General features: G+C 60.8%; 55 protein-coding genes and 1 pseudogene (1 of these 56 running past the window's edge). 17 read left to right on the top strand and 39 right to left on the bottom strand.

Features of this window, described 5'->3' with window-relative positions; genetic code table 11:
- The 11 genes from AC3WQN_RS20985 to AC3WQN_RS20935 all read right to left on the bottom strand — a co-directional run.
- Window positions 1-594 carry the 5' portion of an amino acid ABC transporter ATP-binding protein gene (locus tag AC3WQN_RS20985; protein ID WP_103400860.1) on the bottom strand. Its footprint begins 129 nt before the window's first position, so the window shows 594 of its 723 coding nt (coding positions 1-594); its start codon is at window positions 592-594; its stop codon lies off the left edge, out of view.
- Entirely contained in the window at window positions 587-1,237 is a 651-nt protein-coding gene (locus tag AC3WQN_RS20980) for an amino acid ABC transporter permease (protein ID WP_095077300.1), read from the bottom strand. The genes AC3WQN_RS20985 and AC3WQN_RS20980 overlap by 8 nt, the downstream gene beginning before the upstream one ends.
- Window positions 1,238-1,247: 10 nt before the next feature.
- Entirely contained in the window at window positions 1,248-1,913 is a 666-nt protein-coding gene (locus AC3WQN_RS20975; protein ID WP_095146411.1) for an amino acid ABC transporter permease, read from the bottom strand.
- Window positions 1,906-3,684, bottom strand: a complete 1,779-nt coding sequence (gene lhpI / locus AC3WQN_RS20970) for a cis-3-hydroxy-L-proline dehydratase (RefSeq protein ID WP_492589315.1) — start codon at window positions 3,682-3,684, stop codon at window positions 1,906-1,908. The genes AC3WQN_RS20975 and lhpI overlap by 8 nt, the downstream gene beginning before the upstream one ends.
- Window positions 3,685-3,694: 10 nt before the next feature.
- Window positions 3,695-4,513 carry an ABC transporter substrate-binding protein gene (locus tag AC3WQN_RS20965; RefSeq protein ID WP_095077297.1) on the bottom strand — a complete coding sequence of 273 codons (819 nt, stop codon included), beginning with the start codon at window positions 4,511-4,513 and terminating at the stop codon, window positions 3,695-3,697.
- Between the two features lie 255 nt (window positions 4,514-4,768).
- On the bottom strand, window positions 4,769-5,518 hold the full coding sequence (locus AC3WQN_RS20960; RefSeq protein ID WP_103400862.1) for an AraC family transcriptional regulator: 750 nt from the start codon (window positions 5,516-5,518) through the stop codon (window positions 4,769-4,771).
- Window positions 5,519-5,590: 72 nt separating this feature from the next.
- A complete protein-coding gene (locus tag AC3WQN_RS20955) occupies window positions 5,591-6,847 on the bottom strand; it encodes an NAD(P)/FAD-dependent oxidoreductase (protein ID WP_103400863.1) in 1,257 nt (418 codons plus the stop codon).
- Window positions 6,844-7,080 carry a (2Fe-2S)-binding protein gene (locus AC3WQN_RS20950; RefSeq protein ID WP_095077294.1) on the bottom strand — a complete coding sequence of 79 codons (237 nt, stop codon included), beginning with the start codon at window positions 7,078-7,080 and terminating at the stop codon, window positions 6,844-6,846. The genes AC3WQN_RS20955 and AC3WQN_RS20950 overlap by 4 nt, the downstream gene beginning before the upstream one ends.
- Entirely contained in the window at window positions 7,073-8,188 is a 1,116-nt protein-coding gene (locus AC3WQN_RS20945; RefSeq protein WP_103400864.1) for an NAD(P)/FAD-dependent oxidoreductase, read from the bottom strand. Before AC3WQN_RS20945 ends, AC3WQN_RS20950 begins: the two co-directional genes overlap by 8 nt.
- Complete coding sequence (locus AC3WQN_RS20940; protein ID WP_103400865.1) at window positions 8,185-9,117, bottom strand: 4-hydroxyproline epimerase; 933 nt, start codon at window positions 9,115-9,117, stop codon at window positions 8,185-8,187. Before AC3WQN_RS20940 ends, AC3WQN_RS20945 begins: the two co-directional genes overlap by 4 nt.
- A gap of 114 nt (window positions 9,118-9,231) precedes the next feature.
- Window positions 9,232-9,903, bottom strand: a complete 672-nt coding sequence (locus AC3WQN_RS20935) for a GntR family transcriptional regulator (protein WP_103400866.1) — start codon at window positions 9,901-9,903, stop codon at window positions 9,232-9,234.
- A 185-nt stretch (window positions 9,904-10,088) separates the two neighbouring features.
- On the opposite strand from AC3WQN_RS20935, the gene AC3WQN_RS20930 reads away from it, so the two are divergent.
- From AC3WQN_RS20930 to AC3WQN_RS20920, 3 genes are all read left to right on the top strand, one after another.
- Entirely contained in the window at window positions 10,089-10,478 is a 390-nt protein-coding gene (locus AC3WQN_RS20930) for a c-type cytochrome (RefSeq protein ID WP_103400867.1), read from the top strand.
- 169 nt (window positions 10,479-10,647) lie between these two features.
- Window positions 10,648-12,060 (top strand): PAAR domain-containing protein, encoded by a 1,413-nt coding sequence (locus AC3WQN_RS20925; RefSeq protein ID WP_103400868.1) that lies wholly within the window; start codon window positions 10,648-10,650, stop codon window positions 12,058-12,060.
- Window positions 12,057-12,452, top strand: a complete 396-nt coding sequence (locus AC3WQN_RS20920; protein ID WP_103400869.1) for a hypothetical protein — start codon at window positions 12,057-12,059, stop codon at window positions 12,450-12,452. The genes AC3WQN_RS20925 and AC3WQN_RS20920 overlap by 4 nt, the downstream gene beginning before the upstream one ends.
- A gap of 342 nt (window positions 12,453-12,794) precedes the next feature.
- Here AC3WQN_RS20920 and AC3WQN_RS20915 read toward each other — a convergent pair whose 3' ends face one another.
- The 3 genes from AC3WQN_RS20915 to AC3WQN_RS20905 form a co-directional block, all read right to left on the bottom strand.
- Window positions 12,795-13,226 carry a hypothetical protein gene (locus AC3WQN_RS20915; RefSeq protein WP_103400870.1) on the bottom strand — a complete coding sequence of 144 codons (432 nt, stop codon included), beginning with the start codon at window positions 13,224-13,226 and terminating at the stop codon, window positions 12,795-12,797.
- A gap of 104 nt (window positions 13,227-13,330) precedes the next feature.
- A complete protein-coding gene (locus tag AC3WQN_RS20910) occupies window positions 13,331-13,705 on the bottom strand; it encodes a GFA family protein (protein ID WP_103400871.1) in 375 nt (124 codons plus the stop codon).
- Between the two features lie 91 nt (window positions 13,706-13,796).
- Window positions 13,797-14,681 (bottom strand): ChaN family lipoprotein, encoded by an 885-nt coding sequence (locus tag AC3WQN_RS20905; protein ID WP_103400872.1) that lies wholly within the window; start codon window positions 14,679-14,681, stop codon window positions 13,797-13,799.
- Between the two features lie 222 nt (window positions 14,682-14,903).
- Here AC3WQN_RS20905 and AC3WQN_RS20900 point away from each other — a divergent pair, with 222 nt between their 5' ends.
- Complete coding sequence (locus tag AC3WQN_RS20900) at window positions 14,904-15,575, top strand: DUF2268 domain-containing putative Zn-dependent protease (RefSeq protein WP_103400873.1); 672 nt, start codon at window positions 14,904-14,906, stop codon at window positions 15,573-15,575.
- Between the two features lie 37 nt (window positions 15,576-15,612).
- Here the strand turns inward: AC3WQN_RS20900 and AC3WQN_RS20895 are convergent, their stop codons facing one another.
- Window positions 15,613-16,332 (bottom strand): SDR family oxidoreductase, encoded by a 720-nt coding sequence (locus AC3WQN_RS20895; protein WP_103400874.1) that lies wholly within the window; start codon window positions 16,330-16,332, stop codon window positions 15,613-15,615.
- Between the two features lie 355 nt (window positions 16,333-16,687).
- Here AC3WQN_RS20895 and AC3WQN_RS20890 point away from each other — a divergent pair, with 355 nt between their 5' ends.
- Complete coding sequence (locus AC3WQN_RS20890) at window positions 16,688-17,788, top strand: polyamine ABC transporter substrate-binding protein (protein ID WP_103400875.1); 1,101 nt, start codon at window positions 16,688-16,690, stop codon at window positions 17,786-17,788.
- Between the two features lie 70 nt (window positions 17,789-17,858).
- Here AC3WQN_RS20890 and AC3WQN_RS20885 read toward each other — a convergent pair whose 3' ends face one another.
- The 4 genes from AC3WQN_RS20885 to AC3WQN_RS20870 form a co-directional block, all read right to left on the bottom strand.
- Entirely contained in the window at window positions 17,859-18,326 is a 468-nt protein-coding gene (locus AC3WQN_RS20885) for a GNAT family N-acetyltransferase (protein ID WP_103400876.1), read from the bottom strand.
- 252 nt (window positions 18,327-18,578) lie between these two features.
- Entirely contained in the window at window positions 18,579-20,072 is a 1,494-nt protein-coding gene (locus AC3WQN_RS20880; protein WP_103400877.1) for a DUF1254 domain-containing protein, read from the bottom strand.
- A gap of 22 nt (window positions 20,073-20,094) precedes the next feature.
- Entirely contained in the window at window positions 20,095-21,558 is a 1,464-nt protein-coding gene (locus AC3WQN_RS20875; protein ID WP_103400878.1) for a DUF1254 domain-containing protein, read from the bottom strand.
- Between the two features lie 215 nt (window positions 21,559-21,773).
- On the bottom strand, window positions 21,774-22,661 hold the full coding sequence (locus tag AC3WQN_RS20870; protein WP_103400879.1) for a LysR family transcriptional regulator: 888 nt from the start codon (window positions 22,659-22,661) through the stop codon (window positions 21,774-21,776).
- A 125-nt stretch (window positions 22,662-22,786) separates the two neighbouring features.
- On the opposite strand from AC3WQN_RS20870, the gene AC3WQN_RS20865 reads away from it, so the two are divergent.
- Together AC3WQN_RS20865 and AC3WQN_RS20860 are read left to right on the top strand one after the other, a co-directional pair.
- Window positions 22,787-23,164 carry a YybH family protein gene (locus AC3WQN_RS20865; protein WP_103400880.1) on the top strand — a complete coding sequence of 126 codons (378 nt, stop codon included), beginning with the start codon at window positions 22,787-22,789 and terminating at the stop codon, window positions 23,162-23,164.
- Window positions 23,165-23,174: 10 nt separating this feature from the next.
- Window positions 23,175-24,161: a zinc-binding dehydrogenase gene (locus AC3WQN_RS20860; protein WP_103400881.1), complete on the top strand. Its 987-nt coding sequence runs from the start codon at window positions 23,175-23,177 to the stop codon at window positions 24,159-24,161.
- Between the two features lie 133 nt (window positions 24,162-24,294).
- On the opposite strand, the gene AC3WQN_RS20855 is transcribed toward AC3WQN_RS20860, so the two are convergent.
- The 5 genes from AC3WQN_RS20855 to AC3WQN_RS20835 form a co-directional block, all read right to left on the bottom strand.
- The gene (locus tag AC3WQN_RS20855) at window positions 24,295-25,857 is read right to left on the bottom strand and encodes an amino acid permease (RefSeq protein WP_103400882.1); all 1,563 of its coding nucleotides are present in this window, start codon (window positions 25,855-25,857) and stop codon (window positions 24,295-24,297) included.
- A gap of 153 nt (window positions 25,858-26,010) precedes the next feature.
- Complete coding sequence (locus AC3WQN_RS20850; protein ID WP_103400883.1) at window positions 26,011-27,171, bottom strand: iron-containing alcohol dehydrogenase; 1,161 nt, start codon at window positions 27,169-27,171, stop codon at window positions 26,011-26,013.
- A gap of 3 nt (window positions 27,172-27,174) precedes the next feature.
- Window positions 27,175-28,566 carry an aldehyde dehydrogenase family protein gene (locus AC3WQN_RS20845; protein WP_103400884.1) on the bottom strand — a complete coding sequence of 464 codons (1,392 nt, stop codon included), beginning with the start codon at window positions 28,564-28,566 and terminating at the stop codon, window positions 27,175-27,177.
- 7 nt (window positions 28,567-28,573) lie between these two features.
- On the bottom strand, window positions 28,574-29,947 hold the full coding sequence (locus tag AC3WQN_RS20840) for a glutamine synthetase family protein (protein WP_103400885.1): 1,374 nt from the start codon (window positions 29,945-29,947) through the stop codon (window positions 28,574-28,576).
- A 149-nt stretch (window positions 29,948-30,096) separates the two neighbouring features.
- Window positions 30,097-30,582, bottom strand: coding sequence for an adenosine-specific kinase (locus AC3WQN_RS20835; RefSeq protein ID WP_103400886.1), 486 nt, complete (start codon window positions 30,580-30,582; stop codon window positions 30,097-30,099).
- 295 nt (window positions 30,583-30,877) lie between these two features.
- Between AC3WQN_RS20835 and AC3WQN_RS20830 the strand changes: the two genes are divergently transcribed.
- Window positions 30,878-31,417 carry a hypothetical protein gene (locus AC3WQN_RS20830; RefSeq protein WP_103400887.1) on the top strand — a complete coding sequence of 180 codons (540 nt, stop codon included), beginning with the start codon at window positions 30,878-30,880 and terminating at the stop codon, window positions 31,415-31,417.
- Window positions 31,418-31,477: 60 nt separating this feature from the next.
- Here AC3WQN_RS20830 and AC3WQN_RS20825 read toward each other — a convergent pair whose 3' ends face one another.
- Window positions 31,478-31,957, bottom strand: coding sequence for a DUF2059 domain-containing protein (locus AC3WQN_RS20825; protein WP_103400888.1), 480 nt, complete (start codon window positions 31,955-31,957; stop codon window positions 31,478-31,480).
- A gap of 162 nt (window positions 31,958-32,119) precedes the next feature.
- A complete protein-coding gene (locus AC3WQN_RS20820) occupies window positions 32,120-32,782 on the bottom strand; it encodes a glutathione S-transferase family protein (protein ID WP_103400889.1) in 663 nt (220 codons plus the stop codon).
- 249 nt (window positions 32,783-33,031) lie between these two features.
- On the opposite strand from AC3WQN_RS20820, the gene AC3WQN_RS20815 reads away from it, so the two are divergent.
- The 4 genes from AC3WQN_RS20815 (at window position 33,032) to AC3WQN_RS20800 (ending at window position 35,560) form a co-directional block, all read left to right on the top strand.
- The gene (locus AC3WQN_RS20815; protein WP_103400890.1) at window positions 33,032-33,841 is read left to right on the top strand and encodes an alpha/beta fold hydrolase; all 810 of its coding nucleotides are present in this window, start codon (window positions 33,032-33,034) and stop codon (window positions 33,839-33,841) included.
- Window positions 33,842-34,327: 486 nt separating this feature from the next.
- A complete protein-coding gene (locus AC3WQN_RS20810) occupies window positions 34,328-34,591 on the top strand; it encodes a hypothetical protein (RefSeq protein WP_103400908.1) in 264 nt (87 codons plus the stop codon).
- A 54-nt stretch (window positions 34,592-34,645) separates the two neighbouring features.
- Complete coding sequence (locus AC3WQN_RS20805) at window positions 34,646-35,038, top strand: GFA family protein (protein ID WP_103400891.1); 393 nt, start codon at window positions 34,646-34,648, stop codon at window positions 35,036-35,038.
- Window positions 35,039-35,110: 72 nt separating this feature from the next.
- Complete coding sequence (locus tag AC3WQN_RS20800; protein WP_371918517.1) at window positions 35,111-35,560, top strand: GNAT family N-acetyltransferase; 450 nt, start codon at window positions 35,111-35,113, stop codon at window positions 35,558-35,560.
- Window positions 35,561-35,684: 124 nt separating this feature from the next.
- Here the strand turns inward: AC3WQN_RS20800 and AC3WQN_RS20795 are convergent, their stop codons facing one another.
- Entirely contained in the window at window positions 35,685-35,975 is a 291-nt protein-coding gene (locus tag AC3WQN_RS20795) for a hypothetical protein (protein ID WP_103400893.1), read from the bottom strand.
- Window positions 35,976-36,164: 189 nt separating this feature from the next.
- Complete coding sequence (locus AC3WQN_RS20790; RefSeq protein ID WP_256587311.1) at window positions 36,165-36,836, bottom strand: eCIS core domain-containing protein; 672 nt, start codon at window positions 36,834-36,836, stop codon at window positions 36,165-36,167.
- 285 nt (window positions 36,837-37,121) lie between these two features.
- Between AC3WQN_RS20790 and AC3WQN_RS20785 the strand changes: the two genes are divergently transcribed.
- Window positions 37,122-37,886 (top strand): tetratricopeptide repeat protein, encoded by a 765-nt coding sequence (locus AC3WQN_RS20785; protein ID WP_103400910.1) that lies wholly within the window; start codon window positions 37,122-37,124, stop codon window positions 37,884-37,886.
- A gap of 182 nt (window positions 37,887-38,068) precedes the next feature.
- Here the strand turns inward: AC3WQN_RS20785 and AC3WQN_RS20780 are convergent.
- The 11 genes and pseudogenes from AC3WQN_RS20780 to AC3WQN_RS20730 all read right to left on the bottom strand — a co-directional run.
- Window positions 38,069-38,179, bottom strand: a pseudogene (locus tag AC3WQN_RS20780) (diaminopimelate epimerase); the annotation flags it as partial.
- 31 nt (window positions 38,180-38,210) lie between these two features.
- The gene (locus tag AC3WQN_RS20775) at window positions 38,211-39,935 is read right to left on the bottom strand and encodes a phospholipase D-like domain-containing protein (protein ID WP_103400894.1); all 1,725 of its coding nucleotides are present in this window, start codon (window positions 39,933-39,935) and stop codon (window positions 38,211-38,213) included.
- A gap of 104 nt (window positions 39,936-40,039) precedes the next feature.
- Complete coding sequence (gene ispG / locus AC3WQN_RS20770; RefSeq protein WP_103400895.1) at window positions 40,040-41,344, bottom strand: flavodoxin-dependent (E)-4-hydroxy-3-methylbut-2-enyl-diphosphate synthase; 1,305 nt, start codon at window positions 41,342-41,344, stop codon at window positions 40,040-40,042.
- 25 nt (window positions 41,345-41,369) lie between these two features.
- Window positions 41,370-42,299 carry a 4-hydroxy-3-methylbut-2-enyl diphosphate reductase gene (ispH, locus tag AC3WQN_RS20765; RefSeq protein ID WP_103400896.1) on the bottom strand — a complete coding sequence of 310 codons (930 nt, stop codon included), beginning with the start codon at window positions 42,297-42,299 and terminating at the stop codon, window positions 41,370-41,372.
- Between the two features lie 100 nt (window positions 42,300-42,399).
- Window positions 42,400-43,521 carry a terpene synthase family protein gene (locus AC3WQN_RS20760; RefSeq protein ID WP_103400897.1) on the bottom strand — a complete coding sequence of 374 codons (1,122 nt, stop codon included), beginning with the start codon at window positions 43,519-43,521 and terminating at the stop codon, window positions 42,400-42,402.
- Window positions 43,518-44,555: a Rieske 2Fe-2S domain-containing protein gene (locus tag AC3WQN_RS20755; protein WP_103400898.1), complete on the bottom strand. Its 1,038-nt coding sequence runs from the start codon at window positions 44,553-44,555 to the stop codon at window positions 43,518-43,520. Before AC3WQN_RS20755 ends, AC3WQN_RS20760 begins: the two co-directional genes overlap by 4 nt.
- Window positions 44,556-44,566: 11 nt before the next feature.
- Window positions 44,567-45,520 (bottom strand): SAM-dependent methyltransferase, encoded by a 954-nt coding sequence (locus AC3WQN_RS20750; RefSeq protein ID WP_103400899.1) that lies wholly within the window; start codon window positions 45,518-45,520, stop codon window positions 44,567-44,569.
- Window positions 45,521-45,545: 25 nt separating this feature from the next.
- Window positions 45,546-47,471 carry a 1-deoxy-D-xylulose-5-phosphate synthase gene (gene dxs, locus AC3WQN_RS20745; protein ID WP_103400900.1) on the bottom strand — a complete coding sequence of 642 codons (1,926 nt, stop codon included), beginning with the start codon at window positions 47,469-47,471 and terminating at the stop codon, window positions 45,546-45,548.
- A 42-nt stretch (window positions 47,472-47,513) separates the two neighbouring features.
- Window positions 47,514-48,458 (bottom strand): polyprenyl synthetase family protein, encoded by a 945-nt coding sequence (locus AC3WQN_RS20740; protein ID WP_256587312.1) that lies wholly within the window; start codon window positions 48,456-48,458, stop codon window positions 47,514-47,516.
- Window positions 48,459-48,497: 39 nt separating this feature from the next.
- The gene (idi, locus tag AC3WQN_RS20735; protein ID WP_103400901.1) at window positions 48,498-49,043 is read right to left on the bottom strand and encodes an isopentenyl-diphosphate Delta-isomerase; all 546 of its coding nucleotides are present in this window, start codon (window positions 49,041-49,043) and stop codon (window positions 48,498-48,500) included.
- Window positions 49,044-49,677: 634 nt separating this feature from the next.
- Window positions 49,678-50,550: a LysR substrate-binding domain-containing protein gene (locus AC3WQN_RS20730; protein WP_103400902.1), complete on the bottom strand. Its 873-nt coding sequence runs from the start codon at window positions 50,548-50,550 to the stop codon at window positions 49,678-49,680.
- A 147-nt stretch (window positions 50,551-50,697) separates the two neighbouring features.
- On the opposite strand from AC3WQN_RS20730, the gene AC3WQN_RS20725 reads away from it, so the two are divergent.
- The 4 genes from AC3WQN_RS20725 (at window position 50,698) to AC3WQN_RS20710 (ending at window position 54,966) form a co-directional block, all read left to right on the top strand.
- Entirely contained in the window at window positions 50,698-51,750 is a 1,053-nt protein-coding gene (locus tag AC3WQN_RS20725; RefSeq protein WP_103400903.1) for an agmatine deiminase family protein, read from the top strand.
- 4 nt (window positions 51,751-51,754) lie between these two features.
- Window positions 51,755-52,663, top strand: coding sequence for an N-carbamoylputrescine amidase (gene aguB, locus AC3WQN_RS20720; RefSeq protein WP_103400904.1), 909 nt, complete (start codon window positions 51,755-51,757; stop codon window positions 52,661-52,663).
- A 1-nt stretch (window position 52,664) separates the two neighbouring features.
- Window positions 52,665-53,768 (top strand): extracellular solute-binding protein, encoded by a 1,104-nt coding sequence (locus AC3WQN_RS20715; RefSeq protein ID WP_103400905.1) that lies wholly within the window; start codon window positions 52,665-52,667, stop codon window positions 53,766-53,768.
- Between the two features lie 73 nt (window positions 53,769-53,841).
- Complete coding sequence (locus AC3WQN_RS20710; protein WP_103400906.1) at window positions 53,842-54,966, top strand: agmatine deiminase family protein; 1,125 nt, start codon at window positions 53,842-53,844, stop codon at window positions 54,964-54,966.
- Window positions 54,967-55,277: the final 311 nt, after the last annotated feature.

Raw genomic sequence — 55,277 nt, 5'->3', positions numbered from 1 at the left:
GAAACGGATTTCATGGGTCACCAGGACCATGGTCATGCCGTCTTCGGCGAGCATGCGCATGGTGTCCAGCACTTCGCCCACCAGCTGTGGGTCGAGGGCCGAGGTGGCCTCGTCGAACAGCATGTAGTCCGGCGACATGGCCAGGGCGCGGGCAATTGCCATGCGCTGTTGTTGACCACCGGAGAGCTTGCCGGGGAAGGTCTTGAGCTTGTCGCCCAGGCCCACGTGGGTCAGCTGCCGGACCGCCAGTTCCTCGGCCTCGGCCTTGCTTTTGCCGAGCACCTTGCGTGGCGCCAGCATCACGTTTTCCAGCACCGTGAGGTGGGGAAAGGCGTTCCATTGCTGGAACACGATGCCGATCTTCTGCCGCAGGCGGTTGAGGTCGGTGGCGCTGTGGTGGACCTCGACGCCGTCGACGCGGATGTTGCCTTTCTGGATCGGCTCCAGGCCGTTGATGCACATCAGCAGCGTGGATTTTCCGGAGCCGGAGCCGCCGATGATCGACACCACCTCGCCCTTGTTCACCGTCAGGCTGACACCCTTGACCACTGCCAGGTCGCCGAAGGATTTGTGTACGTTGTCGATCTCAATCATTTTCTTGCCACCTTCTTTCCAGACGGGCGCCCAGGCGAGCGACCACCAGGCTCATGACGTAGTAGATGAGGCCCGCGATGCACAGCACCAGCAGGGGTTCCTGGATGCGGGTCACGATGGTTTGCGAGGCGCGCAGCAGTTCGACGATGCCGATCCACATCACCAGCGCGGTGTCTTTCATCACACTGAGTACCAGGTTCAGCCAGCCGGGGAAGGCCACGCGGGTGGCCATCGGCAGGACGATCCAGCGCAGGTCCTGCAGGTAGCTGAGCCCCAGCGAGCGACTGGCCCGGCGCAGGGTGAACGGCACCGAGAGCACGCCGCTGCGCACGATTTCGGTGAAGTACGCGGCGGCGTAGACCCCCAGCACAATGCAGCCAACGCTGAAGGCACTGATGTCCAGGCCGACGATGCTCTTGAGCGAGTTGAACAGCACGAACTGGATCAGCAGCGGCACGCTGCGAAACACGTCCAGCACCCAGGCCAGTGGCAGGCTGGCCCGTGGCAACAGGGCGCGCAGCAGACCGAATAGCAGCCCGGCGAAGGAGCCGAGGATGATCGACCAGAACGTCAGTTGTAGCGTGACCCAGGCACCCTCGAGGAGGAACAGCAGGTCATTCATGGAAAAGCCGGTGTTCGACATGTTCACCTCCTCAGTAACGGAACAGCCGCCAGGACATCAGCCGGGCTACCGCGACGATCGCCTTGGCAATCAGGTAATACAGCACCGCTGCAATGGCGAAGTACTCGAAGGTGCGGAACGTCTTGACGTTGTAGTCCTGGGTCACCCCGGTCAGGTCGTTGTTCAGCCCGACGATTACCCCCAGCGAGGTCATGAGCACCGCCCAGACCATCTGATTGGTCAACGGGTAGAACACGATCCGCAGCAACTGCGGGACGATGATCATGCGGTAGGCCTGGAAGGCACTCATGCCCAGCGAGCGTGCCGCCCGCACCTGGGTATCGGGCACCGCCTTGAGACCTCCGCGAAAGTTCTCCGCCAGGTAACCGGCATTGTTGAAGGTGATCCCGGCCAGCAGGGCCAGCCACGAACTGACATGCAGGCCCAGGGAACCCAGGCCGAAATACAGGACGTAGATCTGGAACAGCGACGGGGTGTTGCGGGCGATCGATACCCAGCCGTTGCCGATGCCACGCAGCAGCGGGTTTTTGGTTTCTCGCATCACGGTCAGGGCCAGGGCGATCAGCACGCCGAAGATCATCGACAGCGCCGCGGTCTCGAAGGTGACCAGCGCACCGGCGAGCATGTCCGGCAGGGCACGCAGCGCAGAGCGCCATTGGAAGGTGTAATCAAACATGCGCGGGGCTCTCAAGGTGGGTGGCAGGTTGCAGCCAGGCCGGCAGGCGCCCGCTGGCGGTAGCGCTGCAGGCAGCGTCGACACATTCGGTGAGGCTGGCGAAGTGCACCTTGCGCCCCACCAGGCCCGGTGCGTAATGGGCGTACTTGCCCGAGTTGGTCATCAAGGTGGTGGCGGCCGGCGGGATCACCGGCTCGCCGAGCATGCACCAGCAGGTGTCGGTGACCAGGGTCGCGCCAAAGGCCTCGATCACCGCGATGTGCCCGGCCGCACGCGCCTGCTCCAGCACCGCACGGCCGCAGGTGATGGCGAGCACCACCTGCGGGTGCTTGCGCCGACCGCGACACAGCCGCGCCAGCCGGGCAAATTCGCTGAGGGAGAAATGCGGATTGCCCAGCGACACCACATCCACCCGGCTGTCGCGGGCGCTGTTGAGCTCGCGCCAGCTGACCAGCAGGTCCTCCAGGCGGATGCGCTGCAGTGGTAGGACGGCCTGCGGGTCCAGCACCTGCGCCGGGTCCATGGCTTCCGGGGTGACCCCGGCGATGTGGAACAAGGGCGCGGCGGAGGTGGTGGCGAAGGCCGCGCCGAAGGCTTTCAGGTCGTCCAGGTCGGGCGTGCGTTGTTCCAGCCCGAGCACCAGGGGAATGCGGCTCCCTGCCAACCCGCCGATGTGGTAACCCAGCAGCGGGTAGAAGGCATCGTCCAATTCCCCCAGGTCGGGCAGTTCGACGCGCAGCGCCGCTTTGCGCTGCGCGTCCAGGTGGCAGCCAATCAGCGGCGCGCGACCGGTCAGGGCGATGCAGATGTCCAGGTAGTCCGGGTATTTCAGGGTGCGGGCGCCGAGCACGCTGTTGGCGTAGACCACGGCGTTGGACTCGGCCCAGACGATCTGTTCGCCGGCCTTCGGTGCGCTGTCGAGCAGGTAGGGGGCGCACGTGAAACTCAACTGCGCGCCCATTGCCATGTACGCGTCGCCCAAGGCACTGGCCGGTTCCCCAAGGGTCGGGTCGATGCCCAGTTCGCGCCAGCGGCGCTGGTCGACGGAGATCGAGTTGAGGGTGGTCGGCACCCGGACGTTTGCTCCCCATTGCACCAGTTGTTCGGCAAAACGCAGGCTCGCCGGCCCGGTATAGATGCAGCCATCGATGTGGGCCTGGGTGACATCCACCAGGCCGTGGGCACCTTGCAGTTCGGCCATGCGCAAGACGATCTGCATGGCCACCTGGGCGGCCTTGCCCAGCTGGCCGTCGAGCAGCGCCCGATCGAGCTCGCTGAGTTCGATCGACGGTGCGCCCGCTGCACTCGGCAACGGGCTGGCGGGTGCCTGCCAGGTATCAGTTGGTGGTTGTTGGAACAGACTCAGGGCGCCGTCCTCGACCCGGGCGAAGGCCTTGCCGCGCAAGGCGGCGAAGGCCTCCCGGCCGATGCACAGCACCGGCAGGGAACGCTCGAAAATGACCTGGGCCACCAGCACGCCCAGGGTCAGGATTTCATCCGCTTCGGCCAGCACCAGGGCTGCAGGTGCATGACCGTTGCTGATCAACTCCATCAACACACTGCTGCCGGTACAGGAGCCACGGCCACTGGGAATGGCCAGCACCCGGCCGGCCAGGTGTTCACCGCTGAGGGGGTGGTGGCGGTCGATGACTTCCCCGCTGAACGGGTCGACCCCACCCCAGAAGCTCAAGCCGACGTCGGCGAACAACAGGGCGCCCTGTGCGGCGCCCGCGACCAGGCTGCGCCCGGTCAGAGCGGTTGGCCCAGGCATACCGGACATCTCAGTAGTAGACCTGTGGCACGGTCAGGTTGGTGGGCGGGATCTCGGTGCCGACCCATTTGACGAACAACTCGTTGTAACGACCGGTGCGCACCTGCTGGTTGACGAACAGGTTGAGGTAGTTGAGCAGGCCATACTCGTTGCGCTTGGCGCCCAGGGACACGTAGTCGATCACGTAGGGGGCGTTGCCGGCGACTTTCAGGTTCTTGTATTTGCCCGACTTGAGGGTGGCGGCGGCCACGGTGTTGGTCACCACGGTGGCGTCGATATGGCCTTGGGCGACCGCCAGCAAGGTGTCGTTCTGCGACTGATAGGCGCGGAAGGTGCCGGTGCCCCAGTTCTTCACGTCTTTTTCCAGGGCGATGGCCTCATAGGTGCCGCTGGTGTTGCCCACGGGTTTGCCCTTGAGGTCGGCGAAGCCGTTGATGCCGGTGTTGTCGCGGGTCAGCACCACCATCTGGAAGGCGAAGTAGGGCACGGTCAGGCCGACGGTCTTGGCCCGTTCGAGGGTGTCGGAGGTGGAGGCGACGATCACGTCGGCGCGCCCGGAGACCAGTGCCGGGATACGGTCGGGGAAGGGTGTTTCCACCACTTCGGCATCCACGCCGAGGATCTTCGCCAGGTCGTGGCAGTAGTCCACGTCGAATCCGGCCGGGTTGTTGCCGGCATCGCGAAAACCCATGGGCGGGAAGTCCAGGGTCACGGCGCAGCGCAGCTTGCCGGAACCGATGATGTCGTCGAGCTTGTCGGCCTGGGCGGTGGCGATGAAGGAGGTACTGAGCACAGCGCTGAGGGCTACGGCAAATGCTGGGTTTTTCATAGAGGCCTCGTGGTGGGTGAAGTGCGGTCAGGTATCGTATTGGGGATTTCGTATACGATATTAACAATAGCAATCACTGTGCCTGTTTCCAGGCCAAAGCACGAATAAATTCTCAGGCCTTGAACTAGAGGCTTTGCAGCGGCGCAGTCGCCGGCAGGGTGACACCGGGCGCGTCGGACGCCCGGTGGTGGGTGTTACATATGGGAGCAGTGGCCGCGCGCGCGCCCCTTTAGGGAACACCGGCGGGGCCCAGGCTCAGCGCCGGTTGTCGCGGTACTGGCTGGGCGAGAGGCTGGTCAAGGCGCGGAACTGTCGGCTGAAGGCGCTGTGGTCGGTGTAACCGCAGCGCAGGGCGATCTCGGTGATGGGCTGTTCGGTCTCCAGTAACAGCCGCGAGGCTTCCTCCAGGCGGGCCTTGTGAATCATCTGCCGTGGGGTGAGCTGGAACACCCGTTTGCAGTGACGCTCCAGTTGCGCCACGGAGAAACCGGCGATGGCCGTCAGCTCGGCCAAGCTGATAGGCCGGGCGAAGTGGCGACGGATATGGGCGTCCACCGCCGCCAGTTTCTGGAACGCCGGGTGGCTGGATTGCGGCAACTGCAAGTCGCGGGAGATGCCGGCCAGGCCGACGATATGACCGTGCTGGTCGCGCAGGGCGAGCTTGTGGGTCAGGCACCAGATGGGCTGGTTGCCGTAGTAGAGATGGAGTTCAAGCTGGTCGGCCAATTCGCGACCGCTGGCCAGCACCCGCCGATCCTGTTCGGTGTACAGCGGGCCGAAGCGTTCGGGGAAGACCTGGTCGGCGGTCAGCCCGAGCAGGTCGGCACTGTGCTTGAAGCCGCAACGCCGGGCCAGGGTCTGGTTGACGAAGGCATAGCGGGCCTCGCGGTCCTTGATGAAAAACACCACGTCCGCCAGGGTGTCGAGCAAGGGTGCGATGGGGGCTAGGCTGTCGAGCAAGGTCGGCAGGTCGCAGGGCTTGAAGGCGTTGAGTGAGGGGTACATGGCGCCGAGGGTCTGGTGGGGACCCCCGGGATCATAGAGGCTCGGCCGCGTGGCCGGAAGCCCCGGTGGGATTCAGGCCGGCGGGGTGTCGTCCAGGCACAGCAAGGTCTCGATCCGTGCCGGGCTGAACGGTGGGCGTGGTGTCGAAGGTTGCCAGCCGAACAGGTGCTGCACGGCAGCGCCGCATACCCGGCCCTGACAGGCGCCCATGCCGCAGCGACTGGCCAGCTTGGCCTCGCGCCAGTCGGTGTGGCCGGCCAGTGCGCAGTAGGGCACGTCTTCGCAGCGGCAGACCAGGGTGTCGGGAGTGGCCAGGGACTTGAGTGGCGCTCCGAGGGTAAACGCCCGGTTCAGGACTTGGGCGAAGCCCTGCCAACGCGCCCGGCGCGGCCACAGGTGCCGGGCCGCTTCCCTGTCCCCGACGGCGGCGTGGCCGGCAATCGCGCCTTCCACCAACGCCAGTTCGCTGCCGCCGAAACCGGTGCATTCGCCCGCCGCGTAGTGATCGGCACGGCTGCTGGCCTGCCAGGCATCCACCGCCAGGGCTTGCCCTTCGACGGCGTACCCCAGGGCTTGGCCCAATTGGGTGTTGGGGATCAAGCCGAAGCCACAGGCCAGGCGATCACAGGCCAGCTCGACGATTTTTCCGTGTTGTTGCAGGCGCACGCCTTCCAGCCGTTCAGTGCCGAGGGCAGCCAATACATGGGTGCTGCTGCGGTAGTGACGGTCGAACAGGGTGAACGACTGCATCAGCTTGTTGGGCCAGCGTGGCAGGTGCGCGGCGAAGCCGGCGACGGCGGCCAGGGGGGCTTGCTCGGCGATGCGCAGTACCTGGGCGCCGTTGTGTCGGGCGGTGGCGGCGCTGGCCAGCAGCAACGGCCCGCTGCCGGCGATCACCAGGCGTTCACCCTGCACCGGTAGGCCGCCCTTGATCAGCGCCTGCAGGCCACCGGCCCCGGTCACCCCCGGCAAGGTCCAGCCGGGGAAGGGCAGGAGCAGTTCGCGGGCACCGGTACACAGGATCAGTTTGTCGTAGCCGATCAGCCAGCCGCGCTCATCGTCTTCCACCAGCAGTTGTTTCGGGCCGGCGCAGGCGATCACCCGGGTAGCGGGGTGACGGCGGATGTTGCTGCAGGCCTCCAGGCGCTCGCGCAGGCGCCGGGCCGGGTTCGGCAGGCTGGCTTGGGGGCCGTCGCGCCAGATCTGTCCACCCGGCAGCGGGTTGTCGTCGAGCAGGACGATGCGTGCGCCACTGGGGGCGGCGGCGAGGGCGGCGGCCATGCCGGCGGGGCCGGCACCGATGATCAGCAGGTCGGCGTAGTCGCTCATGGTCGTGTCTCCACCTGCATGCCATCACGGCATTGAGTCTGGCAGGCCAGGCGCCGCCGGCCGTCAATGGTCACCCGGCATTCCTGGCAGATGCCCATGCCGCACAGCGGTGCGCGGCGCTGGCCACTGACCGAGGTGCGACTGCAACCGTCGCCCCCCAGGGCCAGCGCGGCGGCCACACTGGTGCCTTCGGCCACGCGCAGGGCGCGACCGTCCAGGATCAAGTCAGGCATACACGGCCTCCCCGAGGAAACGTTGTGGCAGATAAGGTTGCGCGGCCAGTGGCGAGGGCTCGTCGAACAACTGCGCCAGCAACAGGTCCGCGGTGCCGGGGGCGGTGGTCACCCCCAGGCCCTCGTGACCGACCGCCAGCCACAGGCCCTGGCGTTGTGGGTGCTGGCCCACCAGCGGCAGGCCGTCGGGGCTGGCGGCACGAAAGCCGGTCCAGGCACGGATGCCGTTGAGTTGGGCCAGCCCTGGCATGTATTCGGTAGCGCGCTTGAGCATCTTCGCTAGCATCCAGCCCTCGACCTGGGGGTCGGTGGTGCCGAACTGGCGCGAGGCACCGATGAACAACTGGCCGGTCGGCCGCGGTTGGATGTTGCAGGCCGTCGACGGGCCGCTGGCGGTGTGGGCGCTGGTGACGTAACCGAGTTCCACCAGCGTGTGGGTGACGGTGCCGGGGTAGCGGTCGGTGATCAGCAGGTGGCCTTTCTTCGGTTCGATCGGCAACTCCGGGCACAGCTCGCTGGCCTGGATACCGTTGGCCAGTACCACCGCCTCGGCACTCAGCCAGTGGCCGTCGTCCAGGCGCACGCGGTTGCCCTCGACTTCGCAGACCCGCGCCCGGCGTTGGCGGATGTTCGCGTGGTCGAGCATCCAGCGAGCGGTGGCCGGGGCATAGAGAATGCCGTCGTCATGGATCAGCAGGCCGCCCTCCAGGCCTGCGCGCAGTTCTGGTTCGCGCTGGCGCAGGGCGCTGGCACCGAGCAACTCGCACGCCACGCCCTGGGCCTGCAGGTTCAGGTATTTGCTCTGGGCCACGGCCATTTCTTCGGCATTGGCCGCCAGCCACAGGGTGCCATTGCTGCGGTAGGCGCAGCCTTCGGGCAAGGACAGCGCGTGTTCGCGCCAGCGTTGCAGGGAATACTGACTCAGGGCCAGTTCGGCCGGGTTATCGTCGAGCACCAGCAAGTGCCCCATGCCGGCCGCCGTGGCGCCGGGCAAACCGGCGTCGAGCACCAGTACACGCAAGCCGCGAAGGGCCAGGGCCTGGGCACAGGCGGCGCCGATGATGCCGGCGCCGATCACGATCACATCGGCCACCTGGCCCTGGCTCATGGGCGAATGCCCCAGGCGAACGGGTCGTCCTGCTCGATGATCAGGCTGGCTTCGGCGCTGATGAACGCGCGACCGCGAATGGTCGGCACAATGCGCTCGCCCTGCCGTTCGTAAGAGCCTTCGAACTCGCTGCCGATCACACTGGCCTGGCGCCAGATCTGCCCCGGCTGCAACTTGTCGTCGGCGGCCAGGCACGCCAGTTTGGCGCTGGTGCCGGTGCCGCAGGGTGAGCGGTCGTAGGCTTTGCCGGGGCAGAGTACGAAGTTGCGGCTGTCGGCTTGCTCGTCATCGGCGAACAGTTCGACATGATCGATCAGGCCGCCGTCTTCGCCACGAATGCCCTGGACTTCCAGTGCCTGCTGCACGGCGAAGGTGTAGGCGGTCAGTGCGTCCAGGTTGTCGCCGGCCACCCGCAGGCCATGCTCAGCCATCAGGAAAAACCAGTTTCCGCCCCAGGCGATGTCGCCAACCACCCGGCCGATTCCCGGGACGTCCAGGGCCAGGGACTTGCGGTAACGGTAGGCCGGTACGTTGCGCACGCTCACCGAATGGTCGTCGTGCAGGGTCGCCTGCACGGTGCCCACCGGGGTCTCGATGCTGTGCACACCGGGGCCGATCCTGCCCAGGTGTGCCAGCGAGGCCACCAGGCCAATGGTGCCGTGGCCGCACATTCCCAGGTAGCCGGTGTTGTTGAAGAAAATCACCCCGGCACAGGCGCTCGGGTCCACAGGCTCGCACAGCAGTGCGCCCACCAGTACGTCGCTGCCCCGTGGTTCCAGCACGCAGGCGGCGCGCCATTGATCGTGGTGCTCGGCCAGTCGCTGGCGACGTTCGGCCATGCTGCCGCTGCCCAGGTCAGGGAAACCGGCGGTCACCAGGCGGGTGGGTTCGCCGCCGGTGTGGGAGTCGATCACGGTGATGCGTTTCATGGGTGGGCCACGTCCGTTCAGATGAGTGAACGAAAGAGTGGCCTCTCCAGGGGGGTGTCGGCTTGATGGATTTATCCGGTGCCGATGACGAAATCAGCACAGTGGCCTGGCGGCTCAGTGGCTGTGGGGCAGGTGCTCGAACAGGGTCTTGCAGACCCCGGCAATGTGCTCGTCCAGCAGTTTCACCGCCAGGTCGACGTCACCGGCACGGCAGGCCGCGAGGATTTCCCGGTGCTCGTGATCGGCCCGCTCCTTGCCGGCCGAGAGGCTCATCTGCATGCGCAGGTAGCGCTCCAGTTTGTCATTGACCGAACGAATCAGGCTGACCAGGAACGGACGCTGTGCCGGCTCATACAGGCAGGAGTGCAGTTCCCAGTTGAGTTCGGCCCAGCGGCCGACGTCGTCCTCGCCAATGAATTCCTGGCAGATGCGCTCCGCGCGGTCGAAGGTGTCCTGCGTCATGTTGGGGATGGCCAGGCGCAGCACCTTGTCTTCCAGCAACATGCGCACTTCGAACATCTGCGCCAGTTCCGCGTCGGAAATCCGCGTGACCATCGCCCCGCGATTGCGCTGGAACATCACCAGGCCTTCAGCCTCCAGACGCTTGAGGGCCTCGCGCACCGGGATCTTGCTGACGTTGAACTGCCGGGCAATGTCGTCTTGACGAATCGGCTCGTCCTCGGCGAAGTGCCCGGCGACGATGGCGTCACGCAGGTGGCGGGTGATGATTTCCGACGTCGAAGGCGTGTTGCCGAGGTCGGGAGCGTTGAGTCTGGGTAGGTTCACGGTGGTGGTCGTTTGGAGTGAGATAGCGATAGGGTATACGAAATTCTTTCGTTGGGCTTCCCGGGACCGTGGCAACCTTGGGGGGCGCATCACCTTTATGACGGCGCTGGCTGCGGTGCACAGGCCGGTCATGCTCCAATAGCGCCCCGCATTGGCGGTCAGCCACCCCCGACTGGAAACCGAGCATGAAGAACACCGCAGCATTGACCTTCGCCTGGATACTCATGGCCGGACTGGCCAGCCCGGCCACCGCAGGGGCGGGGGATGCCCAGGCCGGCGAAAAACTGTTCAAGCGCATCTGCGGCGGTTGCCATCAGGTCGGGGAATCGGCACGGGCCGGATTCGGTCCGCCACTCAACGCCATTTTTGGCCGCCAGGCGGGCAGCGCCGCCGGCTACCAGTACTCCGATGCGATGAAATCCGCCGACATCGTCTGGACCCGCGACACCCTGACCGCCTACCTCGAAGACCCCAAGGCCGTGGTCCCCGGCACCCGCATGATCTTCTGGGGGCTCAGCGACCAGGAGAAAATCGACAATCTGCTGGCGTATTTGCAGGGCTTTCAGCCGCAGTGATGCCTGAATAGCCGGGCAGGGCGCAACCTTTTGCTCACATGTCACTGCGTTGCCAGTCCCTGCAATCAAAGAGCAAACCTACACCACTCAACGAAACGTCTGATTTATCTCCTCGTGCCTCCTCGTCTAGCGTGCTCGTCCCTACCGATCACATAAGGACGTGTCTGGCATGAGGCGCTATCACATCACCGTTGGAGCCAAAACCACGGTCAATGGCACCGTGCTCACGGGCTACGAGTACAGCACGATCAATGGCCAGGTCATGGCCCGAGAGGGCGATGAGGTTGACTGCCCGGAATGTGACAGCACCGGGGTCATCGTCTGCGACGGCCCGCACCTGGTGGACCTGCTGGATGGGCGCAACGCCGCCCTCGACGGCGACCTCTGCCGTTGCAAGTGCGACCCGCCGCCGCGGCTGATTGCCAACCAGAATCTCAGGTGTCAGTTGTTCAACGATGGCGACGTTGCACCGCGCCCCCGAGCAGCCGCTCCGGTCGCTGCCCGGCAACCGGTAGCCGAGCCGCGTCCCGCAGGTTTCGCCCCCGCACCGAGCCCTCCCACTCCAGGGTGGTTCAGTAGCGCGCAAGCCTTGGAGCCCGGCTTCTACATCGTGCCCAAGAGCACCACCCGTGAAGAGTTGGAGTCGACGTTGTTCACCCTGCGCGACCCGGCGGTGATGGGCAAGTTTCAGTTGCTCAACCCCGTTTCAGGTGTTGTCAAAGCTGGCTCGATGATCGTGCTGAGTGATCCCGGCAACCTGCAATGCCGTCGTGAAGAGGCCTTGCTCATGGAGGTGGCGGCCGGGCTGAACACGACACTCGAAGCGCTGAGCCCGGAAGAAGCGGATTTCATGGTGCATCACCGTGACGAAATCCAGACCTTTCTGGCCCTGGGGTCAACCGCTATTGGCATCGGCAAGGATATTTTCAAAAGTAACCTGGATAACGTAAGCAAGATTCTGCATGAGATCGAAGCCTTGCATCTGCGTGCGTTCCAGAGAGATGGACACCTGCGGTCGCCGACGTTTTTTGCCGAGCGTCAAAGTCTGCTTGCGCAACTCAATACCCATTTGACGACCCTGACGCGTAAAGGCATCGGTTTCCCCGATCATCCGAACTTGAAGCGCGCTCTGGGCATCTCCAGCCGCAGCCTGGTTCACCACTGGAGCAAAGCCAATGTCACAGGGCAAATACCGGGTTACGCCGCTCATATCGATAGCGCGGCCAAGGCCACTTCCATCCTCAAGCGCGGCGGATGGATTGGTCCAGTTCTTGGCGTTGGTGCCTCTGCCCTGAAGGTCCAGGGCGTGTGTACGGCGGGGAGCAGCGAGGCCTGTGAGCGGGTCAAGTTTACTGAGACGGGTAGCTTTGTCGGAGGAGGAGCAGGCGGTATGGTCGCCGGTGCACTTTTAACGGCTCCAGCCGTTACAGGGCTATGCGTTGGGCTTGGTGTCCCAACGGGAGGGACATCGTTGCTCGTATGCGGTGTTTTGGTGGTTGGGGCAGCATCTTTTGCTTCTGGTGTTGCAGGAGGGGAGTTTGGAGAAAGTATTGGTGACATTATCTATGAGCAGACTCGATGAGTACCTTCGAGCCGCGTGAGGTCTTTATCCTCTTTGGTGGCGGTGGGGTTGTCTTGGGCTTACTTACATGGATTGGGGTTGGGTTATACATGGCCAACACTCAATTGGATTTGATGTTAGGACACCTCAAGAACTGTCCTTCGGTCAACAGATTAGTTTCACTCAAACACGGTGGTCTTTGGGGCAAGTTGTTGCTGGTTGGCAGCATTTCAGGGGTTGTCACGTTTCCTGGCTTTTACTTGAAACGCGGGGAAGTCATTGACGCAGATCTGACCCAATTCCCCCTGCAACTGAAGCGAAAACTGATCCTTTTTCAGTGGGTTGGGATAGTACTTTTAAGTTCGCTATTTTTAATGTGGGGTGTTGCTAAAACTATCGGCTGGTTGCGATAGTCACCATTACATGGCTGAGTTCTGGAGTCCCTGGTGGGCGTTTGCCTTGATGCTGGGGTCATTCCTGGTCTGCCTTATAGGTCAGGCCATAACCACGAATGATCTGGTCATCCTGGTTTCTGGGTATCGGTCTTGCCTGGTTGTTTCTCAATGTCGCCCTGCTCAAACTCTCTGGAAGCTGACAGTCGCACTGGCCCTTGAGAACGTCCCGGTTACGCCGCCCATAGAGAGCAGGTCGTCAAGGCCGCCGTACCTTCAGGTCCGACGGCCACTTTGGCGTCGGCCTGGGCGGGGCTTCGTCCTGTTTGTAGCGTCGCATTGCAGTGATGTGCAAGGCCGTTATCAACCAGCCACGTGCGCCTGGATCTGCAGTTGGCCATCGATGTCCTTGACCAGTCCACTGGCTACGAACAGGGGTACGAGTCGCTTGTGCAGGTCGGGCTCGACAAATTCCTTGACGGTGTCCAGCGCCAGGTTGCCGCTGACGTCCAGCTCGACCTTGGTGTAGGACAGCCAGGCCTTTTTCAGCATCAGCAGGACATCGCTGCCTGAGGTCGAGGCAAAGCGGCGGTTGGCCGGTTGGCCGTCGAAGGTGAAGGTGTGCCGGTGCTCATAGCCCGTCTCGTCGCCTGCGCTGGCGGCACAGCGGCTGCACGTGCAGGGGCCGTTGCCGAAGGCGGTGCGCAGGTAGCTGTTGAAGTCCACCACGGGCTTGAGCGCCAGGCGCTTGTCCACTTCGAACAGGTCGCCGGTCATTTTCTCGTCACTATTCAACGTCCACTTCCTCGCAATCAAACCGTTGATCTTTTTCAGCGCGGCACAATAGCAGCCGAATGGGCTGTGCAGGATTTTTTTGCGGCCGGTTGGCTGACCGGTGCTTATTCATACCAGCAGGCTTTCTGGTCAAGGCAACTGTGTTTCTGCCGGGCAGGTGGCAGCGGCGTGTCCAGGGTGGCGATGGCGATGGAGATCCAGTCGGCATAGGGGCCTTGTGAATTGCGCCAGAACAGAGACGCGCCACAGTCGCTGCAGAATTGCCGGGTGACGCCGGGGGAGGATTCATAGGCCTTGAGGGTGGCGGCAGGGTCAATCAGCGACAGCGCCGACCGGGGTACGCTGCCGTAGGTGGCGAAGGCTGCGCCATGGGCCTTTTGGCATCGGCGGCAATGGCAGTGGGTAATGGCCTTGAGCGCGCTGGATAGCTGGTAGTGCACAGCGCCGCACAGGCAACTGCCGTGGTGAAGTTCGTCCATGGGGGTGTCCTGAATGTCGTCGCGCTACTGTAGCGTTCAGGTGCCCCCTTGGCGATTGGGGAGCGGCCGGAGCCGCTCCCGCGAGCCGGGTTTACTGACGCAGTTTCGCGCAATGGTCCTGTGCCGGTTGCGCGGCGGTGTACCACACATAATCCGCGCTTTCGGCGGTCACGGTCTTGCCGACCTCGGCCAACACCAACACCGCATTGCCTTCGCCCGCTCCCAGGTCTTTCAGGTGCAGGGGCACGCCCAGGTCCTTGCGCACATGGAAGGCCCCGGCCAACAGCAGCGCGGGTGCCGGTGCGGCCAGCAGGCGCTCGGCTATGCGTCGGTCACGTTGCTGCTGCACGGCGAGCATCGCCGGCATCTGCGCTTCGGGCAACAGGCCGCAATGGGACTCGCGAATATCGTCCAGCAAGGTGGCTTGCACCTGTGGGGCGGTGGAGGCATCGCCGGTCAGCACAGGACGCTGTTTGTAGATCTGCCTGATCTGCGCCCGGTCCAGGTTGGCCGCCAGCAGCGGGTAGGGTTGCCCCAGGGCGTAGGTCACCAGCGCGCCATACACACTCCAGTCCCAGTTGGCTCGCCAGGCCAGTGCCTGGTAAGGATCGGCCGGTGGCTGGCCGGCACGGGTCGCGGTTTGCGCGGCATCGATCCTGGCCTGCTGGTCGGGGTTGAGCATTTCCATCAGCAGGCTGCCCTGGGGGCGTTGCGCCGCCAGTTCGCGCAGCAGCCACAATTGCACGGCGTGGTGATCGGGGTTGTCGTGCTGTTCGCCGACCAGTACCCGCGGCGCGCTGGCGAGGCGTTCGACCAATTGCTGCGGGGTGAGAGTGCGGCCGGTGGCGAGTTCACGGATCATTCCCAGGTCGGCGTGGTCACGCCCTTGCGGGGCGATTGGCGCCGGAGGCGGCAGTACGTGATGGGATTGGCAGGCCGCCAACAGGCTGAACAGGCAAAGCAACAGAAGGCGCATCGGTAGTCCTTGTTAGAAAGAGAGCCCCTCGTTCCGATGAGGTGGAGGGGGGCAACCATCCTGGAGTAACAATAGAGGGTCACAATAGCGCGCCGCCAGTGGCGCAGTCCAAAACGTCTTCAGGGGCAAACAGAGCGGCTTTGGCCAGGCCGGTTGTCGATGGTTATGATGGCGCACCCGGATGAAGGACTTCATACCCGGGATGACCATCAAGAGGTGACAATGGACGCATGGACGCTGCACTGGCTGGAAGCCTCGGGGAGCCTTGGCGAGATTCGTGGTGATGTGATCGACGAATTCGACGTCGCCTACCAGGCGATTTCCCGCCTGCTGCCGCCGCCACGACTGGATGTGCTGATCCAGAGGCTGCCGGGCGAGACCATTGCTGAAATGGGCCTCGTCGGGCGAGCGTATCGCAGCAGCATGTTCTCGATGACCCTCGACCCGGACAACCCGAATTTCTCGTCCAGCCTGCGCAACGGCACCTTGCAGCGGCAGGTCATCCACGAGGTTCATCATTGCCTGCGCATGGCGGGGCCAGGCTACGGTTGGACCCTGGGCGAGGCGCTGGTCAGCGAGGGGCTGGCCGGCCAGTTTGTCAGGCAGTTGCTCGACAGCGAACCCGAGCCTTGGGAGCAGGCCCTCACCGCCGCAGAGTTGGCATGCTCACCCGTCGACCTCAGGGCACTTGAGGCGACGTACTACGACCACAACGAGTGGTTCTTTGGTACCGGGGCTCGTCCGCGCTGGCTGGGCTATACGCTCGGTTACCGGATGGTCGGGCACTGGCTGGCGGCAACGGGGGAAGTCGACGCCGCCACCTGGATCAACGTACCGGCGAAGGACATCATCGCCTCGGCGGTTGAGGCAGGCATTGTGCTGCTCGAACCCTGAGTGACGAGGGTGGGGGCGCCCACCCTCTACCCAAGCGTCAGAAGCGCTCATCCCCGATCGCGGGCAAAGTGAGTTCCTTGACGAAGCTGGCCGAAGACAGGCTCAAGGCCATGCGCACCACCTGTACAACGTCATGCACCGGGATCAGTTGGCCTTCGCCGCGCTGCTCGGCCAGCGCTCGTGGTGTGCTCAGCGCATCCTCGGTATTGAGGTAGCCGAGGTTCAGCAAGGTCACGCCCAGGCGCTGCTCCCGATAACCCTCGCGCAAGGCGTCGGCGATACCGCGCAGGGCGAACTTGGAGGCACCGAAGGCCACTTCCGGCCGTCCACTCTGCGGCAAGCCTGATGTCGATCCGGTCAGGATGATCCTTGGATTGGCGCTTTTGAGCAGTACGGGAAGCAGGCGCTTGATCAGCAGAATGGTCGAGGTGATGTTGCAGTTGACGATGGCTTGCAGTTGGTCGTCGTGATCCCCCCGGAAGTCGTAGGCCGGATCAAAGGCCTGCGCCTCCCAGATGCCCAGGTTGTAGACCAGGGTGTCCAGTCCATCCTCGATCACCGCCTGCTCGATGATCTGCGCCGCCATTGCGGGTTCGCCCAGGTTGGCCTCAATCCATCTCAGATCAACACCGGGCCTTGCCATCAGGTTTTCGGGCCGGGAGCGGGAGACGCCCAACAGCGTATCGCCTGCCTCACCCAATCCTTCGATCAGGGCCTTGCCCAAGCCTTTGCTGGCGCCTATCACCAGGGTTTTCATCGATTGTCTCCTTGACGTGCGGTTGATCCAGGGAAGCGATGCAAACAGACGATCCCGGGTGTGGCAACTAGCTAGCTGTTTCCAGATGTTTACCGGAGGTCGAGGACCTATCCGCGGCAAGGGTGGGGCGTCGAGGGGACACGTATATTGGCCATTACGATCTCTTTTTGGCCAACCGCGCACTGTGAACCGCTACGCCTGTCAGCAAGAATCAGGACCCGACCGGGGATTGAGTCGCGTGCGGCGCAACCACCACCAGGCTTCAGATCCTCCAGCCCTTGGCCTTTTCCAAGGGTCGCTGCCGTGTACAGAACATAAAAACCATCGAACTCACGCCACACTTGGGGAGCCATTCATGGACACGCTAAAACGCAGGCTGGGTGTCACGCTGTGTGGGCTGACGCTGCTGACCAGCGCAGTGCACGCCGAACAGCGCGAACTGCGGGTGTACAACTGGGCGGACTACATCCTGCCGTCCGTGCCCAAGGAATTTTCCAGGGACAGTGGGATCAAGGTCACCTGGGATACGTTCGACACCAACGAAGCCCTGGAAGCCAAGCTGTTGACCGGTAACTCGGGATACGACCTGGTGGTGCCGTCAAACCAGTTCATCGATACCCAGATCAAGGCCGGTGTGTTCCAGAAGCTGGATAAATCCAGGTTGCCCAACTGGCAGCACCTGGACCCCGAATTGCTCAAGCTGCTGGACACTAACGACCCCGGAAACCAGTACGGCGTGCCTTACATGTATGGCACCGTGCTGATCGGTTTCAATCCGGCCAAGGTCAAGGCGGCGCTGGGGGAGAATGCTCCGGTGGACAGTTGGGACCTGGTGTTCAAGCCCGAGAACATGGAGAAGCTCAAGTCCTGTGGCGTGGCGATGCTCGACTCACCCTCGGAAATCCTGCCGCTGGCCCTGCATTACCTGGGGCTTGACCCTAACAGCCAGAACCCGGATGACTACGAAAAAGCCAAGGCGCTGATGTTGAAGATTCGCCCTTACGTCACCTACTTCAACTCTGCCAAGTACATGACCGACATCGCCAATGGCGATATTTGCGTTGCCATCGGCTACTCCGGCAGTTTCTACCAGTTCGGCAATCGCGCCAAAGAGGCGGGTAACGGCGTGGTCGTCGACTGGCGCTTGCCCAAGGAAGGCGCGCCGATCTGGTTCGACACCTTTGCCATCCCCAAAAGCGCGAAGAATGTCACCGAGGCCCACGAATTCCTCAACACCCTGCTGGACCCGAAAGTCATTGCGCCCATCAGTGACTTTCTCGGTTATCCCAATCCCAACAAAGACTCGCTGGCGCTGATCAACAAAGAGATCACGGGCAACCCGGACCTGACGCCGACCCGCGAGGCCTTGAAAAAGCTCTATGTCGTGCAACCGCTGCCGCAAAAACTCGAACGGGTTCGTACCCGGGTCTGGACCAGCATCAAGTCAGACAAATAGCGCTCATGGCCAAACCGTTACGCCCGGTTGCGCGACGGTTTGGCAGTGTGTGTCCTCATCCGTGCCAAGGTTACAAAAGCCGCTTCTCCATAGGCACACACGCCAGCACCAACCCTGAGGGGGAGTGGTAAATGGCAGGCTCAACACCCACGTAGCCGCAGCGCCGGTAAAAGTGTGCAGCGTTCAACGTAGCGTCCAGATTGACCACCGCCAACCCGCAATCCCGAGCCAGGCCTTCAAGGTGGTCGAGGATTCTTTTACCGATACCCCGTTGCATAAACCCGGGGAGTACGAAGATCGCACCGACTTCGCTCTTCTCCAGATCAAGCATTCCAGTGGCCACGGGTTCACCCTGAATGCACCCGAGGTAAAAATGGTTTGCCATCAGATCGTTGTACCCATCCTTGGCTGATCCGGCGGTCCAGGCCAGCATTTGCTCCGTGGTATAGGCGCCGATGCATTGGTGCCGTATCGCCTGGGCGCGAATGTCGAACGCCGTTTGGGCGTCGCTTGGCGTTGCTCGTCTGATCTCGAACATTTCAGTCTCCGTTAGCCATAGGCGGACGGCGCACTAAAAGGCCCCGTCCATTGCTGGCGGGGCCTTGGGTTGTCACGTCAAATCCTGCGAACGCACACCCTCATGGCCCGCCGGAAGCGGTCATGGAGGAGCACATCATGTGGATGGAGCGTGTATAGGTCATGAGTCGATAGTGTTTTGCAGGGGCCTGCGTGTCAACCGCTCTGCGGTATGAGCGCCACGGATCCGCTCATACCGCAAGGCCGCATCCGGTCAAGGCCGCTGGTGCAAATCGCTCGGTTTCCACGCCTTGTCGAAGAACGCCTTGGTCGGGCCGTACAGCCGCAGAATCACGAAGAAGCCTTCGCCAGGCACGGTGCGAATCCAGTTCTTGCCGGCGCCCGGGGAGTCGGGTCCAAAGTGGACGTCGATCGAACCGTCGGCATTGACCTGCGGTTTGTCCATGGCGTTCAGCGACGGGAACGGCTGTCCATTGTCCAGGCCCGAGGCCGTGATCGAGTCGTACGCGGTGACCGACCAGAACAACGCGGCCGGGATGCCTTTAGGCAGGTTCAGCGTGTAGGCGTTGCTGCCCGAGAGGAACTGGCCCTTGGCATCGACAAAGGTCGCCGGGTATTTGGCCCCGACATTTTCCATGTTCACCGCCATGCCCGGACTCGCGGAGTAGGCATTGGTGAAGAAGCCGGTGCGTGGGTCGATGTAGTTGAAGGTGTCGGCGGTGAACGTGGCATTGCCGGGGAAAACGTTCAGCCACTTGCGGTCCGGGTACCAGGTGCCGTCGGCGACGATGGTTTGTGGGATGTAGGAAATGGCATGGCCGATTTTGCTGGCGGTTTTCGCCGCCTTGTCCAGCAGGTTGCGGGTGGCCGCGTCGGGTTTGAAGGGCTGGCCCTTGATCATCCCCAGCGCCGCCAGCATACCGCGCATTTCCATGTCTTGCGGGTCGACGTATTCATGCTCGATGAAGCGCGACAGCATGTCGAACGCACTGCCATCGGTGGGGTAGAGCATATTGGCCGGGGTCCTGGAGGCGTTGGGGAACTCCATCGCCTTGGCCGTGGCCTGTTTGCCCAATGGGTAAATACGTGTCTGCTCCATGACCTTGACCGGCGCTTCGAGCTGTTTCGGGTCCTTGAAGAAGCCGCGCCAGAACACGAACACCCCGTAGGTGCGCGAACGATAGGTCAGGTAGCCCGGCGGGACCTCGCCCTGGTAGTCCGGTGGCAACACCAGGTATTTGCCGCCCTTGCCTTTGTCCGGCCCCGGCAGGCCGACGTCGCCGCACCACTGGCGGCCATCGATCTGCCCTACAGAGCAGATCGGGCGCTGGAAGAAGTCATCGAGAATGCCCTGCAACCCCGGCGGGACTTCGATCACCATCGGCCCGTCCTGTTTCAGGTCCAGGTAGCCCATGGCGTAGATCACGTCGGAGTTCGGCGTGGTGACCCGGGTCTTGGCATTGAGCCGATCCTTCCAGATCGGCAGCACGTTGTAGCCGGCGCCGAAGATTTTCTCCGAGCCTTCTTTCATGGCGTACATGTTCAGCGCGGGCAGGGCCCAGATGTAAGACTGCACGGCGCGTTGGAACAGCAACTCATTCTTCAGTTGCGCAACGCCTTCGAGGGTGGGATAGCCCCCGGCAAATGGCAGGTCGGCCAGTTGCTCATAGTGCGACGCGGCCTGCACGCTGGCACTCAAGGAGATCCCCAGGGCCAGTGCGCCCAGGGTTTTGGTCACGGTATGCATGGTGAACTCCTGTTCACGTCAATCAGTGGGTTTTGACAACGGGCGGAGGTGTCCACTGGCCGTTGAGCGTGGCCGCCTCTGGCCAATACGCGCGGATGTACAGCGAGAAGTCAGCATCTTTGGGCGCGGGCAGCCAGTTGCTTTCCTTGTCCTTGCCTGGCGAGGTGCTTTGCACGTAGATCGTCAGCGAGCCGTCGGCGTTGGTTTTCAGGGATTTGTTCTTGGTGCCGATGGAGTAGCGGCCCAGGTCATTCGGGGCGAAGAAGTGATGTTCGTTGTACAGCGTCAGCGACCAGAAGCCCTTGACCGGCGGCAGCTTGCCCTTGGCGAAGGTCACGCTGTAGCCATGCTGGCCGTTGAGACGAACGCCGGACTGGTCGAGGTCCTGGTAGAAGTACTTGGTCTCTTTCTGCTGGTTGACGAAGATATTCGAGCGCGCCACGGCGGTGCGGCTGAAGTAGTCGGTGCCAAACGCCGCGCCGTTACTGATGGTGCTCCAGTGGTCGGGCAGTTGCAGGCCATAGTTGCGGAACTGCAGCAGCGGGTCGATGACTTCGCTGTCGGCTTTTTTCGCCTCGTCAATCATTGCCGCCCTGAGTTGCGGGTTGGCCTTCGCGATGGCGGCGAGGGTGGCCAACTGTGCGTAGCGGGCTTCTTCACCCGGCAACGGCTTGGCGTCCTTGAGCAGGGCAGGCAGTTCGTCGAAGAATTTCTCCGGCATGACCCACTTGGTCTCGGCGTCGCCCTGGGCCTGGGAAGGAAATTTTGCCAGCTGTCTCCAGTCACGCTGCTTGACCTTGCCGTCGTACCTGGACAGCGGGTACATGTCGATTCCGGACAGGGCTGGCTGCACGGCCTGGCGATCGGCGGCCGTGTCGTCCTGGAATACCCGGGGAATCACGAAGCCGGTGTTGGTGTTGGCGCGGAACACCTTGGTGATGCCGGGCGGCACAGTGCCTTTCCAGTCCGGACCGACCAACAGATAGAAGCCGGGTTGGGTGCCATACATCTTGCCCAGTTCGGCAAAGCTGTCGGAGCGCAGGTCGACCACCTGGTACACCCAGAAACGGCTACCGAAATCCGGTACCTGCAACACCACCGGCTCCAGGTCCAGGGCAATGCTGCCCGCACCGTACACCACGTCCTGGTTCGGGCAGGCCACGAGGCGCTCGGCCGGGGCGATGTAATCGCTGAGCATCGACAGCCGGTTGATCGGCGCCACGGGCACGATGCCGCCCATCAATCCGGGTTCGGGCAGGTCCTTGAACGCCTGGCGGCGGTTGAAGATATTGGCCATCGGCCAACCCCAGAAATAGGCTTCACGGGCCATCATGCGCACGTACGGTTCAGTCACCTTGGTGTCGGCGACCGGGCCGGGTGGGGCAGCTTGTGCGGCAACAACCTGAGAGGCCAGGACGCTGCTGGCGGCGAGTGTGCCGGTGAGCGCCAGGGCGAAAACAAGCGGATGGCGTGCGGGGCGATTCATCGAGTGTCCTTACATGATGTTGGCAGAGTGCAGGCGAATCCCGCACACGATAGCTCATCCCGGTGAAGGTCAAACAGGTATTGCGAGATGTAAACCATTCTGGCGGGCACACGCTGTGGTCGTGAGGCTTGCACACATCCCTGGGTGTTCACGAAGGACGGCTATCAACTCAGGGCGCTATGTTGCATCAGGTGGGAAACGCCCTGGTTCATCTTTTATCCGGCCGTGGACGACACCTCGGCGAGATACCCCATGTACCCCTGTGAGAAGTCCAGGTACGCACGCACGATGGCAGACGGGTGACGATGTGAAGGGTAGAGCAAGTTGATTTGCTGTTCCGGCAGAGGATGTTCGGGAAGCAGGGCAATCAACCGTCCTTCCCGGATGGCGCTCGCCGCCAGGAAGGGCGGCAGCTCCGTTACCACATCACCGACCAGCGCCCGGCTACGTAGGTGCACATAATCGTTGGTGGACAGCATCGCATCAGGTTCGAATGCCACGCCCCCCAGCGACCATGTCGTTTTGCTGCCCCGGCTCCAGACTGCACATGGATAACCGTGCAGTGCTTCGACGCTGCCGGGCGCGCCCATCCGCTCAATTAATGCCGGGCTGGCCACGAGGACGTGACGATAGGTCAGCATGCGGCGGGCGACCATGGTCTCGTGGGTGATCATGCCTACGCGCAGTGCCACGTCGACACCGTCTTCGATGAGGTCGATACGGCGCTCGGTGGTGTAGACGCTGACCTGGATCTGCGGATAGCGACGCTGAAACGCCGACAGTACGTCCCACCAGGGTTCGAATGACGGCGGCAATGACAGCCGCAAGCGTCCTTTCAAATGCGCCTGGTCACTGATCACGGCCTGCTGGCCTTCAATCAAGGCCTCAATGCCACGGCTGGCGTGTTCGTACAAGCGCGTCCCCGAATCAGTGAGTCTGGTGCCACGTACGGAACGTTCGAGCAGTTGCACCTTCAACTGCTGCTCAAGCTCACGAATGCGTCGGCTCAATGTCGGTAGCGGAATATTCAGGCGTTCGGCCGCAGCCGAGAGGCTACCGGTCTGCGCCACGCTGACGAACATCCGGACGGCGTTGAAGTCCATTGTATCGTTCCTCTCATTTTTGAAAGTCAGCTTATCTCCTGCGTGGATTATCTTCCAGATTCGAGTGGTGGATAGTGCCTTCACTTGCTTGAAGGCAACCGATTCAACCCACCAGGAGTCTCCCCATGACAATTGAGTCCATCCTCAAAACCTACGAAAACGCACTTAATCTCGCTGACATCGAGACCATCCTTGGCCTGTATGGCAGCGCTCCGGTGTTCATGCCACAGCACGCCCCGGCCCTGATCGGGCGCGATGCGGTGCGGGCGGGTTACGAGCAGGTCTTCAATACCCTCCAGTTCAATATCCGTTTTGACATCCACGAGATCGAAGAAGCAGGCGACTGGGCCTGGGTGCGGACCTCGTCTTCGGGTCGCACCCGTCTCCTGGCTGCCGATGTCGAAGTGACCGAAGGCAACAATGAACTGTTCGTGCTCCGACGCGAGCACACCGGGTGGAAGATCCATCGTTACTTGTTCGCCACCAACCAGCCACGTACCTGAGGAAACGACCATGAAAGCCTATGTGATTGAACAACCGGGTGGCCCGCAAGTCCTGCAGATGCGAGATATCCCCACACCCGAGCCAACGGCGGACGAAGTGCAAATCCGTGTCCGTGCATTTGGCCTCAACCGTGCAGAAACCTACCTGCGCGCCGGCAAAATGGGTGATATCACCGCACCGCGGGTGCCCGGCATTGAGGCCGTGGGTGAAGTTCTCCATGACCCGGCCGGTGTCTTGCGCACGGGGCAACGCGTGGCTACGGCCATGGGTGGCATGCAGTTCAGCCGCAACGGCAGTTATGCCGAGCAGGTTACGGTCCTGCGCAGCAATGTGATCTCTCTGGATGACACCTCTCTTTCATGGGAAGAACTCGCCACGCTACCGGAGGCTTATCTCACTGTGTGGGGGGCACTCGACAAGAGCCTGGCCATTCAACGAGGCCAGACGTTGCTGATACGGGGCGGCACTTCATCGGTTGGCCTGGCCGCCATCATTTATGCCAAGGCTCGCGGATTGACCGTGATCGCGACTACACGCACTGCGGCGAACGCCCAACGTCTTTACGAAATGGGCGCCGACGAGGTCGTCGTCGACAACGGTGACATCGCCGGGCGTATTGGCGAAGTCGCTCCCGAGGGGGTGGACGCGGCACTGGAAGTCGTCGGGGCCACAACGTTGCGCGACACGCTCAAGACGCTGCGACCGTTCGGTGCGGTGAGCGTTATTGGTCTGCTCGGTGGCCCGCCAGTCGTGGAACGCCTCCACCTGATGCAGGATTTGCCCGGTGGGACGCGACTGAATTTCTTTCCCAGCGGTCTGCTGGGAACACCGGCATTGCCATTACACAACACGCCGTTGCCGTGGCTTGCACGGGAAATGGCTGCCGGGAGAATTCCGTCCATCCGCACCCGAACCTTCGCCTTCGACGAAGTCCGCGATGCTCATCGCTTGATGGAAAGCGATCGTGCACTTGGCAAGCTTGTCGTCTTGCTTTGACATCGAGGAGTACAGCCATGCGCAACCTGTGGGGGCGGGGCGGGCGGCATTGCGCTCCCACAAGGATTGCAGGGTTCAAATCCTTGACTGGCAGGCACTACGCTCGGCGCCCCTTTTTTCAGGGGTGTGGCGATCAGCTTGGCGCTTGTTTGTTCAACGCCTCTTCGGCCGCGGCGATTTCGGCCTGGCGCTTGATGATCATCTCGCCCACGGGCGGGCCCTGGAAGCGCCGGGCTTCAAAGGCGAACCAGACAATGGCAGTCAGGATCAGGAAGCCGATGGTGATGTACAGCGCCCAGTCGTTCGGTGGCTGGATGCCGATGATGAAGATCAGCACCATGGAGAGGACCGAAAGGATGGCGAAGAACGAGTACAACCAGCGCCCCATGTTCCACGGGCCCATGGTCGGCCACTTCGGGGTGCCGAAGGTGAACAGGCCGAGCACGATGGGAATGATGAACGAGAAGAACAGGAAGATCACCGTGCAGGACACCACGATGGTGTAGACCGGCGTTTCGCCGATCGAGACCAGGGACGATCCCCAGACGAACAGCACCGCCAGCGTGGCGCCAGTCCAGATCGCTGCCACCGGGCTGCGATGGGTAGTCGAGACCTTGGCCAGTGCTTTCGAGCAGGGCAGGCCGCCGTCACGAGAGAAGGCGAAGATCATCCGCGAGACCGAGGTCACGGTGGCCAGCCCGCAGAGAAACTGCGAGATGAAGATCGCCAGGTACAGCGCCATCTTGACGGCGGGATTGACCTGGGTGTCCATTGCCCAGAAGAACACGTTCCATCCTTTGGTTGCCGCTTCGTCCATGCTGGGCAGCATCAGCACAAACGAGCTGAGCATGAGCCAGCCGAACAGCAGTGACCAGACCACCGACATGACCATCCCCACCGGCACCGACTTGGCCGCCTGCCGGGTCTCCTCGGAGGTGTGCGCCGAAGCGTCATAACCGGTGATGGTGTAGATCGGCAACAGCAGGCCGAGCATGAAGATCCAGCTATTGGAAACCTGTGGCCAGACGTTGCCGCCAGCCTCGCCGGAATAGTTGCCGAAGGTCACCAGCCGGACGAACTCATAGCTGGGGGCCGCGATCAGGCAGGTGATGGTCAGTGCGATCGCCGTGGCGAAGATCAGGTAGCCCGAGAAGTCGGTGAGCTTTGCGGTCAGCCCGATCCCGAAGTGGTTACACAAGGCCTGGATGCCCGTCAGGATGGCCAGGAAAATGATCCGTGTGGTGGTCGTGTCCTCCATTCCCAGGGCCGGCCCGAAGGCACCGAAAAAGAAGTAATAGGTACCGACGTTGATCGCGCCAAGCACCGTCACCAGTCCCAACAGATTGAACCAGGCCGTCAGCCAGCCGGTGAAGCGATTACCGAGAATCGAACTCCAGTGATAGAGACCGCCAGCGGTGGGGTAGGCCGAGGAGATCTGCGCCATGGCCATGGCGAACACCCCGGAGATCAGGCAGCCGATTGGCCAGCCGATGCCGATGGCCGCGCCGCCCGCGCCCGAGGTGCCCTGGGCCAGTGAGTTGATGCCACCCGAGAGGATGCAGATGATCGAAAAGGAAATGGCAAAGTTGGAGAAAACGCCCATTCGGCGTGAGAGTTGCTGGGCATAGCCCATGCTGTGCAGCACCTTGACGTCATCGTCTTGCACGCCGGTGCCGGGCTGGCTTACTGGATTCATTGTGTGTGCCCCATCAGGTTTTGATTCAGATCCATTGGCGTATGCGTTGCACAATGGGCTGGCCTTCAACACCTTGTCGTACTGCTCCTGCTGCTAATGGATCAAACCTGTCCCGATGCGTGTTCAAGCCTCAGTCCTGGACAGGCAACTGCTCTAGAGGCGGCCGTGATAAGCCGCGTCGAAAATGCTGGCCGCACCACCCCGGGTCAATGGCAGCGGGTTGCCGCTGGCCGAGGGGTCGACAATCGCCATGTCCGCGATCAGGTCGGCCTGCCGGTCATCCACACCCAGCTCGAACAGGGTGTGGGGGACGCCGATGTCCTTGCGCAGCTTGAGGACGAAGGCCAGGAAGCTGTCGAAACCCGGGGAGGGCAGGCGCAGATACGCCGCCAGGCGGGTGATGCGCTCCTCGATGGCGGGTCGATTGAACTGCAGGACGTAGGGCATGAAGGTGGCGTTGGTCATGCCGTGGTGGGTGTCGTACAGGGCGCCCACCGGATGGGAGAGGGCGTGCATCCCGCCCAGGCCTTTCTGGAAGGCGGTAGCGCCCATCGCGGCGGCCGCGAGCATGTGCGCGCGCGCGTCGAGGTCCGAGGGCATGTGGACGGCCCGTACCAGGGCATTGGCGACCAGGCGCATGCCTTCCACCGCAATGCCTTCGGCCATGGGATGAAAGCCGGGGGCGCAGTAGGATTCCAGGCAATGGGCGAACGCATCCATGCCGGTGCCGGCGGTGACCTTGGCCGGCATGCCGACGGTGAGAGCCGGGTCGCTGATGACCACGCGCGGCATCATCTTTGGATGGAAGATGATGCGCTTGGTGTGGGTCAGCTCGTCGATGATCACCGCCGCCCGGCCGACTTCGGAGCCTGTCCCTGCGGTGGTCGGTACCGCAATGACCGGGGCGATGTGGCTGTCGTCGGCGCGGGTCCAGTAGTCGCCGATGTCTTCGAAATCCCAGACCGGTCGGGTCTGGCCACTCATGAAAGCAATCAGCTTGCCCATGTCCAGGCCGCTGCCACCGCCGAAGGCGACCACCCCGTCGTGCCGGCCGGCGCGCCAGGCATCGAGCCCACCGGCCAGGTTGGCTTCCACCGGATTGGGCTTGAGGTCACAAAACAGCGCGACGCCAAGGCCGGCGGCCGTCATGGCGTCCAGCGCTGCCCGGGTGATCGGCGCGCGTGCCAGGCCACTGTCGGTGACCAGCAACGGTCGTTGGATACCCTGGCTGCGACAGACCTCGGCCAGTTCGGCAATGCGCCCGACACCGAAGCGAATGCTCGTGGGGTAGTTCCAGTTTCCGGTCAGGCTCATGCTCTACACCTCGTGGCGCAGATGGAAGGATTTGGCTCGGGTCAGGTGCTCGTAGCCAAGGCGCGACAGGGTGATGCCGCGTCCGCTGTGCTTGACCCCGGTCCAGGCCAGTGCCGGGTCCAGATAGTCGCAGCGGTTCATGAACACCGTGCCGGTGGCGAGCTCATCGCCCAGGCGTTCGGCGGCAGCGAGGTCCTGGGTCCAGAGGGAAGCGCTGAGCCCGAACGGACTGTCGTTCATCAAGGCAATGGCTTCCTCGTCGCCGGCCACCGGCATGATGCCGACCACCGGGCCGAAGCTTTCCTCGCGCATTACCGACATCTGATGGGTGACGTCCACCAGGACCTGCGGGGCGAGGTAGGCACTGCCTGGTACGTCGGCGGCAAAGGCCTTTGGATCGATCAACGCCCTGGCGCCCTGTGCCAGGGCCTGGGTAATCTGTCCGCGAACGAACTCCGCGGCACCGGGTGAGACCAGCGGGCCGAGCGTGGTGGCCTCGTCCAGCGGGTTGCCCAGCACATACTGGCCGGTCAAGGCGACGAAGCGCTCGACAAAGGCCGGGTAGAGGGTGCGGTCGACATAGATGCGCTCGATGGCGCAGCAGCTTTGCCCGGAATTGAAGAAGCTGCCGTCGACCAGGTTCTCCACCGCATGCTCAAGGTTGGCGTCCGCCCGTACGTAGGCCGGGTCTTTGCCGCCCAACTCCAGCCCCATGCCGATAAAACGCCCCATGGCGGCGGCCTCCATGGCCTCGCCGGCCTGGACTGAGCCGGTGAAGTTCACTTGTTGCACGCGGCCTGAAGCAATGATTTCGGCGGTTTGCCGATGATCGAGCAGCAGGTTGTGGAACAGGCCGGTGGGCAAATGGGCGCGACGCAAGGCTTCGGCGAAACGTTCGCCGACCAGCAGGGTTTGCGTGGCATGCTTGAGGATCACGCTGTTGCCCGCCATCAGCGCCGGGATGATCGTGTTCACCGCCGTCAGGTAGGGGTAGTTCCAGGGCGCGACCACCAGCACCGTACCCAGCGGCTCGCGCTTGATCGTGCGCCGAAAACCCGAAACCGGCTCGGGCTCTACTGCCGCCAGCGCATCAGCGGCGATGGCGATCATGTAGCGGGCACGTTCTGCGAAACCCCGCAGTTCACCGGCACCAAAGCGCACCGGACGGCCCATCTGCCACGCCAGCTCTGGCACGATCTGATCCTGCATCGACAGCATTGCGTCCACGGCGGCGTTGCACAGCACCGCGCGTTCGCTCAATGGCCGACGTTTCCAGCGCTCCTGGGCCGTTGCGGCGGCCGCCAGCGCCTGCTCGATCTGCGCCGCATCGGCGCACTGGCGTTCGACGTAGACCCGGCCATCGACCGGGGAGATGAGCTGAACCTTTGCCGTCATGGTGTTCTCAATAGCGCTCGAAGCCGCGCTGCAGTTCCCAGTCGGTTATCCGCCGGTCGTACTCTTTCTGCTCCCACTCGGCGGTGTGCACATAGTGATCGATCACTTCATCACCCAAGGCCTCGCGCAACATGCGCGAGGTCTTGAGTGCGGCGCAGGCCTCGCGCAGGGTCTTCGATACCTCAGGCAACTGTTCATCCTGATAGGCATCACCCTCGAAAGGCGGCGCGAGTTCGAGCTTCTCGTCGATCCCGGCCAGCCCCGCGGCAATCAACGCGGCGAAGGCCAGGTAGGGGTTGAGGTCGGCACCGCCGATGCGGCATTCGATGCGGATGGCCTTGCTGCCTTCGGCACACAAGCGAAAGCCTGCGGTGCGGTTGTCCCGACTCCACACCGCCCGCGTCGGCGCGAAGGTGCCGGCCTGGAAGCGCTTGTAGGAGTTGATATAGGGCGCGAGAAAGCAGGTGATGTCGTTGGCGTACTTGAGTTGCCCGGCCACCCACGAGCGCATCAGCGCCGACATGCCAAACTCGGCCTTGGGGTCAAAGAACAGCGGCTTTTTAGCGTTCTTGTCCCACAGCGAGTTATGGATATGGCTGCTGGAACCGGCGGCGTCATAGCGCCACTTGGCCATGAAGGTGATCGCCTTGCCCTGCAATTGCGCGATCTCCTTGCAGGCGTGCTTGATGATGACATGGTGGTCGGCCATGGTCAGGGCATCGGCATAGCGGATGTTGATCTCTTCCTGGCCGGGGCCCCATTCGCCCTTGGAGTTTTCCACGGGAATGCCGGATGCCTGCAGGTGCTTGCGAATGGCCCGCAGCACCGGCTCCTCGCGAGTCGTCTGCAGGATGTTGTAATCCTCGATGTAATGACCGGCGGTCTTGGGGTGGTGATAGTTGCGCTGGTGGATGGCTTCATAGCTTTCATTAAACAGGTAGAACTCGAGCTCCGAGGCGAACATGCCGGTATAGCCACGCTCGCGCAGGCGCTCGACCTGCTTTTTCAGAATCGCCCGCGGGCTGTGCGGCAGGTCCTGCCGATGGTGATGATCGAGCACGTCGCACAGTACCAGCGCCGTACACTCGAGCCAGGGTACGCGCCGCAGCGTGGCCATGTCGGGCTTGAGCACAAAGTCGCCATAGCCTTTGCTCCAGCTGGCCGCGGCGTAACCTGGCACCGGTTCCATGTCGATGTCGTCGGCCAGCAGGTAGTTGCAGCAGTGGGTTTCTTCATGGCCGCTGTCGATGAAAAACTCGACCTGGAAGCGCTTGCCGACCAATCGTCCTTGCATGTCGACCATGCAGACCAGCACGGTATCGATTTCACCGCTGGCAGCGGCGCGCTTGAGGGCGTCAAAGCTTAAGAGGGGCTCGGTCATCACGTCAGTCCTGCGTGAACAGTTTGGGCCTGTCTGAGATAGCTGTTGCAGACGCTCTCCAGAAACAACCAAACCCTGCAGAATCGAGCATCGTGAGCAATGAGCTGCTCAAAGCCTAGCCTACTGTTGCCACGTGCGCGTCTTGTTGATCACTGTTTGTAGCCGATCTGGCGCAAAAGGTCCTTGCGCCACAGGATATCGTCGTCGCCCTCGATGTCCCGGGCACAGAAGCCATCCACCACGCCCAGGACCGCCCGCCCTTGTGCCGTCTCGGCGACAATCACTTCAGTGGGATTGGCCGTTGCACAAAAGATCCGGCACACCTCCGGCACCATCTTCACGGCGTTCAATACGTTCAGCGGATAAAAACCGTCGCCCAGAAAGATCATGAAGCTATGACCGGCGCCGATGGTTTGCGCATTCTGGCGGGCCAGTTCGATCATCGCGGTATCGGTGCCGGACCAGCGCACCAGGCACTTTCCGGAGGCTTCACAAAAGGCCACGCCGAACAGGATGCCCGGGACGGTATTGACCAGGGCTTCGTGGATGTCCTCGACGGACTTGATGAAGTGCGTCTGGCCAAAGATGAAGTTTGTCGCCTCCGGCTTGTCGATTTTCAACGTGATGAGCTGCATCTCGAACGCCTCCTTCCACGATGTGGCTGCCAGGGGTTGGCAACAAGTTCAAGCATAGCCACTCTTGGGCCCTGGCTCTGTCCACCGAGCGCTTTGGAGCCGATACAGCCAACCCGGGCCGGCAGACAATGGCCGTGGCTGCCGTGTAAGCAACAGTGGAAAATTAGTAGCTATGCTTGCTCAGTGACCTGATCGGGCTGAAGGGAACACCGTCCACACAGGCGTGTGGCCGCGTGATCACCGCGCTTCAGACCTCATCGCAATGTGAGTGTGTGCCATGGAGTCGTCACTCGATATGAACAAAAAACAAGCTAAAGCCAAAGTAAAGGAACTGCTTTCGTCCGGAGTCCCAAAGTCGGAAGTATTCGCTCAGCTCTCAGGCCAAGGGGTCAAAGACAGACTGCTTGCTTATTTGATTGCTGCAAATCCCGACCCCTATCTCTGCGATATGCATGACCGCAAGGTCAATACCGTGATTACACTCATGTTTATCCAGGCCACCTTGGCGCTGCTGATCGGTTTTGCCGTGGGCTCAAGCATCGGGCCTAACGCCGGGTGGATCATTGGCGGCCTGAGCGCGCTGATCCCGCTGTTGTTTGCCTGGGGGTTCTACAATCACCTGGCAGGTGCTTACAACGCCTACATTATTCTGTCGCTGGTCTCTGCGCCGAGGCAGCTGGAAGGGCTGGCCTCAGGCTCTGTCTCTACCTTTGTCGGTCTGGCGATCAGTATCGGGATGCTGGTTTTCGTCTGCTACGTTCGTCAGAAGCTGTTTCCGGACCTGGCGTTTCTTGCACCCAAAAAGATCAAGGGACGCTATGTGTTCTCCGGCTGAGTGAGCGGTGGTGTGGATTGCAGGGGAGTACTGGTACGAATGCCGGCCCGGTACTCAGGCCTATTGCGGGACGTGTTTGGCCAGGGTCGCATTGAGTGCCTCGGTAATGAGCGCAATCAGAAGGGGCTCGGAACTCGACTGCATATCGCGACCAACTTCGGTTTGCCGTTCTTTCACTTTTCCGGCGTACTTTGATGCGCGGCCGTCCGCTACGAGTGATGACAACTCTTCCTGGGAGAACGACTTCTCATAGGCTGCCGCAAGGTTCTCATCCCACTTGGGCTGATACTGCGGCAGCAATGCATTGATTTCGTCAGACACGGCACGGCCTGCATCGGCACTTCCAAGCGTTGAGACGATCATCGCGTAGGTGATTGTTCTCTTTGCTGCCGACAGTGCAAGTATGGGGAGGTTACGCCCCATCTGAGTCTGGGCAACGAATGTGCGGGCATCCTGATGCGCCGAGGTTTCAGCCAATGCTGTATTTGACAGTGCGAAGAGCACGGACAACGCGATAGCGGCAGAAGCAATCCTGTTCATTGTCCGGTTCCATGGGCAGGGGAGTCAGTGCTTGATCAGCGTAGTTCGTTTGCGCCGGTTAGCCTGGGAGTGACCCCTGTGGCGACAGGCGGTTTGAACCCGGAGGGCGATACTGTGAATACCGTGTTTGAGAATGCCTGAATTCCCCGACATGCCCGGCCGCTAGCGAAACCGCTCAGGGATGGCGTTGGCAAACGGATAGTGGCAAAAGTAGGGCCTGGCTTCGTCGATGACTCGCTGGAATGAGGGGCGGTGGGTCAGCCTGTCGAAATAGGCGCTCAAGTGCCGATAGCCGTCGGGAAACGGCAGGAGCGTGCTGGCATAGAACAGTGCCGGGGCCGCGGCGCAATCGGCCATGCTGAAGTCCGGGCTGGCCACCCAGGTTCGGGATGCCATCTGGCGCTCGAGCATGCCGTATGCGGTCATCAGTGTGGTGCGCGCGTTCGTCATGTCACCGGCAGAGCCGCGCAGGCGATCGGCGACTATCTGTTGCATCGGCACCTGGATGTAGTGGTCAAAAAACCGGTCCCACAGACGGACCTCCAGCGCGGTATCCCAATCACCGGGCAGCAGGTGGTGTGGGCCTGCATGAAATCGGTCCAGATACTCGATGATGACACTCGACTCCGGCACATCGCGCTGCCGGGCGTGATCGCGGATGACCGGGAATTTGCCGATTGGCCATAGCGCCTGAAGCTCGGCTCTGTCGGCATCGTTGGCGAGATCGATGATCCTCCTTTCGAATTCGATGCCGTGTTCGTAGAGCGCAATCAGCACTTTGTGGCAGAACGACGCCAGCGGATGGAAGTAAAGGGTCAGCGGCATTTTTCGGATCCTCGGCGAACGTGCAGGGAGCACTGCTGGCAATCAGGGAAACCACTGCATTATCAGCTGACATCCGCCAATGCGCGAGGTCATCCAGCGGGACGAGTTGCAGGGGAGTGTGGCAATGTTGCGTCTCGACAGGCGTTGTCTCTACCCGGTTGCCGAATTTCCCTACCGTTCTGATCGGTATACTCGCCACGGGTACGCTTCGCATATCCAATGCCCCTGAGCGGTCAGCCGAGGACTTTAATGCCATCGTTCATCAATGCCGAGACAGTCTGGATCGATACACCTCACGGGCGGCTGTTTGCGCGACGCTGGTTGCCGCTGGACGTGGCACGTAGCCGGGTAAAACCGCCGATCGTGCTGTTTCATGACTCCCTTGGATGCGTCCAGTTGTGGCGAGACTTTCCACAGCGGCTCTGTCAGGCCACGGGGCATGAGGTGATTGCCTACGACCGGCTCGGCTTCGGGGAGTCCGATGCTTATCCGGGAGACTTGCCGCTGCATTTCATTCGCGACGAAGCTGAGCGCTTCTTCGCGATTCTCAGGACCGAGTTGCAACTGGACCGGTTCATCGCCCTGGGCCATAGCGTTGGCGGCGCGATGGCAGCGCATTGCGCCGCCCTGTACCCGCAAAGCTGCGTCGCGTTGATCACCATCGCGGCCCAGGCGTTTGTCGAAGAGCGGACGCTGCACGGCATTCGGGTTGCCAAGGCGCAATTCGAAGCGCCAGGGCAGATGGCGCGTCTTGAGAAGTATCATGGCGACAAAGCGCACTGGGTGCTGTCGGCCTGGACCGACACCTGGTTGTCGGAAGCCTTCAGCGACTGGACGCTTGAAAGCACAATCGACGCCATTGATTGTCCACTGCTTGCGCTGCACGGCGAGCACGACGAGTACGGCTCCGCTTTGCATCCCGTGCGCATCGCCGGGCTGGCGACGACGCCCGGGGATTACCTGATTCTGGACAATTGCCAGCATGTCCCCCATCGAGAAGCCCCCGAGGTGGTGCTGGATGCCGTCGGTCGACTCCTTGGGTCCATTGCGGATGAATGATGATGGCCAGTCATGACTGCAATGTTGCTCAGTCAAGGACAAGGTTGCTCAATACATCCCCCGTGGCGAGCGAGCTTGCTCGCGCTGGGCTGCACAGCAGCCCCAACATCTATCGTCGAGTTCGTTCTGAAAGACCGCAATCGCTTTGTTGGGTACGCTTTGCGCACCAGCGCGAGCAAGCTCGCTCGCCACGTCTCTCATTGGCTTCAAGCGTTTCTTGACTGAACAGCATCGCCGTCATGAAGGGCGGCTTTCGACTGTGGACTCAATCGGTCGATACACCGGAGAAGTTCACAGCCCTTGCGGGTCCACCCAGGTAGTCGTATCGTCAGATTTCATGTGTCGCGCGGAGGTTTTGTGGGTTGTGAGCGAACGATGTGAGGCATATTTCCCCAGCACATCCTCGGTGAGTGAACGGTCTGGAGCCGGGTGCGGCTGATGATTGGGCACCGAAGTGATCGAGTGTTCTTGAATGGGAGGAAGACAATGATTCGCAAGCACTACTTGATGGCCCTGGCGACCCTGGCCATCGCCGTTGGCATGCAGTGGGTGTCGGTACCGGCGTACGCGACCGAACAGGGTGAGCAACGGCGCGAAGCGCGGGATACGAGGCAGGAAGGGCGCTCCACGGCAAGGCAGACAAAATATGACTGCAGAGCGGACAATGAAAAGAGCAATGCACAATGTCGTCAGGACAAGCGCAGAACCAAGCAGGATACGCGCCGCACGGCTCGTGACATCAAATACTGATCGTTAGATCAATCCCTCTCGACCCTCTGTGGTTGTTATTAGAGGAGACGCAGCATGGACCTGTTCACGGGCGGTTGCCTGTGTGGCAACGTGCGGATTGTGGCGTCGGGACGCCCATACCGGGTTGGCCTTTGTCACTGTCTCGACTGCCGCAAGCATCATGGGGCGCTTTTTCACGCGTCCGCGGTGTTCCCTCAGGATGCGGTGACGATCGAAGGCGAAACACGTGACTACGCCGGGCGTTTTTTCTGTCCCCGCTGCGGCTCGTCCGTTTTCGCACGTACCGCCGATGAAGTCGAAGTGAACCTGGGGTCCCTGGATGCCCCCGATCAACTGGTGCCCACCTACGAAAGCTGGATCGTCCGTCGCGAGTCCTGGTTGCCACTGTTTCCGCTCACAAGGCGATACGAGCACGATCGTGACGCTACGGGTCGCCTAGAGGAGTAGGCTGTCCGTGCCGATGAGTGAGGCGGGGGGCGTGTGGCGAAGCAAACACGGGGATATCCAGTGATTACGTCAATGGGCGAGTTGGAGATACGTCAAATCTCAGCGCTGCCGCCGCAAATCCTGGACCTGGAAGCGGAGGCAGTTACAGAAGGCTTCAGGTTTCTCACGCGCCTGGTTGCAGATTGGAAAAGCGGGACCAATCGATTCGATCAGCCAGGTGAATGCCTTCTTGGGGCCTTGCGCAACGGGCAACTGATTGCCATCGGAGGGCTTTCACATGACCCCTATGCTGGGCCGGACATCGGGAGGCTACGGCGGGTATACGTCGCCCGGGCATCCAGGGGGCAGAATGTGGGTAAAGCTCTGGTGCAGCAGCTTCTGGAGTATGCGGCTCAGCGATTCAGTGTTGTGCGCCTATCCACGGATACACCCGAGGGAGCCGCATTTTACCTTCGCTGCGGGTTCCACCAGGTACAAGATGATTCTGCGACGCATGTGAAGTCATTAGTGGATGCAACGTAACCCGGGGCGATTCGCATTTCCAATCCGCATCAGGAACGGCGCCAGTGACCAGAGAGGCCTTCAGGGGGGCAATTTGCGCCGGGCATCCATACGTTTTACTGCCCCGGGCTGGCAGTCCGGGGCGTTACTTGATCTGCACAATGACTGGACCTTCCGTTACGATCGGCGGGTTCGCGCGGATATTCGAGGCATTTTTCTGAATCCATTCACGCGCGACTTTCAAGCTCGCATCGCTGCCGGCCTTATCCGTGCAAACAGTCACCGACGTACCACCATCACCCGTATTCAGCAGTGTGTAGCTTACGAGGCCAGGCACTGTCCGCAGGGTAGCTTCGACGTCGGCTCTGCGCTCTTCTAAAAGCTCGAAAAGCTGCTTTGCTCCAGTACCCAAATAAGTTCTTATAACCGCATACATAGTCGTCTCCTTTGGGAGTACCGTCTTGATGCCAATCCAGATCCGCTGATGGCCGTTATCACTCAGGTTTCAGTTCGCCCCGATTTATAAAGCTTAGCCAAACGCCGGCGACAAGCGAAATGCAACGACCACCGGCCACGTTTGGCCGAAAGTGACCTGTTGCCAAGGGCTGCAATCGACCCTTTGAATTCAAGGATTTCGAGGAGGCTCTGGCTGGGCCACGCTGGCTCTCAGCGCTCTGGCTACCTGGGTTTGAATCTCGTAGGCAGGCGCCTCGACGGCTGTGTAGTCACGGGTATAGCGAGTGGCAAACTCGCGAACGCCCCATTGCAGGTACTGCTGCACGTGCTTCAATTCATGGGCCCACAGCGCGACATTGTTAAGTGCATCATCGGGACTGCGAAAGACGATGATGTCGATAAGGGTGACTGCATTTGTATCGGGATTCTGCAGCATTGTATGTGCAGCGTTCAGCTCCACATCATCCCCTACCTTGTAGCGCGCCGAATCGAGCACTTGAATGTCATAGTAGGGTTCGAGTTGGGCTCGGATATTCAGCGGGATTGTCCGAATATCGCCAGTTGCCGCGGTGTTGCGCGATTGCACAATCCAATTCTGTAATCCAGAGGCCGCCATTTGGTTCATGTTTTCGAAGATATCCCCCATTTCCTCTTCGGAGCCAGGAGCACAAAAACAAGCGACCACGCAGACTTGGCGCTGCCCTACTGGGCAGGCGAAAACAGAGGACGAAATGCCAACGGAAGAAAGCAGTATCGCTAACCGGAAAACTTGACGCAGAAAGACAGTCAACAATGGGTTCTCCCACAGGCAATGGCGGTCGGCAGGCGATACTTTGGGCATCTCGCGCCCGTTGTCCTGCCATGTGTTGGACCGCTGCGACTGTCGTTCGATTCCCTGAGTCCCACAAAAACTCTTCAGGCCATTTCCAACATTGCCTGAAAGGCTGCGCCTGGCCGGAAAGCGACGGTCCGAGTCTTGAACTCATCGGTGTAGTTACGGTGGCCGTTGCAGCGGGAACTTCAGGGTACTGGCCAGGTCAATAGGGGCCCTGTATCGGATATGCCGAGCAGCGCTGTGGCCTGTTTTACGGCAGTACCGTCCGAGATCAGCCGAGTCCGCCCCCTGATGCCAACCAAGAGTTTTCTGCCGGGTCTCATCCTGGCGTTCTGCGCCGTCGCGTCGCTTTGTTCGGTTGCTGCCGAGCGAAGAGCGGCCTCGCAAAGTAACAGCGCATCAACCACCCTGATCGAAACCGCCTCGCGGCAGTATGAAAATGGCCAGTTGGACCAAGCCGCTGCCACGCTGGAGCGTGCCCTGCACATCCAGCCGAACAATCCCGCGACGCTGCATTATCTCGGTGTGTTGCGTCTTCAGCAGGGGCAGTACCAGCAGGCAGAAACGTTGGCGGCGCGCTCAAACATGCGAGTTGGTCGCAACGTCGAGTTACGCAACCGCAACTTCCAATTGATCCAGGCGGCGCAGCAGGCCCAGTCTTCGAGTACCCCACCCAACGCCAAAGAGGACCTGGTCGCAGTACAGAAGGGGCTGGAAGAGGAGACCCGAAGGCGCCGCGAAGCAGAAATGGCCGTTGCTGAACAATCCACTCCGGACACTGGGCGCGACGCTGGCAACTTCGCTCGTACAAAGGCAGATGGGGTATCGGACTCACCGACGGCTGGCAGACCTCGATCCGAAGGAGAATTGCAAATGGCTTCCGTCGAGCCAGAGCCCGCGTACGATAAGGTTGAGATTCCCCGCGGTCATTTGCCACCTCCGGGTAAATGCCGAATCTGGTTTCCCGATCGCCCGCCGGGGAATCAACCCGCACCCGGCAAATGCAAGAAGCTGCGACATCGGGTTCCGTTCGGGGCCTACTTGGTGCAGGGTTGAGTTTCTGAGTGTCCACGTCTGGCCGATAGCCGCCGATCTAACATGTATCTGTCAGGAAAGGGGTCGTCCCGCAACCCATACCCTTTTTGGTTGTAAACGATTGGAGCCTCTGTTTATCACGATGTAGCAGCTATGAACCTTGTAATAGGGCATCCGTGATTGAGCCCGAAAAAATCGTCTCTACCGGTCCGATGAGAAACACAACCGAGAGGAATCCCTCCCCAGCGCTCCCAAATGCGCAACCGAATGTGCTTTCGGTCAATGATCTGGACGAAATGTACGTTCGGCCTGAGTGCTCGAGAGGCAGGTGTGTCACAGCGGTCATCATGCGAACAGTTCTCGGTCAAGTATCTTTCGGCGGTCGTTGTAGTCGTCATACCACCACGGTTTCTGCCCCGTCGTCGGGGCTTTTTTCAACTGAATGGGGGTGTTGGATGCGTCGGCTTGGGCCTGGCGTACGCGGAAGTGATAGTGGTCGAAGAGGGTCAGGGCCTGGATCATGTAGGACACTGCGATGCGACGGTCTTTGATGAGGAGAAGGTTCTCACCATTCTCGTTGTCAGCAGGTTTCGAAAAGTTGTAGGACCCCGTGTAAACGCGGGCTGTAGGCTTGTCGAAATCGATGACCACAAACTTGTGGTGCATGCGTGAGCCCAGGCCGTTGACCCCTTGACCCGTGGGTTCGCTTTTGAAGGGCTCGGGGAGGTTGGCGCTGAGGTTGGCCACATACACGGGCGCGATCTTGCCGTCAGGGAGCTGCACGTCCAGGCCAGCGGTTCTCTTGTCGGAAATGCCATAAACGAAGATGCCCTGCTTCTGGGTCACCATTTTGATGGCATCGGTCACGGGCCCGTCCGTCAGGTTCAGGAACGCCAATGAATAGAAGACCGAGGATTGCGCGCCCTGTATGTCATCCGCGACAGCTTGCAGTACACCTTTATTGCTGGAATGCGGCGAAAAGGTGACGTGGGCGTCTATGTCGTCGAGTTGAAGGCTTTGCCAGCCGGTCGACTCCGTCGGGCCGAAACCTTTGACGGAGTCATGCTTCCAGTAGTGCTCAAACGCATTGATGAACGGCCGGATGGCATGTTCTCCGTACACGACGATGGCGTTGTTGGACTGTATGAATTGGCCACGCCACGTGAAGTTCGTGGAGCCGCAGACAGCTGCCTTGATGTGTTCGCCATCGACCACGATGGTCTTGTTGTGCTGGAGGTCACTCATGTGCTGGCGTTTGACCTGGTCAGCTCCGGCGGTCGTGGCGAGGAGGTCGGCAGCTTGCGACTCGGCGGACGTTTCTGGCTTGTGGGCCTTGCTGTTGTCGATGATGACGCGCAACCGCTGCTTGAGCTTCTTGAGGCGAGAGACGATGGCGGGGTCGTTGAGATCAAAGCAAACCACACGCACGAGCGCAGTCGTGTCGGCGATAGCCGCGTCGAGCACTTCGAGAATTGCGCTGCGCGCCTCGAAGCCCATCCATTGAAGCGCTTCCTTGGCCTCGGGGTGAGTGGGCACGAACCTCAGGCCTTCGTTGGCTGTGGCGGGGATAAGGGTGTGCATGCCGTCTGTGTCGGTAACGTACCGATCAACGAAAGCCTGCGAGGAGACGAAGCCTCGAGTGAAGGTGACGTTCAGTTTCCCGGGATAGGTTTCACGTGCCAAGGCAATGCCTGCCTCCTGCGCCTCTCCGTAACTGAGCTCACCGGAAAGGCTCATGAACACAGGTGTAACCCGGTAGGTGAATTCGCCTTTCTTTTCAGCGTTCAGGGGAAAGTGAACCCAGCGGAACTTCTGAATGGGAGCGAGACGGCTGGAGGTTCGAGTCTTGTTCACACTACCGTCGGGGTTCGGGAAACTGATGCGGTTCTTGATCACCCAGTAACGGTCGCCATCGGGCTCTTTGTACTCAAGGGCGAAACCTGCGAAATCGCGGGGTGGTTCTGCTGCCCTCCAGTTCATGGCGAGGAGAGTCATGCCGTCGCCGCGGTGAAGTTTCAAGGTGAAGGGGGCGTTGGCGTTCCCTGCGACAATCTGGAACTCTTCGGACATGTTTCATTCCTTTTGAAACGATGGCGGTGGTTTCCCGGTCTTGCCCTGCCTGATGATTGAGCTGAAGGCGATCGAAAGTGTAGCTGTTGGCCGCCGTATCAATTTCACAGGGAGTCGGTGTCCGATTTTGTAGGGGAAAGTCCACTTTCCTTCGTCAACATCTTACTCAACCGTAGACGCTCTGACTCCAAGCCGCCATAACGAGCAGCTACATACGCCTCGAGCAGTTGAGTGAAGTCTTGGGCAATGCTTGAGCCCTTTAACGTCATAACCCGCTCACCGTTCATATAGACCGGGGCTGACGGATGTTCACCCGCGCCGGGCAGGGAAATACCGATGTCGGCCAGACGACTTTCGCCCGGGCCGTTGACCACGCAGCCCATGACCGCCACTTGCATCTGCTCGACGCCTGGGTACAGGTTTCTCCAGGCAGGTGTCTGTATCCGTAGGAAATCTTCGATCTGCTGCGCCAGCTCCTGAAAAAGACTGCTGGTGGTCCGTCCGCAACCAGGGCAGGCGATAACGCTCGGAGTAAACGCTCGCAGGCCCATAGTTTGCAAAATCTGCTGCGCGACCAACACTTCTCGGTTGCGGTCGCCATTGGGTTCCGGGGTGAGGGAAATGCGCAGCGTATCGCCGATGCCTTCCTGCAACAGCACCGCCAGCGCGGTGGAGGAGGCGACGATGCCTTTGATGCCCATGCCGGCCTCCGTCAACCCCAAGTGCAACGGAAAGTCGCAGCGCGCTGCAAGGGTACGGTACACCGCTATCAAGTCCTGCACCTGGCTGACCTTCGCCGACAACACAATGTGATCTGCTGGCAGGCCGACTTCGATGGCACGCTGGGTATTCTCCAGCGCCGAGACGACCAGTGCCTCACGCATGACCGCATCAGCGGCCAACGGTTGGGTGAGTGCCGCGTTGGCATCCATCATTCGGGCGAGCAAGTCGGGATCCAGGCTGCCCCAGTTGACCCCGATTCGCACTGGTTTGTCGTAGCGGCAAGCGACCTCGATCATGCTGCAAAACTGTTCGTCGCGTTTGGCGCCTTTGCCGACGTTGCCGGGGTTGATCCGGTATTTGCCCAATGCCTCGGCGCACTCAGGGTAAGCTGCCAGCAAACGATGGCCGTTGAAGTGAAAGTCGCCTACCAGCGGCACGCTGACGTTGCGCCGGTCGAGTAATTCGCGAATGTTCGCCACCTGAGCGGCAGCGTCATGGCTATTGACCGTGATCCGCACCAGCTCGGCACCGGTCACCGCCAGGCTTTCGACCTGACGGGCAGTAGCCTGGGCATCGCCGGTGTCGGTGTTGGTCATGGCCTGCACCACGATCGGACTGTCGCTGCCCAGCCTCAGCGAACCAATGGCGACCTGGTGGGTGCGACGTCTGGGAATTGCGCTGTTCATTGATTCGGCTCCTGTGGGACGTGCCCTACTGGCGCGCAATCAACCCGGCGGGCAGGCGGAACTGCACGTGTTCTTCACGACCTGGCAGGGTCTCGATTTCCAGCGGTGCGATTCGTGCCAGGGCAGCGATTACATCGTCAATCATGGACTCCGGTGTCGAGGCGCCGGCAGTAATACCGACAGTCGGCCCAGTGCCAAACCATTCACTGCGTACCGCGCTGCCATCGGCGATTAAGTAGCTGGGTTTTCCGCTTTTGCCGGCGATATCGCGCAAGGTCACGGAGTTGGCGCTTTTAACGCTGCCGACCACCAACACCAGATCGGTGCAGCGGCTCAACTCACGCACTGCGGTCTGACGATTCTGCACGGCATAACAAATGTCCCGGGTATCCGGTCCGACAATCTGCGGATAGCGTAGCCTGAGTGCTTCAACGACGGTGTGGGTGTCGTCGACGCTCAGGGTGGTCTGGGTAATGTAGGCCAACGGTGCATCCGCCGCGAACGTCAACGCCGCCACTTCAGCGACATTTCGCACCAGCGCGACTGGGGCAGGAATCTGCCCCAGCGTGCCGATCACTTCAGGATGCCCAGCCTCACCAATCAGAATCACCCGATATCCCTTGGCTGCATACTGCCGACCCTGGTTGTGCACCTTGGTCACCAGCGGACAAGTCGCATCCAGCACTCGCAACTGACGCCAGCGGGCTTCGTCCTCCACGTTTGTGCCCACACCATGGGCACTGAAAATGGTGACCGCGTTCACCGGCACTTCATCCAGCTCCTCGACGAACCGTGCGCCCTTGTTGCGCAGGCTCTCGACCACATGCTGGTTATGCACAATCTCGTGACGCACGTACACCGGTGCGCCGTACTGTTCTAGGGCCTGTTCAACGGTTTTGACAGCCCGGACCACCCCGGCGCAGAAGCCACGGGGTTGGGCGAGGATGACTTTCATGGGGTTCCCTCATGCTGAGTAGAACGTGAAAGAGGAGATTTTTGGGTGTTGAAATTTGGGTGCAAGTCGATAGGTGACTTGTTATTAGTCGATCATCCTTTTATCGCTTCAAAGTCAGCGGGTCATATTTCCACCACCACTTCATAGCATCTATTTGAATGGGTTTTGTGTTGTTGAAAGTCTCTGCTGGTTGTGGCTCTGTCAACTGGCCACCCACAAAGGCGCTATCGTTAGTATTACCGCTCATCGATTTATAGCGTCGTGTGTTTTGTGACCAGACGGTGGCGCCAACATAGTAACGAATGACTGACTCGATATAGGCTTTCACACCATCTGAGGCGTCTTTCTCCACATCTGCCTTTAAACGCAGGAACAGTCCAAGCAAGCGCAAGCGCATATCCAGGTACTCATCGATAGCGGCATCAAAGCTGCACTGGCGTTCACGGATCAGCACGCGGATCAGGTTGTGCTCTTTATAATTCGAGCCGCGTGTCATTTCCTTCAAATAGGCATGCGGTTCGGTTTCCCAGGCCATCAGGTGAGCCAGCATTTCGAATAATGCCCGCACACGGCGATCTTCATAGTCTCGTTGGGAGATATCGACGTTGGCAATCACATGCCCAAGAGTCGGAAATGACCAGGCACCGCCGCCGGTTACCCGCATGGACACATAGTCGTTAACCGATGGCACCGGATTAATGGCTTTCCACATTTCCGCCATCATGTAGATCCGCATGGATTCAACGAAACGTGCGGTGTGTTCTGGTTTCGCAAATTTATCAAGGCGTATACGCAAATCACGGGCGGCCAAGGCATAGCGATCCTGCGAAAGTGCGTACTCCGGCGATTCGAACTGACGCCAGATTTCAGCAGAGGCCTGGATGAACTTGTCTGGTTGACTGGAGATATCCCCTTCGTCGCAGTATTCATCGTCGTAAGCAAAGGCCCACATGCAAAAGTCGATGCCAACTTGCAGCAGTTCGTCACTACCAACGGGATACATCATTGAACCTAGCCAACTGCAATGGATATTGGCCAACCGTTCGCGTTGAGGGTCGTCCTGATAAAGCTCAAAGCGATCTGCATAAGCACGCGTGGCATGCTCAAACGGACTTTTATCGTAGATATCCAGGTCCAGATAAGGGGTTGAGTTACCCGTTGTAAAACTGGGATGAACAGCAAACGTGAACGGCTGGGGAAGCGGCGGTAATTTGAGGGTCATGATTTTGTCCTGCGGGGATAGAATTGGCTGGTCCAGCGACGGTAAACGGCCATGTTGGATTCATCGTCAACCAGTTGAGGGGCGCTCATAAAACGCCGGTTGCTCCACACGGCAAAGTCTTCTTTAACGGTTTTCACGAACCAGCGATGAATGAAAAAAAGTGCCAACGCATACGTGACACGACGCAGCGGCTGTGGCAGCGATTTGATCCGTTCAACACGGAGGGTATCAATCATGCGGAATGTCCAGCCCAGCGGTGCCGTCTGGGTACCCAGCGCCTGTGTTCTCGCCAGTAAACCCAAACGTTCAAACAAGGCTTCACCCACCGCATACCCGATGCCATAACAGGTCATCCGCATAGTGACGACCTGGCCGAAGACCTTCGCCCGCATGGTGTAAATCATCCGGTGTCCGTCTTCTTGATGGTGCGTAGTGACCTCCTTCAGGCCGTGCAGATACGCAAAGTGGGAGGGGTCGGCGCTGTTTTCCGTCATGTCCTGAGACAGTCCCTGTAATTGGAACGTCTCGTAACATCCCTGAGAAAACCCGGCACAGTCCAATTCAGGTAATTCCCAGTAAGGTGGGTGATTATCTTCATGCCGCCAGACAAAGAGGACGTTATCGACCTCTTTGAAATAGCGCTGTGTCAGTGCAGCGGATGGGGGTTTTTGGCCGTTTCCCGTTCTGATGCAGTTTCCTTGTGGGGTGAAGGCGAGTCCATGAAACGGACAGACGAGATCCTCACCAATGACTTTGCCGCCATAACCCAAGTGGGCACCCAAGTGCGGGCAATAAGGGTCGATCGCTCGGGGTAACCCCGAGGCCGTGCGGTAAAGCACCAACTCCTGCCCCATGAAGGGGACCCGCATCACGGCACCTGGCTTCAACTCATGACTGAAGCAGACCGCGAACCACCCATTGGGATAGGGTAATGCGACCTGCGCTATTCCTGTTGCACTGCGCTTATGGCCAATATTTTTCCGGGCCGGGATTGAAACAGCTTCTTCCTGCTCGGTGATTGGAGACGCATCCATGACTCGCTCCTTCACTGACTCGGTTTTGTGACGATCACGCTATACGTCGAAACCTTGTTCTTCAGCAGCGCCACCGACCAGTTCTCCGCCAGCACCCGTAACTCTTCCAGCGCACCCGTCACCCCATGAGGGAACAACGCTTTGTTCTCGATATTGGCTTTCGAATCCATCAACCAGCGCGCCACATCGATGTTGGACGGCAACACGCGCATGTCGTGAGTGGTGAAACCACTCTGTTCCAGCACCTTGCGAAAGTACTCCGGTGATTTGCGGTGTTTGCAGGCGAGGCGGTCGACTTCGTCCGGGGTGTCGGAGGTGTAGGTTGCGGGAGGGGTGTTGTAGAGGTTGTCCGAGATGACCACCACACCGCCGTCGCGCACGCGGCCGGCGAGGGCGCGCAGGGTGGTTTCGTAGAGTTCGTCGGGGAAGTGCGAGATCACGCCGCGAATGATCACCAGGTCGTAGGGCTCATCGGCGTCCGGCAGCAGTTCGATATCCTTGGCGTTGCACAGGTATAGATTGATGCGATCGGACAACCCTTGCTCGGCATGGAACTTCGCGCAGTGCTCCAGTTGCCGGCGGCTGACGTTGACGCCGTCCAGGCGTTGGCATTCGGGGAAGCGTCCGGCCAGGTATTTGAGGATGTAGCCCCAGCCGCAACCGATGTCGAGGATGCGTTTGATCGGTGGGCGATTCGGCTCTTCGAGGCCGGCGAGTTTCAGTTGCCGTTCGAAATAACGAATACCGGACTCATCGAGGCTGATGGGCGGTGTCGAGCGAGGGTCGTCGTAGACGCCGAACTGAAACAGCCGGTAATCACCGATGGCCTTGCCCCAGTCTTCCGGGCTGTCGCCGTAGGTGTATGCGACCTTCTCCTGATAGCTGTCGATACTCGAGCCCTGAATGTCTTGATAAGGCAGTCGGTTTTCATCGACGGGGGTGTCCTTTTTCGGTTGGCTGCTCATGGCTCTCTCCTTGTGAGTATTCACTTCATGCTCTTGCGCGCAACGATGCGGGCGTAGATGCGCTTCCGATTAGCAGGTCGTCCAGGCTGCGCTCGATCAGAAAGCGCTGTATCGATGCGGTGATTCCTGCGGCATCGAGGCCGCAAGCGCCGAGCATCTGCTCGGGGGAGCCGTGCTCGATGAACTGGTCGCCGAAGCCCAGTTGCAACACGGGCCGGAAGAGGCCGGTGGTGATCAGGTGCTCCAGGCAAGCGGAGCCGACACCGCCCATGACGCAGCCCTCTTCGACGGTCACCAACACGTCATGACTGCGGGCGAGTTGCTCGATCAATGCCCCGTCGAGCGGTTTGATAAAACGCATGTTGGCGACGCTGGCATCGAGGGCGTCGGCCGCTTCCAGCGCGGGGAGCAGCATCGAACCGAAGGCCAGGATTGCAATGCGACAACCCTTGGCTTGACTCGACGTACGACGAATTTCTCCTTTGCCCAAGGGCACTCTCGTCAGCTGCGGAAGCGGTGCTTGACCGTTGCCGACACCCCGCGGATAGCGTACGGCGGTCGGGCCGTCATGGAGCAGGGCGGTGTGAAGCAGTTGCCGGCATTCGTTTTCGTCGGCGGGGGCCATGACCGTCAGGTTTGGTACGCAGCGCAGGTAAGCAATGTCGAAGGCGCCGGTGTGGGTGGCGCCATCGGCACCGACGATGCCGGCCCGGTCTATGGCGAACAGAACCGGCAGATTCTGGATGGCGATGTCGTGAATCAGTTGGTCATAGGCCCGTTGCAGGAAAGTCGAATAGATTGCCACCACGGGCTTGAGACCTTCGCTGGCTAACCCGGCGGCGAAGGTCAGGGCGTGTTGCTCGGCGATGCCGACGTCGAAGTAACGCTCAGGGAAGCGCCGCTCGAACTCCACCAGCCCGGAGCCTTCGCGCATGGCCGGAGTGATGGCGACGATGCGCGGGTCATGTTCCGCTTCATCACACAGCCACTGGCCGAACACCTGGGTGTACGTTTGTTTGCTGGCGGACGCTGGAAGAATGCCCTGCACCGGATTGAACTTCCCCGGTCCGTGGTACAGCACCGGGTCGGCGGTGGCCGGCGTATAACCGTGACCTTTTTCAGTGACGATGTGCAGCAGTTGTGGCCCGCGCAGGCTTTGCATCGCTTTCAACGCGTGGACCAATTCGCCAAGGTCATGACCGTCAACGGGGCCGCTGTAATTGAAACCCATGGCTTCGAACAGGTTGGCCGGCGTCACCAGGCCCTTAAGATGCGCCTCGGTCTTGTGGACCAGTTCGTGTACGACGGGAACATCGCGTAATAGGCGCTTGATACGTGCCTTGGTCGAGATCGCACAGCGATTGACCGTCAGTTTGCCCAGGTAATGGCGCAGCGCACCGACGGCGGGCGAGATCGACATGTCGTTGTCATTGAGGATCACCAGCAACGGCAGATCTTTGTAGAGCCCTGCGTTATTCATCGCTTCGAACGCCATGCCACCAGTGAGTGCGCCGTCGCCGATCACCGCAATGCAGTGGCGCTGCTCCACCTTGTTACGCGCCGCAAGCGCCATTCCCAGCGCCGCCGAAATCGAGGTGCTGGAGTGGGCGGTGCCAAAGGCGTCGTAGGTTGATTCACTGCGTCGCGGAAATCCGGAAATACCACCGAGCTGACGAATGCTTGCCATCGCGTCGCGGCGCCCGGTGAGAATTTTGTGGGCATAGGCCTGGTGGCCGACATCCCAGACAATCCGGTCGTTGGGGGTGTCGAACACGTAGTGCAAGGCAATGCTCAACTCTACAGTGCCCAGGTTCGCCGAGAGGTGGCCGCCAGTGTTCGAGACGCTGTGCAGAATGAACGCCCGAAGTTCGTCTGCCAGTGGGGCCAGCGCATCGGCATGCATGGCTCGCAGATCAGCCGGGCTGTCGACGGTGTTGAGCAACTCGAACATGCTGGACTCCTTTCTTGAGCGTTTTCCGGATGACCGTGGATTTCAGCGCACGCGCTTGATAATCAGATCTGCCAGACCGTGCAGCCAGGTGGCTGCGGCACCGACCGGCTCCAGCGATTGGTGGGCCTGTGCGACCAGTTGCTGCGCCAGTTGCCTGGCCGGGTGCAGGCCCATGATCGAGACGTAGGTGGGTTTATGGTCGCGGGCATCCTTGCCGGCGGTTTTACCCAGGGTGGCGGTGTCCATGGTCGCGTCGAGAATGTCGTCGACGACCTGAAAGGCCAGTCCGATCCGGGCTGAGTAGCGATCAAGGGCTTGCAGGTCAAACGAAGCATTTTCTGCGCATAGCGCGCCCATGCGAACGGACGCCTGGATCAAGGCGCCGGTTTTCATTCGGTGCATCTGCTCGAGTTGGGTGCGGTTCAGTTCAATGCCAACGCTTGCCAGGTCAATCATCTGGCCGCCGGCCATACCGCATGAACCCACGGCCGTAGCCAACTCGCCCATTAGCCGCGCTTGACAGTCAGTGGGTATCGACGAGTCGCGCAAGGTGATGAACGCTTGGGCTTGCAAGGCATCGCCCACCAGAATCGCGGTGGCTTCGTCGTACTTCACGTGCACGGTGGGTTGGCCGCGACGCAAGTCGTCATTGTCCATGGCTGGCAGGTCATCGTGGACCAGTGAATACACGTGCATCATTTCCAGAGCCGCCGCCACAACTGTCAGTGCTTGAGTGTCTGCTCCGACGGCAATCCCTGCGGCATGACACAGCAAGGGGCGGGTGCGTTTACCGCCGCCAAGTACCGCGAAGCGCATGGCTTCATGCAAACGTGCCGGGGTTATGTTGCTGGCGGGTAACGCTCGCTCCAGAACCTGTTCAGTGCGCTGCACAACGTCCCGTTTCCAGGCGTCGAAGACTTCGTCCGAGCATGGTTGAGCGATGGCTGACAAAGGTTCTGCCGACGTCATGTGGACGCTGCTGTTCATAGCTGATCTCTCGTGAGGGTGTGAGCGGAGCAACAGTGCTCAGCGGTGGCTGTGCGCGAGTTGTTTCCAGCTGCGCACCCCGGCCGGCCCGACCTGCTCGAAGATCCGGCGAAACCAGATGCTGAAAGCTTCAGGGGTTGTGGCGATGCGTTGCGGAATCTCGGAGAGTTTCAGCCATTGCCAGCTGTGGGCTTCTTCGGGGTTGGCAACTGGCGCAGTGCGGCTGATACCGGCGAATACGTGGTCGTATTCATGCTCGATGAGTTGATTTGACACGTGTTCGTGGTAGAGCAGGGTGGCAACAGGTGTCAGTTTGCAGTTGAGCCCCATCTCTTCGCGCAGTCGGCGTTTGGCCGCTGCGCGGGTCCGCTCACCCTGGCGCGGATGTCCACAGCAGGCGTTGGTCCACAGACCTTGAGAGTGGTATTTGCCCAAGGCACGCTGTTGCAACAGCACACGGCCGTTGCCATCGAAAATGAAAACTGAAAATGCCCGATGCAGCAGACCCTGTTGATGGACGTGCAACTTCTGTGCGAAGCCGATTTCACGATCATCCAGATCAACCAGTATCAATGTTTCTTCCATGACCAAATTCCATTTTGGTATTCGCTATCGGACATTACTGCGGGCTTGACTTCGTAGAAAAACAGGCCGAGGCCATGTACTGAAGTAGGGGCTGGAATCTAGTTCTGTGCATTAAACTTCGCAAGAGTATTTTGTTGCCATTCGTCGTATTTGTTTTTGTGAGATTAATAAAATGGCTATTTACTTTATGTCGTTTTGTTATTTGGGCCGAAAAACCAGAGGCTATATAGCGATGTGCTTTGAACCCTATAGCCAGTTGTTCAAGCGCTTTGCTTGTGAGGCCCTTTGAGTCTGATAGTCTCCGACTGGTCGTCTTGTTGTCCGCAGAAATACTGTGCCGTGATCTGTTTTTTGAGGGGCGTGCTCGTGCGAATTAGTTGTCGCGGCGACTGGGTCTTCGATAGAAAGGTGACACAGGAATTACTGCTGTTTAATCAGGTGGTAAGTAACTTAATGCCTCAAGATAAAGGGAGTTAAATAACTCATCTCCGGTATGAACCAGTTATGTCTCGGTGACTGCCGAAGTTCAGGACTACGGCACGAACTGGATCTGGACATACAATCACGAGCGCCCGAACATGGCCCTCGTACTGCCCTCGATCAAGCCAGGGACGAAAGACCGGGCCCAGAACCGTTACATCACCGGGTTTTCGGCTTCCAGGCGGCTCACCAGCCAATCGCTGAAGCTGCGCGCCAGAGCATTGTTCTCGCTGTCGCGATGGGTCAACAAGGCCCAGTTCGGGCCGCGAATGGTGTGGTCCACCAAGGGTTGCAACAGTCCGTCGGCATGCGCCTGCCGACTCAGCAACTGGCTGACCAGGGCGATGCCGAGCCCCGCGCACGCGGCGTCCAGCAGCAGGCCGGGGTCTGAAAAGTTCAGCCCCTGATCTTTCTGGCCCACATCGATGCCGGCTTCCACGGCCCAGTGACTCCAGTCCATTTCCCGCTCGCCGTGCAGGGTTGTGCGCTGTTCGCCAGGCATCGCCAACTGGCTGGGGTGACACGCCGGGTAGAGGCGGTCTGCGTGCAGCACCTTGAAGCTGCACTCGGCCTGGGAGCTGATGTCGTCCCGCACCGCGAGGTCGATGGTCTGGGTGGCCATGTCCGGGACTTCATCGGTGGTGAACACCCACAGATCGACTTCTGGATGCTGGCGGCGAAAATCCCCCAGGCGTGGCAGCAGCCAGTGGCGGGCGAACGCCGGGGTGGTGTTGAGGACCAGTTGGTTGGGTTTCTGGTATTGCCCAAGACGGCGGATGCCGACGGCCAGTTGTTGCAGCAGCACCTGGGTGGTGCTGAGCAGGTCGTGCCCCGCATCGGTCAGGCTGACGCTGCGTCCACTGCGAAAGAACAAGGGTTGCTCAAGGTACGCCTCAAGGCTGCGGATCTGCTGACTGATTGCCGACTGAGTGAGGTGCAACTCGGCCGCGGCCTTGTGGAAACTGCCCAGCCGGGCAGCAGATTCAAAGCCGCGAAGGGAGCTGAGCGGTGGCCAGTGCTTGAGCATATTGATAAGTTCCTCTAATCACTTTTCTGCAAAATCCATCGTTTGTTTGCCCTTTTTTACAGCCGTAGCATGCAAGACAAGACCGCCAAGGCAGTTTTGTTGAACACAATGGCTTAACTAACAGGGCTTTTTATCATGCAGCATGTCATGCAACACGATGAAATTCGCAACAGTGGCTGGTGGATGCCGGCCGAGTGGGTCAGGCACGCCGCGACATGGATGGTCTGGCCCCATAACCAGGCACTCTGGGAGTCGGGTTGGGGCGTCACGCTGGTGCAGGTGCAAGAGGACTTCGCTCGTGTGGCCAACGCCATTGCCCGTTTCGAACCGGTGAAGATGGTCGTCGATCCGGCTGCGGTCGCCAGCGCCAAGGCTTTGTGCGGGCCCAACATCGAACTGATCGAGTTGGCGGTGAACGACAGCTGGTGTCGGGACTCCGGCCCGAGCTTCGTCTGCCACCCGCAGCAGGGGGTGGCGGGTGTGAGCTGGCGCTTCAACGCGTGGGGCGGAAAGTCGGCGCACGACCTGGACGAAAGCTTGGCGCGGCGCGCACTCAATCATCTGGGGCTACCGTGCTTTGGCACGCCACTGAGTAACGAAGGCGGTGCCATTCATGTTGACGGCGAGGGCACGCTGATCACCACCGAGTCCGTCTTGCTCAACCCCAATCGCAACCCGGGCATGAACAAGGCCGAGATGGAGGAAGTCTTCACGCGTCTGCTGGGCGTGAAGAAGACCGTCTGGCTACCGGGCGATCCGGACTACGTGACCGGCGACATGACGGATGGCCATGTCGATGGCGTGTGCGCGTTTGCGCGCCCTGGCGTGTTGCTGGTCGATGCCACCCACGACAGGGGCTCGGTGTATGCCGAGGTGGTGCGAGAAAACCGTCGCGCCCTGGAACTGGCCACCGATGCCCATGGCCGTCAGTTCGAGCTGATCGAGTTGTACGAAGCCACTGATGCCGTGGACACCGACGCTGACGTGTTCTGTGCCTCCTACACCAACTTCTACATCGCTAACAACGCCATCATCATGCCGGCCTATGGCATTGACGCTGACCATGTGGCTGCGAAAGTTTTGGCTCAAGCCTTCCCCGACCACGAAGTGGTACCGGTGCGGATCAATCATCTGGCCCATGGTGGTGGTGGCGTGCATTGCATCACCCAGCAACAGCCGGCCTGGCCGGTGGAGGGTTGAGGCCATGACGCTATTGACGATTGCGACCACCCAGATGCCCTGCACCTGGGACTTGTCACACAACCTTGATCAGGCTGAGCAGTTGGTGCGTGAGGCGGCGGCCAAGGGCGCCCAGGTCATCCTGTTGCAGGAACTGTTTGCCACACCTTACTTCTGTATCGAGCAAAGCCATCAACACCTGGCCTTGGCCGAAGAATATCGAGACAGTCGTGTCCTCAAGCGCTTCGCCGCGCTGGCCAGGGAGCTGGGTGTGGTGCTGCCGCTGAGCTGGTTCGAGAAGGCGGGCAATGCCTACTTCAACTCCTTGAGCGTGGCCGATGCCGATGGACGCCTGCTGGGCGTGTACCGCAAGACCCACATTCCCAACGCCATTGGTTATCAGGAGAAGGAGTATTTCAGCCCCGGGGATACCGGTTTCCGGGTCTGGGACACGGCGTTTGGGCGCATCGGCGTGGGGATCTGCTGGGACCAGTGGTTCCCCGAGACCGCGCGTTGCCTGGCATTGATGGGCGCCGAAGTCCTGTTGTTTCCCACCGCCATTGGCTCTGAGCCTGGTTGCGCCGCGCTGGATTCACGTGACCACTGGCAGATGACCATGCGCGGCCATGCGGCCGCCAACATCCTGCCGGTCGTGGCGGCCAATCGTGTCGGCCGTGAAGTGGCGACCACCGATCCGGCCCTGCAGATGAGCTTCTACGGCTCGTCCTTTATCTGCAACCACAAGGGCAAGTTGCTCGCCGAGGCCGACCGCGACAGCACGGGCGTGCTGGTCCACAGCCTGGACCTGGCCGCCATGCGTGAAGAACGCCTGAGCTGGGGGATCTACCGCGATCGTCGTCCGGAGATGTACGGGGCGCTGCTGAGCCAGGACGGTCGTCACCGCCATGCACGCTGGAACACAGAAGGGGTTTGACATGGGTATTTCCAACAAACTGTTGATTGGCGCCCTGGGATTGGCGTTTGGCTGTGCCTTGCCCTCGCTCCACGCGCAAGAGAAAACCCTCAGGCTGTACAACTGGGCGGACTATTTTGCCGAGGACACCCTGGCCCGGTTCACCGCTGAAACCGGGATCAAGGTGATCTACGACGTCATGGATGGCAGTGAGACGCTGGAAGCCAAGCTGCTGGCGGGCGGCAGTGGTTATGACCTGATCTTCCCGGGCGATACGGTGGCGGAACGCTTGATGCGTGCTGGCAGCCTGTCGCCGCTGGACCCGTCAAGGCTCACGGCGCTAAATGATATCGAGCCAGGTTTGCAGAAACTGCGTACTCATTATGTGCATTCGAGCCAGGCCACCGTTCCCTACACCTGGGGCACCATCGGCCTGACGTACAATGCCGAGCAGATTCACCAGCGCATGCCGGATGCCCCGGTCAACAGCCTGGACCTGCTGTTCAAGCCGGAGCTGGCTGCGCGGTTTGCCGATTGTGGTATTTCGATGATCGACTCGCCGGACGAAGTGCTGGCGGTCGTGCTCAATTACCTGGGCCGGGAACCACGCAGCGCCAGGCCCGAGGACCTGGCGGCGGCGAGTGACTTGCTGCGCAAGTTGCGGCCGTACATCCGCAAGTTCCAGTCGCAACCGGTGACCGACCTGGTGAACGGCAACCTGTGCCTGTCGCTTGGCTACAGCGGGGACATGACCCAGGCGCAACGGACGTCGGACAGCGCCGGCAAGAACACCACGTTCCAGTACCGTGTTCCCCGTGAAGGCACTACGGTGTGGATGGACGCCATGGCGATTCCTGTCGACGCCAAACACCCGGAGTACGCCTATGCGTTCATCAACTTCGTCATGCGCCCGGAGAACATGGCCGCGATCAGTAACTTCACCGGCTATCCCACTTCCAATGCCAAGGCCCGTCCGAGCGTCGATGCGAGCATGCGCAACAACCCGGATATTTACCTCGACGATGCCACTTATGCACGTCTGATTCCTGGCAAGGACATTTCCCAGGCCGATATGCGCGCGCGCATGCGCACCTGGACCCGGTTCAAGACAGCCGCTACTCAATAAGGGGCCAGGCAACGGGTCACTCGGGTGGCGTGCGAGCCGCGCAAGCCAGTCAGAAACATTCAAGGATCAATACATGTCGACGCGTCGTGAGTTCATCAAACAGGCCTCGGTAGTTGCCGGTATGGGTGCAGCCGTGTCCATCGGGCTTGGCCTGACACCCTTGTGCGCACATGCGGCCGCCGCAGGCAGTTGGCACATGCCGGATGAGGGCGACCGGCACCGGCGGGCCTTCATCGCCTTTGGCGCCCAGGAGGCTATCTGGGAGGCGTTCACCGCTGACGTGCAAGAGGCGATAGGCCTGATCGCACGCACCATCGCCCGCCATGAGCCGGTGACTGTGTTCTGTCGCGAGGGCGAGCGGGATCTGGCCGAAGAGCACTGCGGTACGGCGAACATCACCTACGTCGTCACCGAACTCGACGATATCTGGATGCGCGATACCGGAGCCAACTTTGTCATCGATGGGGAAGGCGGGCTTGGCGCCGTGGATTTCAACTTCAATGGCTGGGGCAACAAACAGCGGCATGCCAAGGATGCGCGGTTGGCCGCTCGGGTTGCCAGCACCGTGGACGCCCGTCATATGCGCAGCGAACTGGTGGGCGAGGGCGGTGGTATCGAGGTAGACGGTCACGGAACGGGGATCATGACCGAAAGCAGCTGGATCAATGCCAACCGCAACCCCGACTGGAGCAAGGCCGAGGTCGAGCAAGAGCTGAAAGCCCGCCTGGGCTTGCGCAAAATCATCTGGCTGCCGGGCATCAAAGGCAAGGACATCACGGACGCCCACGTGGATTTCTACGCCCGTTTCGTCCAGCCAGGCGTGGTGATCGCCAACCTCGACAACGATCCCGAGTCGTACGACCACAAGGTGACACTGGCTCACCTGGACATTCTCAAAAATGCCACCGATGCCGATGGCCGCACGCTGCAAGTGCATACCGTGTCGCCACCGCTCAAGCCACGAAAGAGCTCCTTCAGCAACAACAACCCGGACTTCGCTGCCGGCTACATCAACTACGTCGTGATCAATGGGGCGGTCATTGCGCCCGAGTTCGGCGACAAGAAGGCCGATGCCAAGGCCTTTGACCTGTTGTCTGAACTCTACCCTGACCGTGAGGTGGTGCAGCTCAACATCGACGCAATCGCAGCCGGTGGCGGCGGTATTCACTGTGTGACCAGTCATCAACCGTTGGTTTAACCGGGGGGCAACGGGTTGCTCGATCAGCAAGGCAGTGTTCTGTGCCGTATGGCCAAATCGGCTGAATTTCGGCTTTGGCCTGGGACCCGACTGTCACTACCGTTTGCGATTGGCCGGTAACAGTCGGTCGTGACGGGTGGCGCCCGAAGTAATCATCGGCGGTCCAGGCCATCCCCATAAGCCCGTCGATGAAGGTAATGCTGTTCAGTTAAGGATAGGGTTGCTCAACACATCCCCCGTGGCGAGCGAGCTTGCTCGCGCTGGGCTGCAGAGCAGCCCCAAAAACTATCGTCGAGCTCGTTCTGAAAGAC

The sequence above is a fragment of the Pseudomonas sp. FW300-N1A1 genome (assembly GCF_058789115.1).
Note: the sequence above shows the minus strand (reverse complement) of the source record. Positions and strands in the feature narration are given on the sequence as shown.

Excerpts from the sequence above, each read along its gene's own strand:
- AC3WQN_RS20980 (WP_095077300.1), bottom strand. The coding sequence starts at position 1,237 with ATGTCGAACACCGGCTTTTCCATGAATGACCTGCTGTTCCTCCTCGAG.
- AC3WQN_RS20975 (WP_095146411.1), bottom strand. The coding sequence starts at position 1,913 with ATGTTTGATTACACCTTCCAATGGCGCTCTGCGCTGCGTGCCCTGCCG.
- lhpI (WP_492589315.1), bottom strand. The coding sequence starts at position 3,684 with ATGCCTGGGCCAACCGCTCTGACCGGGCGCAGCCTGGTCGCGGGCGCC.
- AC3WQN_RS20965 (WP_095077297.1), bottom strand. The coding sequence starts at position 4,513 with ATGAAAAACCCAGCATTTGCCGTAGCCCTCAGCGCTGTGCTCAGTACC.
- AC3WQN_RS20960 (WP_103400862.1), bottom strand. The coding sequence starts at position 5,518 with ATGTACCCCTCACTCAACGCCTTCAAGCCCTGCGACCTGCCGACCTTG.
- AC3WQN_RS20955 (WP_103400863.1), bottom strand. The coding sequence starts at position 6,847 with ATGAGCGACTACGCCGACCTGCTGATCATCGGTGCCGGCCCCGCCGGC.
- AC3WQN_RS20950 (WP_095077294.1), bottom strand. The coding sequence starts at position 7,080 with ATGCCTGACTTGATCCTGGACGGTCGCGCCCTGCGCGTGGCCGAAGGC.
- AC3WQN_RS20945 (WP_103400864.1), bottom strand. The coding sequence starts at position 8,188 with ATGAGCCAGGGCCAGGTGGCCGATGTGATCGTGATCGGCGCCGGCATC.
- AC3WQN_RS20940 (WP_103400865.1), bottom strand. The coding sequence starts at position 9,117 with ATGAAACGCATCACCGTGATCGACTCCCACACCGGCGGCGAACCCACC.
- AC3WQN_RS20930 (WP_103400867.1), top strand. The coding sequence starts at position 10,089 with ATGAAGAACACCGCAGCATTGACCTTCGCCTGGATACTCATGGCCGGA.
- AC3WQN_RS20925 (WP_103400868.1), top strand. The coding sequence starts at position 10,648 with ATGAGGCGCTATCACATCACCGTTGGAGCCAAAACCACGGTCAATGGC.
- AC3WQN_RS20920 (WP_103400869.1), top strand. The coding sequence starts at position 12,057 with ATGAGTACCTTCGAGCCGCGTGAGGTCTTTATCCTCTTTGGTGGCGGT.
- AC3WQN_RS20910 (WP_103400871.1), bottom strand. The coding sequence starts at position 13,705 with ATGGACGAACTTCACCACGGCAGTTGCCTGTGCGGCGCTGTGCACTAC.
- AC3WQN_RS20905 (WP_103400872.1), bottom strand. The coding sequence starts at position 14,681 with ATGCGCCTTCTGTTGCTTTGCCTGTTCAGCCTGTTGGCGGCCTGCCAA.
- AC3WQN_RS20900 (WP_103400873.1), top strand. The coding sequence starts at position 14,904 with ATGGACGCATGGACGCTGCACTGGCTGGAAGCCTCGGGGAGCCTTGGC.
- AC3WQN_RS20895 (WP_103400874.1), bottom strand. The coding sequence starts at position 16,332 with ATGAAAACCCTGGTGATAGGCGCCAGCAAAGGCTTGGGCAAGGCCCTG.
- AC3WQN_RS20890 (WP_103400875.1), top strand. The coding sequence starts at position 16,688 with ATGGACACGCTAAAACGCAGGCTGGGTGTCACGCTGTGTGGGCTGACG.
- AC3WQN_RS20885 (WP_103400876.1), bottom strand. The coding sequence starts at position 18,326 with ATGTTCGAGATCAGACGAGCAACGCCAAGCGACGCCCAAACGGCGTTC.
- AC3WQN_RS20880 (WP_103400877.1), bottom strand. The coding sequence starts at position 20,072 with ATGCATACCGTGACCAAAACCCTGGGCGCACTGGCCCTGGGGATCTCC.
- AC3WQN_RS20875 (WP_103400878.1), bottom strand. The coding sequence starts at position 21,558 with ATGAATCGCCCCGCACGCCATCCGCTTGTTTTCGCCCTGGCGCTCACC.
- AC3WQN_RS20870 (WP_103400879.1), bottom strand. The coding sequence starts at position 22,661 with ATGGACTTCAACGCCGTCCGGATGTTCGTCAGCGTGGCGCAGACCGGT.
- AC3WQN_RS20865 (WP_103400880.1), top strand. The coding sequence starts at position 22,787 with ATGACAATTGAGTCCATCCTCAAAACCTACGAAAACGCACTTAATCTC.
- AC3WQN_RS20860 (WP_103400881.1), top strand. The coding sequence starts at position 23,175 with ATGAAAGCCTATGTGATTGAACAACCGGGTGGCCCGCAAGTCCTGCAG.
- AC3WQN_RS20855 (WP_103400882.1), bottom strand. The coding sequence starts at position 25,857 with ATGAATCCAGTAAGCCAGCCCGGCACCGGCGTGCAAGACGATGACGTC.
- AC3WQN_RS20850 (WP_103400883.1), bottom strand. The coding sequence starts at position 27,171 with ATGAGCCTGACCGGAAACTGGAACTACCCCACGAGCATTCGCTTCGGT.
- AC3WQN_RS20845 (WP_103400884.1), bottom strand. The coding sequence starts at position 28,566 with ATGACGGCAAAGGTTCAGCTCATCTCCCCGGTCGATGGCCGGGTCTAC.
- AC3WQN_RS20840 (WP_103400885.1), bottom strand. The coding sequence starts at position 29,947 with ATGACCGAGCCCCTCTTAAGCTTTGACGCCCTCAAGCGCGCCGCTGCC.
- AC3WQN_RS20835 (WP_103400886.1), bottom strand. The coding sequence starts at position 30,582 with ATGCAGCTCATCACGTTGAAAATCGACAAGCCGGAGGCGACAAACTTC.
- AC3WQN_RS20830 (WP_103400887.1), top strand. The coding sequence starts at position 30,878 with ATGAACAAAAAACAAGCTAAAGCCAAAGTAAAGGAACTGCTTTCGTCC.
- AC3WQN_RS20825 (WP_103400888.1), bottom strand. The coding sequence starts at position 31,957 with ATGAACAGGATTGCTTCTGCCGCTATCGCGTTGTCCGTGCTCTTCGCA.
- AC3WQN_RS20820 (WP_103400889.1), bottom strand. The coding sequence starts at position 32,782 with ATGCCGCTGACCCTTTACTTCCATCCGCTGGCGTCGTTCTGCCACAAA.
- AC3WQN_RS20815 (WP_103400890.1), top strand. The coding sequence starts at position 33,032 with ATGCCATCGTTCATCAATGCCGAGACAGTCTGGATCGATACACCTCAC.
- AC3WQN_RS20810 (WP_103400908.1), top strand. The coding sequence starts at position 34,328 with ATGATTCGCAAGCACTACTTGATGGCCCTGGCGACCCTGGCCATCGCC.
- AC3WQN_RS20805 (WP_103400891.1), top strand. The coding sequence starts at position 34,646 with ATGGACCTGTTCACGGGCGGTTGCCTGTGTGGCAACGTGCGGATTGTG.
- AC3WQN_RS20800 (WP_371918517.1), top strand. The coding sequence starts at position 35,111 with ATGGGCGAGTTGGAGATACGTCAAATCTCAGCGCTGCCGCCGCAAATC.
- AC3WQN_RS20795 (WP_103400893.1), bottom strand. The coding sequence starts at position 35,975 with ATGTATGCGGTTATAAGAACTTATTTGGGTACTGGAGCAAAGCAGCTT.
- AC3WQN_RS20790 (WP_256587311.1), bottom strand. The coding sequence starts at position 36,836 with ATGCCCAAAGTATCGCCTGCCGACCGCCATTGCCTGTGGGAGAACCCA.
- AC3WQN_RS20785 (WP_103400910.1), top strand. The coding sequence starts at position 37,122 with ATGCCAACCAAGAGTTTTCTGCCGGGTCTCATCCTGGCGTTCTGCGCC.
- AC3WQN_RS20775 (WP_103400894.1), bottom strand. The coding sequence starts at position 39,935 with ATGTCCGAAGAGTTCCAGATTGTCGCAGGGAACGCCAACGCCCCCTTC.
- ispG (WP_103400895.1), bottom strand. The coding sequence starts at position 41,344 with ATGAACAGCGCAATTCCCAGACGTCGCACCCACCAGGTCGCCATTGGT.
- ispH (WP_103400896.1), bottom strand. The coding sequence starts at position 42,299 with ATGAAAGTCATCCTCGCCCAACCCCGTGGCTTCTGCGCCGGGGTGGTC.
- AC3WQN_RS20760 (WP_103400897.1), bottom strand. The coding sequence starts at position 43,521 with ATGACCCTCAAATTACCGCCGCTTCCCCAGCCGTTCACGTTTGCTGTT.
- AC3WQN_RS20755 (WP_103400898.1), bottom strand. The coding sequence starts at position 44,555 with ATGGATGCGTCTCCAATCACCGAGCAGGAAGAAGCTGTTTCAATCCCG.
- AC3WQN_RS20750 (WP_103400899.1), bottom strand. The coding sequence starts at position 45,520 with ATGAGCAGCCAACCGAAAAAGGACACCCCCGTCGATGAAAACCGACTG.
- dxs (WP_103400900.1), bottom strand. The coding sequence starts at position 47,471 with ATGTTCGAGTTGCTCAACACCGTCGACAGCCCGGCTGATCTGCGAGCC.
- AC3WQN_RS20740 (WP_256587312.1), bottom strand. The coding sequence starts at position 48,458 with ATGAACAGCAGCGTCCACATGACGTCGGCAGAACCTTTGTCAGCCATC.
- idi (WP_103400901.1), bottom strand. The coding sequence starts at position 49,043 with ATGGAAGAAACATTGATACTGGTTGATCTGGATGATCGTGAAATCGGC.
- AC3WQN_RS20730 (WP_103400902.1), bottom strand. The coding sequence starts at position 50,550 with ATGCTCAAGCACTGGCCACCGCTCAGCTCCCTTCGCGGCTTTGAATCT.
- AC3WQN_RS20725 (WP_103400903.1), top strand. The coding sequence starts at position 50,698 with ATGCAACACGATGAAATTCGCAACAGTGGCTGGTGGATGCCGGCCGAG.
- aguB (WP_103400904.1), top strand. The coding sequence starts at position 51,755 with ATGACGCTATTGACGATTGCGACCACCCAGATGCCCTGCACCTGGGAC.
- AC3WQN_RS20715 (WP_103400905.1), top strand. The coding sequence starts at position 52,665 with ATGGGTATTTCCAACAAACTGTTGATTGGCGCCCTGGGATTGGCGTTT.
- AC3WQN_RS20710 (WP_103400906.1), top strand. The coding sequence starts at position 53,842 with ATGTCGACGCGTCGTGAGTTCATCAAACAGGCCTCGGTAGTTGCCGGT.